Origin of the sequence: Paenarthrobacter sp. CAP02, from assembly GCF_040137855.1 — a bacterium.
Lineage (GTDB): Bacteria > Actinomycetota > Actinomycetes > Actinomycetales > Micrococcaceae > Arthrobacter.
In genome coordinates, this window is record NZ_JBEEII010000009.1 from 126,904 (window position 1) to 182,389 (window position 55,486).

General features: G+C 63.5%; 54 protein-coding genes (2 of these 54 running past the window's edge). 24 read left to right on the plus strand and 30 right to left on the minus strand.

The features are described from left to right. Positions 1-1,366, minus strand: the 5' portion of a protein-coding gene (locus ABHM97_RS16265) for an SLC13 family permease (protein WP_349471493.1). 20 nt of this gene lie to the left of the window's left edge; the window shows 1,366 of its 1,386 coding nt (coding positions 1-1,366); it begins with the start codon at positions 1,364-1,366; its stop codon lies beyond the left edge, outside the window. Positions 1,367-1,476: 110 nt separating this feature from the next. On the opposite strand from ABHM97_RS16265, the gene ABHM97_RS16270 reads away from it, so the two are divergent. From ABHM97_RS16270 to ABHM97_RS16325, 12 genes are all read left to right on the plus strand, one after another. Beyond that, on the plus strand, positions 1,477-2,241 hold the full coding sequence (locus tag ABHM97_RS16270) for an IclR family transcriptional regulator (RefSeq protein WP_349471494.1): 765 nt from the start codon (positions 1,477-1,479) through the stop codon (positions 2,239-2,241). A gap of 384 nt (positions 2,242-2,625) precedes the next feature. Beyond that, a complete protein-coding gene (locus tag ABHM97_RS16275) occupies positions 2,626-2,889 on the plus strand; it encodes a hypothetical protein (RefSeq protein ID WP_235517603.1) in 264 nt (87 codons plus the stop codon). 102 nt (positions 2,890-2,991) lie between these two features. Beyond that, entirely contained in the window at positions 2,992-3,195 is a 204-nt protein-coding gene (locus ABHM97_RS16280; protein ID WP_235517602.1) for a hypothetical protein, read from the plus strand. Next, positions 3,192-3,677 (plus strand): hypothetical protein, encoded by a 486-nt coding sequence (locus tag ABHM97_RS16285; RefSeq protein ID WP_235517600.1) that lies wholly within the window; start codon positions 3,192-3,194, stop codon positions 3,675-3,677. The genes ABHM97_RS16280 and ABHM97_RS16285 overlap by 4 nt, the downstream gene beginning before the upstream one ends. Further along, positions 3,674-4,903: an Nramp family divalent metal transporter gene (locus ABHM97_RS16290; protein WP_349471495.1), complete on the plus strand. Its 1,230-nt coding sequence runs from the start codon at positions 3,674-3,676 to the stop codon at positions 4,901-4,903. Before ABHM97_RS16285 ends, ABHM97_RS16290 begins: the two co-directional genes overlap by 4 nt. Then, positions 4,900-5,322: a hypothetical protein gene (locus tag ABHM97_RS16295; RefSeq protein WP_349471496.1), complete on the plus strand. Its 423-nt coding sequence runs from the start codon at positions 4,900-4,902 to the stop codon at positions 5,320-5,322. The genes ABHM97_RS16290 and ABHM97_RS16295 overlap by 4 nt, the downstream gene beginning before the upstream one ends. Next, positions 5,309-5,644, plus strand: coding sequence for a PRC-barrel domain-containing protein (locus ABHM97_RS16300; protein ID WP_349471497.1), 336 nt, complete (start codon positions 5,309-5,311; stop codon positions 5,642-5,644). Before ABHM97_RS16295 ends, ABHM97_RS16300 begins: the two co-directional genes overlap by 14 nt. A gap of 126 nt (positions 5,645-5,770) precedes the next feature. Continuing rightward, positions 5,771-6,148, plus strand: coding sequence for a hypothetical protein (locus ABHM97_RS16305; protein ID WP_235517592.1), 378 nt, complete (start codon positions 5,771-5,773; stop codon positions 6,146-6,148). A 117-nt stretch (positions 6,149-6,265) separates the two neighbouring features. Next, positions 6,266-6,781, plus strand: a complete 516-nt coding sequence (locus ABHM97_RS16310) for an SRPBCC family protein (protein WP_349471498.1) — start codon at positions 6,266-6,268, stop codon at positions 6,779-6,781. A gap of 129 nt (positions 6,782-6,910) precedes the next feature. Next, on the plus strand, positions 6,911-8,434 hold the full coding sequence (locus tag ABHM97_RS16315; protein WP_349471499.1) for a CYTH and CHAD domain-containing protein: 1,524 nt from the start codon (positions 6,911-6,913) through the stop codon (positions 8,432-8,434). A gap of 79 nt (positions 8,435-8,513) precedes the next feature. After that, complete coding sequence (locus tag ABHM97_RS16320; RefSeq protein ID WP_349471500.1) at positions 8,514-10,247, plus strand: ABC transporter ATP-binding protein; 1,734 nt, start codon at positions 8,514-8,516, stop codon at positions 10,245-10,247. Next, positions 10,244-12,202, plus strand: a complete 1,959-nt coding sequence (locus tag ABHM97_RS16325) for an ABC transporter ATP-binding protein (protein ID WP_349471501.1) — start codon at positions 10,244-10,246, stop codon at positions 12,200-12,202. Before ABHM97_RS16320 ends, ABHM97_RS16325 begins: the two co-directional genes overlap by 4 nt. 19 nt (positions 12,203-12,221) lie before the next feature. Here the strand turns inward: ABHM97_RS16325 and ABHM97_RS16330 are convergent, their stop codons facing one another. The 6 genes from ABHM97_RS16330 to ABHM97_RS16355 form a co-directional block, all read right to left on the minus strand. Then, entirely contained in the window at positions 12,222-12,917 is a 696-nt protein-coding gene (locus ABHM97_RS16330) for a hypothetical protein (protein WP_349471502.1), read from the minus strand. A 63-nt stretch (positions 12,918-12,980) separates the two neighbouring features. Continuing rightward, entirely contained in the window at positions 12,981-13,553 is a 573-nt protein-coding gene (locus ABHM97_RS16335; protein WP_349471503.1) for an MOSC domain-containing protein, read from the minus strand. Then, positions 13,543-14,025, minus strand: a complete 483-nt coding sequence (locus ABHM97_RS16340) for an NUDIX hydrolase (RefSeq protein WP_257369639.1) — start codon at positions 14,023-14,025, stop codon at positions 13,543-13,545. Before ABHM97_RS16340 ends, ABHM97_RS16335 begins: the two co-directional genes overlap by 11 nt. A gap of 78 nt (positions 14,026-14,103) precedes the next feature. Next, the gene (locus ABHM97_RS16345) at positions 14,104-15,438 is read right to left on the minus strand and encodes a hypothetical protein (protein WP_349471504.1); all 1,335 of its coding nucleotides are present in this window, start codon (positions 15,436-15,438) and stop codon (positions 14,104-14,106) included. Continuing rightward, positions 15,435-17,051 carry an ArnT family glycosyltransferase gene (locus ABHM97_RS16350; protein WP_349471505.1) on the minus strand — a complete coding sequence of 539 codons (1,617 nt, stop codon included), beginning with the start codon at positions 17,049-17,051 and terminating at the stop codon, positions 15,435-15,437. The genes ABHM97_RS16345 and ABHM97_RS16350 overlap by 4 nt, the downstream gene beginning before the upstream one ends. Beyond that, entirely contained in the window at positions 17,045-17,167 is a 123-nt protein-coding gene (locus ABHM97_RS16355; RefSeq protein WP_255773709.1) for a hypothetical protein, read from the minus strand. The genes ABHM97_RS16350 and ABHM97_RS16355 overlap by 7 nt, the downstream gene beginning before the upstream one ends. 312 nt (positions 17,168-17,479) lie before the next feature. Between ABHM97_RS16355 and ABHM97_RS16360 the strand changes: the two genes are divergently transcribed. After that, positions 17,480-18,850, plus strand: a complete 1,371-nt coding sequence (locus ABHM97_RS16360; protein WP_349471506.1) for a hypothetical protein — start codon at positions 17,480-17,482, stop codon at positions 18,848-18,850. 85 nt (positions 18,851-18,935) lie between these two features. Here the strand turns inward: ABHM97_RS16360 and ABHM97_RS16365 are convergent, their stop codons facing one another. From ABHM97_RS16365 to ABHM97_RS16395, 7 genes are all read right to left on the minus strand, one after another. Then, a complete protein-coding gene (locus tag ABHM97_RS16365) occupies positions 18,936-19,115 on the minus strand; it encodes a hypothetical protein (RefSeq protein ID WP_211713326.1) in 180 nt (59 codons plus the stop codon). Between the two features lie 6 nt (positions 19,116-19,121). Further along, positions 19,122-20,252 carry a glycosyltransferase family 2 protein gene (locus tag ABHM97_RS16370; RefSeq protein ID WP_235517567.1) on the minus strand — a complete coding sequence of 377 codons (1,131 nt, stop codon included), beginning with the start codon at positions 20,250-20,252 and terminating at the stop codon, positions 19,122-19,124. A gap of 186 nt (positions 20,253-20,438) precedes the next feature. Beyond that, positions 20,439-20,609: a hypothetical protein gene (locus ABHM97_RS16375; protein WP_186313584.1), complete on the minus strand. Its 171-nt coding sequence runs from the start codon at positions 20,607-20,609 to the stop codon at positions 20,439-20,441. Positions 20,610-20,789: 180 nt separating this feature from the next. Next, complete coding sequence (locus ABHM97_RS16380) at positions 20,790-21,620, minus strand: oxidoreductase (RefSeq protein WP_257369647.1); 831 nt, start codon at positions 21,618-21,620, stop codon at positions 20,790-20,792. A gap of 91 nt (positions 21,621-21,711) precedes the next feature. Further along, positions 21,712-22,251: a GNAT family N-acetyltransferase gene (locus ABHM97_RS16385; RefSeq protein ID WP_349471507.1), complete on the minus strand. Its 540-nt coding sequence runs from the start codon at positions 22,249-22,251 to the stop codon at positions 21,712-21,714. Next, positions 22,248-23,597 (minus strand): LLM class flavin-dependent oxidoreductase, encoded by a 1,350-nt coding sequence (locus tag ABHM97_RS16390; protein ID WP_349471508.1) that lies wholly within the window; start codon positions 23,595-23,597, stop codon positions 22,248-22,250. The genes ABHM97_RS16385 and ABHM97_RS16390 overlap by 4 nt, the downstream gene beginning before the upstream one ends. 56 nt (positions 23,598-23,653) lie before the next feature. Further along, positions 23,654-24,538 carry a MetQ/NlpA family ABC transporter substrate-binding protein gene (locus ABHM97_RS16395; protein ID WP_235517552.1) on the minus strand — a complete coding sequence of 295 codons (885 nt, stop codon included), beginning with the start codon at positions 24,536-24,538 and terminating at the stop codon, positions 23,654-23,656. Positions 24,539-24,726: 188 nt separating this feature from the next. Between ABHM97_RS16395 and ABHM97_RS16400 the strand changes: the two genes are divergently transcribed. From ABHM97_RS16400 to ABHM97_RS16415, 4 genes are all read left to right on the plus strand, one after another. Beyond that, positions 24,727-25,860, plus strand: coding sequence for a methionine ABC transporter ATP-binding protein (locus ABHM97_RS16400; protein ID WP_349471509.1), 1,134 nt, complete (start codon positions 24,727-24,729; stop codon positions 25,858-25,860). Further along, entirely contained in the window at positions 25,860-26,519 is a 660-nt protein-coding gene (locus ABHM97_RS16405) for a methionine ABC transporter permease (protein ID WP_235517544.1), read from the plus strand. Before ABHM97_RS16400 ends, ABHM97_RS16405 begins: the two co-directional genes overlap by 1 nt. Positions 26,520-26,538: 19 nt before the next feature. Then, complete coding sequence (locus ABHM97_RS16410) at positions 26,539-27,693, plus strand: LLM class flavin-dependent oxidoreductase (RefSeq protein WP_349471510.1); 1,155 nt, start codon at positions 26,539-26,541, stop codon at positions 27,691-27,693. A 198-nt stretch (positions 27,694-27,891) separates the two neighbouring features. Beyond that, entirely contained in the window at positions 27,892-28,092 is a 201-nt protein-coding gene (locus ABHM97_RS16415; protein WP_235517542.1) for a hypothetical protein, read from the plus strand. Here ABHM97_RS16415 and ABHM97_RS16420 read toward each other — a convergent pair. Both ABHM97_RS16420 and ABHM97_RS16425 read right to left on the minus strand, forming a co-directional pair. Then, complete coding sequence (locus ABHM97_RS16420) at positions 28,089-28,496, minus strand: rhodanese-like domain-containing protein (protein ID WP_349471511.1); 408 nt, start codon at positions 28,494-28,496, stop codon at positions 28,089-28,091. The two genes, ABHM97_RS16415 and ABHM97_RS16420, sit on opposite strands and share 4 nt — an antisense overlap. A 36-nt stretch (positions 28,497-28,532) precedes the next feature. Beyond that, on the minus strand, positions 28,533-29,675 hold the full coding sequence (locus ABHM97_RS16425) for an LLM class flavin-dependent oxidoreductase (protein ID WP_349471512.1): 1,143 nt from the start codon (positions 29,673-29,675) through the stop codon (positions 28,533-28,535). A 421-nt stretch (positions 29,676-30,096) separates the two neighbouring features. Here ABHM97_RS16425 and ABHM97_RS16430 point away from each other — a divergent pair, with 421 nt between their 5' ends. Beyond that, a complete protein-coding gene (locus ABHM97_RS16430; protein WP_502921301.1) occupies positions 30,097-32,115 on the plus strand; it encodes a rhamnogalacturonan lyase in 2,019 nt (672 codons plus the stop codon). Between the two features lie 60 nt (positions 32,116-32,175). Here the strand turns inward: ABHM97_RS16430 and ABHM97_RS16435 are convergent, their stop codons facing one another. The 4 genes from ABHM97_RS16435 to ABHM97_RS16450 all read right to left on the minus strand — a co-directional run bounded on the left by ABHM97_RS16435 (position 32,176) and on the right by ABHM97_RS16450 (position 36,111). Beyond that, positions 32,176-32,907, minus strand: coding sequence for an SRPBCC family protein (locus ABHM97_RS16435; protein ID WP_349471514.1), 732 nt, complete (start codon positions 32,905-32,907; stop codon positions 32,176-32,178). 90 nt (positions 32,908-32,997) lie between these two features. After that, entirely contained in the window at positions 32,998-34,218 is a 1,221-nt protein-coding gene (locus tag ABHM97_RS16440) for a metal-dependent hydrolase family protein (RefSeq protein WP_349471515.1), read from the minus strand. 1 nt (position 34,219) lies between these two features. Next, on the minus strand, positions 34,220-34,711 hold the full coding sequence (locus ABHM97_RS16445) for a GAF domain-containing protein (RefSeq protein ID WP_349471516.1): 492 nt from the start codon (positions 34,709-34,711) through the stop codon (positions 34,220-34,222). Next, positions 34,708-36,111: an MFS transporter gene (locus ABHM97_RS16450; protein ID WP_349471517.1), complete on the minus strand. Its 1,404-nt coding sequence runs from the start codon at positions 36,109-36,111 to the stop codon at positions 34,708-34,710. Before ABHM97_RS16450 ends, ABHM97_RS16445 begins: the two co-directional genes overlap by 4 nt. A gap of 108 nt (positions 36,112-36,219) precedes the next feature. On the opposite strand from ABHM97_RS16450, the gene ABHM97_RS16455 reads away from it, so the two are divergent. Next, positions 36,220-37,098 (plus strand): MurR/RpiR family transcriptional regulator, encoded by an 879-nt coding sequence (locus ABHM97_RS16455; protein WP_349471518.1) that lies wholly within the window; start codon positions 36,220-36,222, stop codon positions 37,096-37,098. 7 nt (positions 37,099-37,105) lie between these two features. Here the strand turns inward: ABHM97_RS16455 and ABHM97_RS16460 are convergent, their stop codons facing one another. Continuing rightward, positions 37,106-39,769 (minus strand): exo-rhamnogalacturonan lyase family protein, encoded by a 2,664-nt coding sequence (locus tag ABHM97_RS16460; RefSeq protein WP_349471519.1) that lies wholly within the window; start codon positions 39,767-39,769, stop codon positions 37,106-37,108. A gap of 193 nt (positions 39,770-39,962) precedes the next feature. Here ABHM97_RS16460 and ABHM97_RS16465 point away from each other — a divergent pair, with 193 nt between their 5' ends. Next, positions 39,963-40,556, plus strand: coding sequence for an adenylate kinase (locus tag ABHM97_RS16465; RefSeq protein WP_349471520.1), 594 nt, complete (start codon positions 39,963-39,965; stop codon positions 40,554-40,556). On the opposite strand, the gene ABHM97_RS16470 is transcribed toward ABHM97_RS16465, so the two are convergent. Genes ABHM97_RS16470 through ABHM97_RS16480 form a run of 3 tightly spaced genes read right to left on the minus strand, consistent with a single transcriptional unit; the run spans position 40,553 to position 43,745 of the window. Beyond that, complete coding sequence (locus tag ABHM97_RS16470; protein WP_349471521.1) at positions 40,553-41,302, minus strand: glycosyltransferase family 2 protein; 750 nt, start codon at positions 41,300-41,302, stop codon at positions 40,553-40,555. The genes ABHM97_RS16465 and ABHM97_RS16470 overlap by 4 nt on opposite strands. Further along, the gene (locus ABHM97_RS16475; protein ID WP_349471522.1) at positions 41,299-42,678 is read right to left on the minus strand and encodes a PIG-L family deacetylase; all 1,380 of its coding nucleotides are present in this window, start codon (positions 42,676-42,678) and stop codon (positions 41,299-41,301) included. Before ABHM97_RS16475 ends, ABHM97_RS16470 begins: the two co-directional genes overlap by 4 nt. Beyond that, on the minus strand, positions 42,672-43,745 hold the full coding sequence (locus ABHM97_RS16480; RefSeq protein WP_349471523.1) for an acyl-CoA dehydrogenase family protein: 1,074 nt from the start codon (positions 43,743-43,745) through the stop codon (positions 42,672-42,674). Before ABHM97_RS16480 ends, ABHM97_RS16475 begins: the two co-directional genes overlap by 7 nt. Positions 43,746-44,008: 263 nt before the next feature. Here ABHM97_RS16480 and ABHM97_RS16485 point away from each other — a divergent pair, with 263 nt between their 5' ends. Both ABHM97_RS16485 and ABHM97_RS16490 read left to right on the plus strand, forming a co-directional pair. Then, on the plus strand, positions 44,009-46,288 hold the full coding sequence (locus ABHM97_RS16485) for a solute carrier family 23 protein (RefSeq protein WP_349471524.1): 2,280 nt from the start codon (positions 44,009-44,011) through the stop codon (positions 46,286-46,288). A 187-nt stretch (positions 46,289-46,475) separates the two neighbouring features. After that, on the plus strand, positions 46,476-47,072 hold the full coding sequence (locus ABHM97_RS16490; RefSeq protein ID WP_349471525.1) for a DnaJ family domain-containing protein: 597 nt from the start codon (positions 46,476-46,478) through the stop codon (positions 47,070-47,072). Positions 47,073-47,149: 77 nt separating this feature from the next. Here the strand turns inward: ABHM97_RS16490 and ABHM97_RS16495 are convergent, their stop codons facing one another. Both ABHM97_RS16495 and ABHM97_RS16500 read right to left on the minus strand, forming a co-directional pair. Further along, on the minus strand, positions 47,150-48,478 hold the full coding sequence (locus ABHM97_RS16495) for an ammonium transporter (RefSeq protein ID WP_349471526.1): 1,329 nt from the start codon (positions 48,476-48,478) through the stop codon (positions 47,150-47,152). 170 nt (positions 48,479-48,648) lie between these two features. Then, positions 48,649-49,848 (minus strand): MFS transporter, encoded by a 1,200-nt coding sequence (locus ABHM97_RS16500; RefSeq protein WP_349471559.1) that lies wholly within the window; start codon positions 49,846-49,848, stop codon positions 48,649-48,651. Between the two features lie 190 nt (positions 49,849-50,038). Between ABHM97_RS16500 and ABHM97_RS16505 the strand changes: the two genes are divergently transcribed. Continuing rightward, a complete protein-coding gene (locus tag ABHM97_RS16505) occupies positions 50,039-50,770 on the plus strand; it encodes a glutamine amidotransferase (protein ID WP_349471527.1) in 732 nt (243 codons plus the stop codon). 345 nt (positions 50,771-51,115) lie between these two features. Here the strand turns inward: ABHM97_RS16505 and ABHM97_RS16510 are convergent, their stop codons facing one another. The 4 genes from ABHM97_RS16510 to ABHM97_RS16525 form a co-directional block, all read right to left on the minus strand. Next, positions 51,116-52,744, minus strand: a complete 1,629-nt coding sequence (locus ABHM97_RS16510) for an FAD-dependent oxidoreductase (RefSeq protein WP_349471528.1) — start codon at positions 52,742-52,744, stop codon at positions 51,116-51,118. Continuing rightward, positions 52,741-53,790 carry an alcohol dehydrogenase catalytic domain-containing protein gene (locus ABHM97_RS16515; RefSeq protein ID WP_349471529.1) on the minus strand — a complete coding sequence of 350 codons (1,050 nt, stop codon included), beginning with the start codon at positions 53,788-53,790 and terminating at the stop codon, positions 52,741-52,743. The genes ABHM97_RS16510 and ABHM97_RS16515 overlap by 4 nt, the downstream gene beginning before the upstream one ends. A gap of 9 nt (positions 53,791-53,799) precedes the next feature. Next, positions 53,800-54,165 (minus strand): YciI family protein, encoded by a 366-nt coding sequence (locus ABHM97_RS16520; protein WP_349471530.1) that lies wholly within the window; start codon positions 54,163-54,165, stop codon positions 53,800-53,802. Positions 54,166-54,279: 114 nt separating this feature from the next. Beyond that, positions 54,280-55,176 (minus strand): LysR family transcriptional regulator, encoded by an 897-nt coding sequence (locus ABHM97_RS16525; protein ID WP_349471531.1) that lies wholly within the window; start codon positions 55,174-55,176, stop codon positions 54,280-54,282. Between the two features lie 89 nt (positions 55,177-55,265). On the opposite strand from ABHM97_RS16525, the gene ABHM97_RS16530 reads away from it, so the two are divergent. After that, positions 55,266-55,486, plus strand: partial view of an IclR family transcriptional regulator gene (locus ABHM97_RS16530; protein WP_349471532.1) — the 5' portion only. 586 nt of this gene lie beyond the right edge of the window; the window shows 221 of its 807 coding nt (coding positions 1-221); the start codon lies at positions 55,266-55,268; the stop codon falls past the right edge of the window.

The following is a 55,486-nucleotide window of genomic DNA, read 5'->3' on the forward strand; positions in this document are numbered from 1 at the left end:
CCAGGGCACCCACCAGAAGGAGCGGGCCGACCACCACCATGGACAGGCCCCAGCGGGTGAGGAGGGTGGTGATGCGGGGACGTTCGTCGGCGTCGACTGTGGCTACGAACGTGGCGCCGACAGTGGAGAACGGTGAAACGTCCACGATGGATGAACACACGCCCAGCGCCGCGATGACCGCCCATCCGGCGATGTCACCGGAGGCCACCAGTGGCAAGGCAAGCGGCACAAGGGCCGCGAGCATGCCGGTGGTTGAAGCGAACGCGGACACGAGGCCGCCGATCGCGCAGATCACCAGCGCGGCCAGGAGCGGGGTTCCGACGGCGCCGGCTGCTTCGCCGAGCAGGGTGACCGCTCCCATGGTCTGAAGCACTCCGACGAACGTGATGATCCCGCCCACCAGCAGGACAGTGGACCAATCGATCTTGGCCACGGCCGACTTGCCGGACTGCGGATCGCACAAGGTGAGGACCGAGGCGAAAGCGAAGCACAGAACGCCGATGTCCGGGCTGGCGCCGAGCGCGGACATCAGGATGACGGTGATGACCAAACCCGCCATGCAGAGCACAGTGATGACCTGGTTGCGGTTGAGTTGAGGGACCGACGCCGGTGCCTCCGCGGGTGGGCCGTCCAGGACCTGGATGGTTTGTTGTGCCGCTTGCTTGCCCCGCGCGATGTTGCCGTCGCGCTCAAACGGGTGCGACGGCGTCGGGCGTTCTTTGCTGAAACGTGGCACAACTGTGCCAAAACCGTCTGCGGCACGGGTGCTGAGCAGTTTGAACCCGCCGAAGAGGACGTAAGCGGCAGCAACGAGGGCCAGGTTGGTGCCCAGTGCCACGGTGAAGAGAACCAACGGATCGAGGTCGATCCCCGCTGCCCGCGCCGTGCCATAGGTAACGATGCCGAACAAACTGGTGGGGGCGAATCCTCCAGCGCTGAGGCCCGAGCCGATGGCGATCCCGATGAGCATGCGGTCGATGCCGTACCGTTTGGCCAGCGGCATCCCAATGGGCGCCATGACCAGTCCGGCCAGGGGCGAACCCATGGCCGAAATGCCTATGGTCAGCCCGAAGAAGGCCAACGGCAGGAAGAATGCCCTGTCGCCCACTTTGGCGATGGCCCGCTCAATGATCACGTCGATGGTCCCGTTCGCTTGGGCGATCGCGAAGAAATAGGTGACGCCTACCAGCAGGACCAGGATTCCGATGGGGAATCCTGCCACCACCTTGTCCATGGTCATCCCTGCCATCCACACGCCCACACCCGCTGCCGCTGCAAACATGAGCACGCCGATGTGCACTTTGCGCAGGGTAGCCAGGACGAACACGCCCACAAAGATGGCGAGAGCCGCGATTTGTAATTCCATAGCCCGTCTCCAATCAAACTTCTTCGGTTCACTGGATGAACCAACGGTTCATTTTGGGAAGTCGCCTGTAATGTAGAGGACAGGGAAAAGGCCGTCAAGCGGGAGAGTGGATGAGTACGCAGAGTGTGGTCACGGCAATCCGGGTGCTTGAAGCGGTCTCCGACAACCAGCCGGCGGGTTTGTCCGAACTCAGCCGGGAAGTGGATGTTCCCAAGGCCACGGTTCTCCGGGTTCTGAGGACACTGGGGGAGCTGGGCTGGGTTTCGCAGTCCGAAGCCCAGGCCGGCAAATGGGTCCTGACCAATCACGCGTTCGCTGTTGCCAGCCGTGGAAGCAGCGGATCTGTTATCCGCGACGCCGCCATGGGCCCACTCAACGCGCTGCAGCTGGACACCACCGAAACAGTCCACCTGGCGGTGCCGGACCGCCGCTATATGCTCATCATCGAACGTCTGGACACGCCGCACGTCCTCCGGGCTTTCCTGCCGCTAGGCTCGCGTTTGCCCATGCACGCCTCTTCGACCGGCATGGCGTACCTGTCAGCCGCCGATGAAGCTTTCGTCGATGAATACCTGGCCGGTCCGCTTGAAGCACTGACACCGCAAACCGTCGTGGACCCGGCCAAGCTCCGGGCGATGATCGGAGACACGCGGGCCCGAGGGTATTCCATCAACGAGCAGGGGCTCAGCACTGGCATCACCTCGATCGGTGTTCCGCTTCTGGGGCCCGGCGGCGTGGCGGCGGGATCGATCTCCATTTCGGGGCCCTCAAGCAGGATTGTTCCCACCAAGTACCAGGAGTACGGCGAGGCTGCGGCAGGAACCGCCCGGGAGATCAGTCGTGCTCTGGGAGCTTCTTCATCAAAAGGTTACTAAGTTTCCTGACCAACTACTGCGCTGGAAGTCATTGCACGCCTATCATGATGCTGTGAACGTGCTTCTGCCGGGTAATTGTTCGTTTGAACTCTTTTCCGGGAGGGTACGTAAGCGATAAGGAGATGAATTTCTCCGATCGGTGCCCGTTGGCATGGGTGGCGCTCCTCCGGGGGTACCAGCGGACGCCTTCCTGAATAGACAAACATTTATTGAAGGGATGCGTAGCTCAATGAACACACTCCTGATAATCGCTGGCGTAATTGCGATCATCTTGCTTCTCGTCGGTGGATTTAACCAAGCCCTCAGTTTCCTGCTGTGGGTAGGAATTATCCTGCTGGTGCTGGCCCTCATTGGATGGGTGCTGGGCCGGGGCCGGTCTCGCGTATGACAACTGATCCAAGCGAAGTTGCCGGCTACGCCCAGGTTCGCGACGGAACAACTACGCCCGGGCGCCCCCTTCCCAGGGACCCGGACGTGCCCGGAACCGGTGGGCAGGTGCCGGTCAGCGACGGTCCCGAGGAAGCTCCAGAGGATGCCGTTGATGCCGGACCCAGCGAATCAGCAAATCCGCCGGGACCGGCAGAGGAAAAGGATGAGAAAACCGCGGATAATCGCGGTTTGACCACCGAAACCAATCCCACGGACTGACAGTGGGCTTTTGCGGCCGCGGGCGGAAGAAATTCCGGCTGCGGCCGCACTCGTAATCAGTGACTGCGGCGGGGTGCAGCCAACTCAGCGATTGAGGTTGATATGCGGTTCGGTTCAATCATCGGGCTTCTGGTAGTGGTGTGGCTGGTTATTGGTGCGGTAGCTGCGGGCCAGCGGGGTTACTACAGCGACCCGCCCGCGCAATGCTCGCAGTTTGCAACCATTGCGCTCAACATCGTCGCGGGTCCACTGAATTACACCGGCCTGAATCCCCAAGGCGGGTGTGAGATTCCGAAGCCGTCATGACCCGAAGCCGGAAGCTCCTGGCAGCAACCCTGGCCGCCTTGGTCTTCCTGGGCGGACTGCTTTCCGGGTGCGCCCAAAGCCCTTCAGCGGACTCCCTTAAAGGCCCCGCCAAGGAAGCCGCCTCCGCTGTCCGGACCGCTTCCCTTACGGTGGACCTCAGGCTCCAAGAACGCGCGACGGCGGCGGCGGCGACTACCACTGCGGACGACATGCTCAAGGGCATGCAATCCGCCACCGATCAGCTGGAACATTTCGGCGCGAAAACGCAGGATGAACAGTCGCTGCGGGACAGTATGCTGGCAATCTTCTCCACCATCTCCCGGTCTCTCCTGCACGCCAGGGACGCCCTCGCCGCACCCACCTCAGCACCCGGCGGCGGAACCGACCTCGCCGGAATTGCACAGCTCCCTGCGGTCCAGGGTGAGCTCCGGGCGGCCACTGAACAACTTGACGAACTCATGACCAAGGCCGGCATCCAGTGAAACGGCTCCTCGGTGTTGCACTCGGCATCCTGACAGCGATCGGGGGCTTTGTCGACATCGGGGACCTTGTGACCAACGCTGTGGTTGGCTCCCGATTCGGCCTCTCACTCGCATGGGTTGTTCTTGTGGGTGTGGTGGGTATCTGCCTGTTCGCCAATATGTCCGGACGGGTTGCCGCCGTCTCTGGACGGGCCACCTTTGAAGTGATCCGGGAACGCATGGGTGCGAGGGCGGGCCTGGCCAACCTCGCAGCGTCGTTCCTGATCAACCTGATGACTGTCACCGCGGAAATCGGCGGGATAGCCTTGGCCCTCCAGTTGGCCAGCGGAGTGTCGTACATGTTGTGGGTTCCGTTCGCCCTGATCGCCGTATGGCTGGTGATTTGGCGGGTGAAGTTCAGCATCATGGAGAACGTGGCAGGACTTGTGGGCCTGTCCCTTGTGGTCTTCGCCGTGGCGCTCTTCCTGCTCAAGCCGGACTGGGGTTCGCTGGCCTCCCAGGCGCTGCATCCTTCAGTCCCGTCAGAGGAGGGCCCGGGGACGTACTGGTACTACGCGATCGCCCTGTTTGGGGCGGCCATGACGCCTTACGAAGTGTTCTTCTTCTCCTCCGGTGCCGTGGAGGAACGCTGGAAGGTCAAAGACCTGGTGCAATCACGGATCAACGTCCTGTTGGGCTTCCCGCTGGGGGGCTTCCTGTCCCTCTCCATTGCGGCGTGCGCCGCCGTCGTCCTCCTGCCCGCAGGCATCAGCGTGACGACGCTGTCGCAGGTCGCGCTGCCAGTCATCCAGGCGGGCGGGCAACTGGCTTTGGCTGCGCTGCTCCTTGGCGTCGTGGCCGCGACTTTCGGTGCTGCACTGGAAACGACCCTTTCAAGCGGATACACGCTGGCCCAGTTCTTCGGCTGGTCGTGGGGTAAGTTCCGGCGTCCGGCGGAGGCGGCCCGTTTCCACGTGGCCATGATCGTGGTCCTGCTCGCGGGGGTTGCGGTCCTGACCACCGGCGTGGACCCCATTCTGGTTACCGAATACTCGGTGGTGTTTTCCGCGATAGCGCTGCCGCTGACCTACTTGCCCATCCTGATCGTGGCGAACGATCCCCAGTACATGGGCAAGCACGTCAACGGGAGGGCTGTGAACATCGCCGCCTTCATTTACCTGGTCATCATCCTGGTGGCCTCAGTGGCGGCCATCCCCCTCATGATTGCGACGGGAGCAGGGGCATGAGAAAAGCGAAACCGATCCCGGTTCAGGACATCAGGCCCGCCCCGCGTCCGGCCGGCCTGGTCCTGGATGCCCAGCTGCATTTGCTGGACAGGCAGGTCCTGGACGTCGACGACGTTCCGGTCACCACAGTTGACGACGTGGAGTTGAGCGGCCCCGCACATGGAGAACCCATCGCCGAAGGAACCGAGGCGCCCCACATCACCGCCTTGCTGACCGGAGCGGTCCTCGGGACGCGCATCTTTGGCGGCAGGCCGCCGTCGAGCAGGTTCATCAGGATCCCGTGGGAAGTGGTGGCTGGCGTGGACACGGTAGTGTCCTTGGGTGTCCGGGCCAATTCGCTCGATGCTTCCTGGCTTGAGCGCTGGATGCGCGACCAGATCATCGCCAAAATTCCTGGAGGCCGGCATGATCCTGAATGACCTTTTGGGTACAGATGTCGTGGACAGCACCGGCCAGCGGTTGGGTGAGGTGTCGGACGTCCGGTTTGCCCTGGATGCTGCTCCGGCGCAGCTTCTGAGCCGGGCCCGGATGGTGGGCGTCGTGGTCTGTCCCAGGACGGCCACATCGTTCCTTGGGTATGAACGGATGGACGTGAACCAGCCTTGGCCCCTAGCCCAGCTGCTGAGGTGGCGGCATCGGGGATCGTTCCTGGTGTTGTGGGAGGACATCGCGGTGATGGGTCCCGACGGCGTGGGGCTGCGCTCCGAGTTCACGGCGTACGAATCAACATTGCCAAGGTAGCCGCTGTTTGCAAATGCTAAGTTTGCTGATTAGTTTGGTAGTAGGGCATGGACATGCCATAGAACGCCCTTAGGGGTTCGAAGAGTTCCATATACACGTTCACCGCTTTTGGAAAGGACAGGTCGCATGGACAAGCAGAACGCCACACCGGAAGAGGAAGTGGGCGGCTACGGCACTCCCACCGCGGAGCAGGAAGCCGGCGGCGGCCAAGCGCAGCCCCGGGTGGAGGAAGACCTCTCCGAAGCCGGTCTCAGCCAGGACAGCCCCGACGGCGAAACGTTCGCCACCGGTGCGCCGAACCTCAGCCACTTGGACCCCGAAGACTCGGACAGTTCAGGGGAGCCGGGCGCTGGTCGCTTCGGCGGGACTGAAGACCAGTCGCACGCCGAGCAGTCCTTGCAGCCGGACGGCAACGACGATGACCTGCCGGACGGCAGCGGCAACGACCTCCCCCAAGAGGAGTCTCCGAATGACGATGACGAAGAAGATTTCGACGCCGGCTAAAAACTCCAGCTGGCGCGCTTAGGCAGGCGCGCCTCCGGTTAAGCAGCCAGCCGGCTGGCGTGCCACTGGCACCACCCGCAATAAAGCACCCGAGACACGATCGAAGGAGCAAAACCTATGGCCACCGTAAACAAGTCAATTGAAGTAGACGTCCCCGTATCCGTCGCCTACAACCAATGGACACAGTTCGAGACGTTCCCCGAGTTCATGAACGGGGTGGACGCTGTTGAGCAGATCGACGAAACGGGCCTCCACTTCTCAACCAACGTGGGCGGGGTAAAGCGCGAGTACAACGCGCAGATCGTGGAACAGGTCCCGGACGCCTTGGTCAGCTGGGCCAGCGTGGACGGCCCCCGCAACGGCGGCACGGTGAGCTTCGAGTCGCTCGAACCTGCCAGGACCCGGGTCTCGGTCGAGATCGTGTGGGAGCCGGAGAGCCTCACTGAAAAGGCTGGTTCGGCCCTTGGGGTGGACAGCCTGCGTGTTGGCGCGGACCTGGACAAGTTCAAGAAGTTCATTGAGGCCCAGGGTCACGAAACCGGTGCCTGGCGCGGGACGGTGTCTGGCGGCGACGTTGACGACACCGGCGCCGGACCCGCGGACTCATCCCCGTCGCGTCCACTCGGCATCTAGCGCGGCGCTGCGGACTCGTTCACACTGGTAACAGCACCAAATAGATAGCTCCAACGAGGGCCGGCCACTGATACGGGCCGGCCCTCGTGGCATACCCGGAACTGAAACCGCAGAGGAGAACAGACCGCCATGGCAACGTCGGGGAACATTGAGTCTGAGCGGAAATTTGATGCCGATGCCTCCACTCCGCTTCCCGACCTCCAAGGCATGGAGGGGGTTGCCCGGGTGGGTGAGCCAGCGGTCCATCAGCTCGAAGCCGTCTACTTCGACACCAGCCGCCTGGCCCTGGCCGCCCGCGGGATCACGCTGCGCCGCCGCACCGGCGGTACCGATGCTGGCTGGCACCTGAAACTTCCGCATAGCCCGGGCAACAGGACGGAAGTCCAGGCCCCACTGGGCTCCGTGGATTCCATTCCCGACGAACTCCTGGAACGCGTCCTTGCCTACACCCGGGGTCGGCCATTGGCGGCGATCGCCACATTGAAAACCGAACGCACCAGCTTCGCCCTTTACGGAGACGACGGCGGACGCCTTGCCGACTTCGTCGACGACCAGGTGCGCGCCCTCATAACCATCGATGGGCCGCGTGAGTCCCGCTGGCGCGAGTGGGAGCTCGAGTTGGCTGCAACTGACGGGCAGGACGATGCATTGCTGGATGCTCTCGCCGAACAGCTGGCGGACGCCGGAGCCGTGCCCAGCAAGCGTGCCTCCAAGTTGGCTACGGCCCTGGGTGATTCATGGCCGTCGCCCCGGAAAGCAGCTGGGCATTCTTCCAGCGGCAAGGCCCCGGCCGTAACTCCGGTGCTGGAGTACCTGGAGTCGCAAATCGCTGACCTGCTTCTCCAGGACGCGCACGTCCGGCAGGACCGGGACGACGCCGTGCATCAAATGCGCTCCCTGATCCGGCGGATCCGTTCGGTGCTGCACACCTACAGAAAGCTCTTCGATCCAGCGGCAGTGGAAGGGCTTGAATCTGAACTGAAGTCCTTGGCCGAAACGCTGGGCCGCTACCGGGATGCGGAGGTCCTGCACGAACGGCTTCGCGCGTCCCTGGACGAGTTGCCGGCGAAGCTGGTGCTGGGTCCGGTGCATGACGAACCTGACCAGCGCATGCAGGTCAGGTTGGACACGGCGTTGTCGGCCATCCGGGAGCGATTGGACAGTGCGCGTTACTACAAGCTGCTGGAACGGCTCGAGGAGTTCACCCAAGCCCCACCCACCACCCTCAAGGGGAGCCGTCCGGCCGGCAAAACGACCGCCAAGCTCGTCAACAAGGCCGCCCAACGGCTCGGCAAACGCCATGACGCCGCGGTGGGTGCCGCCGTCGGGCCCCAACGCGACAAGGCTTTCCATGAGGTCCGGAAGGCAGCCAAAAAGCTGCGTTTCGCCGCCGCGGCTGTAGGAAGCGTGCACGGCAAGCGCGCCGGCAGGATTGAGGACGCGGCCCACAAGGTGCAGTCGATCCTGGGGGAGCACCAGGACAGTGCCATGGCCCGCGAAGAGCTGCTGAAACTGGGCTCAGCGTCGGACGTCGGGAACGCGGCGTTCACCTACGGGGTGCTTCATGCGCAGGAGCGCAGTGCGGCAGATGCGACAGAGCTCCAGTACCTGCAGAGCGGCAAGAAAGCGCGAAAACTACGACTCAAGCCCTGACACAGCATTGACCCTAGTTGCCCGCGGCAACCAGACGTAAACTGGCCTTCGGTTCATACAGCGTCTGCTTGGAGATCTCATGCTTTGGAAGGTCCTTGTCCGGTTCCTGCGGCCGCATCAGCGGCTGTTGATTGCCGTCGTCGTCTTCCAGTTGGCGCAGTCCATCGCCTCCCTGTACCTGCCCACACTCAACGCGGACATCATCGATAACGGTGTGGCCACCGGCGATACCGACTACATCCTGCGCATGGGCGGCCTCATGCTGCTGATTACCCTGCTGCAGATAGCGTGTGCCGTGGTGGCCGTGTACTTCGGCGCCAAAGCGGCCATGGGGATGGGGCGCGACGTCCGCGACGCGATCTTCAGCCGGGTCGGCGAGTTTTCCGAGCAGGAGGTCACCAGGTTCGGTGCGCCATCCCTGATCACACGCTCCACCAACGACGTCCAGCAGATCCAGCAGCTGGTCCTCATGTCCTGCACGCTGATGGTCGCGGCGCCCATGCTCAGCATCGGCGGGGTGATCATGGCCGTGCGACAGGACGCGCAACTGTCCTGGCTGATTGCGGTCTGCGTCCCGGTGCTGCTGGTGGCGGTCGGCCTGATCGTGACCCGGATGGTGCCGCTGTTCCGCAAGATGCAGGTGAGGATCGACGCCGTCAACCGCGTCCTGCGCGAGCAGCTCACCGGCATCCGGGTGGTCCGGGCGTTCGTGCGCGAAGACATGGAGACAGCCCGTTTCGGTAAAGCCAACGACGACGTCACTGACGTAGCGCTGCGGGCGGGCCGTCTAATGGCGCTCATGTTCCCTGTGGTCATGCTGGTCATGAACGTCTCCAGCGTTGCGGTGATCTGGTTCGGCTCCTTCCGGATCGAGGACGGGTCCATGCAAGTGGGCACCCTGATCGCGTTCCTGAGCTACCTGATGCAGATCCTCATGTCCGTCATGATGGCCACGTTCATGGCCGTGATGATTCCCCGGGCGTCCGTTTCCGCCGACCGGATCGGTGAGGTGCTCGATACCCCCTCCAGCGTCCAGCCGCCGTCGAACCCGGCAGCCGCCGGTATCCGCCGGGGCGAACTGGCCATGCACGACGTCGGATTCGCCTACCCGGGTGCCGAGCAGCCTGTACTGAGCGGGGTCACTTTCACCGCCGCCGCAGGGCAGACCACCGCGATCATCGGCAGCACCGGCGCCGGAAAAACCACCCTGGTGAACCTTATGCCGCGCCTGTTCGACGCCACCAGCGGATCCGTGGAAATGGACGGCGTTGATGTCCGGGACCTGCACCCCGACAAACTATGGGGCCACATCGGCCTGGTGCCGCAACGGCCGTACCTGTTCTCCGGAACGGTCCGCAGCAACCTCCAATACGGCAAGCCCGACGCTACCGAGGAAGAGATGTGGCAGGCACTGTCCGTGGCCCAGGCGCGGGACTTCGTCGAAGAAATGGAAGGCGGCCTCGACGCAGCCATCTCCCAGGGCGGCACCAACGTCTCGGGTGGGCAGCGCCAGCGGCTCGCGATTGCGCGGGCCTTGGTGAAGCAGCCGGAACTGTACATTTTTGATGATTCGTTCTCCTCGCTGGACACCGCAACGGACGCCCGGCTGCGGCAGGCACTCAAACGGCACACCAACGGAGCCACCCTGGTGATCATCGCCCAACGCGTGTCCAGCATCGCCGACGCGGACCAGATCCTGGTGCTCGACGACGGCAGGATCGTGGGGCAGGGAACGCATGATGAGTTGCTGGAGTCCTCCGAAACCTACCGCGAAATCGTGTCGTCCCAGCTCGCATCGGAGGAAGCAGCATGAGCACGGCCACCCGGGGACCCCAACGGCCCGCCATGGGTCCAGGACGCGGCGGACCCTTCGCCGGGATGAACGTCCCGGCCGAGAAAGCATCCAACTTCGGCGCCTCCGCCCGGCGCCTGCTGGGAACCCTCCATCCGGAGCGGTTCTGGCTGACCCTGGTCCTGGTGTTCGCCGTCGTCAGCGTCGCGCTCTCCGTGATCGGGCCCCGGCTGCTTGGCGAAGGCACCAACCTGATCTTTGCCGGCGTCGTCTCCAAACAGCTGCCCGCAGGCGTCACCAAAGCCGAGGTGATCGACAGGCTCCGCGCCTCAGGCGAGGGCAGCAAAGCCGACATGCTCAGTGCCATGACCCTCACACCCGGCGTCGGAATCGACTTCGGCGCGCTGTCCTCCGTGCTGCTGTGGGCGCTGGCCCTATATGTCCTGGCCTCAGCGTTCGGTTGGATGCAGGCGTACGTCCTCAACGGCGTCGTCCAGCGCACCGTCTACCGGCTGCGTGAGCGGATCGAAGCGAAAATCCACCGGCTGCCGCTCCGGTACTTCGACTCCATACAGCGCGGCGAGCTGCTCAGCCGGGTGACCAACGATGTGGACAACATCTCCCAAAGCCTGCAGCAATCCATCAGCCAGGTAGTTTCGTCCCTGCTCACCGTGTTGGGCGTGCTGGTGATGATGTTCATCCTCTCGCCACTGCTGGCACTGATCGCACTTGTGACCATCCCCCTGACCCTGGGCATCACCATGCTGATCGCCAAACGGTCCCAGAAAATGTTCGTGGCCCAGTGGAAAAACACAGGCGAACTCAACGGCCAGATCGAGGAAACCTACACCGGCCACGCGTTGGTGAAGGTGTTCGGGCGGCAGAACGAGGTTCAGGAGAAATTCCGCACGAAGAACGCGGAGCTGTACCAGGCCAGCTTCGGGGCGCAGTTCGTGAGTGGGCTGATCATGTCGGCCATGACATTCATCGGTAACCTCGTCTACGTGGGTATCGCCGTGGTGGGAGGCCTGCAGGTCGCCTCAGGCGCTATGCAGCTGGGTGATGTGCAGGCGTTCATCCAGTACTCGCGGCAGTTCACCATGCCGCTGGCCCAGCTCGGATCCATGGCCAACATGCTCCAATCCGGGGTCGCATCCGCCGAACGCGTCTTCAACCTGCTCGATGAGGAGGAAGAGTCCGAAGAGCCGATGGCCAGCGCAACCGGTCCCTCCCGCGGCCGGCTCGTGTTCGAGAACGTGTCCTTCCGCTACTCGCCGGACAAGCCGCTGATCACGGACCTCAGCCTGGTCGCCGAGCCGGGGCAGAGCATTGCGATCGTTGGGCCCACAGGCGCCGGCAAGACAACGCTGGTGAACCTCATGATGCGGTTCTACGACCTCGACGGCGGCCGGATCACCTTGGACGGCGTGGACATCGCGTCCCTGTCACGGCAGGAACTGCGCTCGCGGATGGGCATGGTGCTGCAGGATACCTGGCTGTTTGGCGGGACCATCCGGGACAACATCGCCTATGGACGGCCCACCGCTTCCGAATCCGAGATTGTTGAAGCCGCACAGGCAACCTACGTGGATCGCTTCGTGCGGTCGCTCCCGGAAGGTTACGACACCCTGCTCGACGACGAGGGCGGCAATGTGTCGGCAGGCGAGAAGCAGTTGCTGACCATCGCGCGTGCCTTCCTTTCCCGTCCGTCCGTGCTGATCCTGGATGAAGCGACCAGCTCCGTTGATACGCGGACCGAGGTGCTGGTGCAAAAGGCCATGAACGCGCTGCGCTCGGACCGTACCAGCTTTGTAATCGCGCACCGGCTTTCCACTATCCGCGACGCAGACCTCATCCTGGTCATGGAGGCCGGGCAGATCGTGGAGCAGGGGACGCACTCGGAGCTGTTGGCCGCCGGGGGAGCGTACTCCAGGCTGTACGAGGCACAGTTCGCAGCACCGGCCGCCGAAGTTTAGGGCCCTTGGGGGCAGCGGCTCAGCCCCGTTGGCGGGCCAGCGCGTAGGACGGTTCGCGGAGGCGTCGTGTCCAGTCGTACGTTCCTGCACCGGGGAGGGGGTTGAGGACGGGATCGAAACGCTCGTCCGAATCCTGACCGTCGGCCACGGTGAGCGTCAACGTCCCAAAGCGGCACCAAGGACCCAACGGGCTGGCGTGATGGAGTTCCAGTGTCCACGGCCCACGTCCAAGAGCGGCACGGAACGCCCGGGGTTCAACGGGCAATTGCCCAGGTCCTTCAATGGTGCGTGCTGCTATCAGAACGGGTCCGGAGTCCGATTTGTAGGGCATCATGCTGGAGAACACGGCGGATGCGGCGTTGCGTCGGAGCCGGAGGATGAACCTGCCGATTCCTGTGGGACCGGTGGTAGCCAGTAACATGTCGGCCTGCTTGCCCTGTTCCGTGAAGCGTATGGCCAGGCCAATGATGTCCGGCAGGGCGTCGGGCAATCCGATCGAGCGCGACAGTCGCGCATTCACCGGGTTGGTCCCTGGATCGTCCAGCCACGGGATGCCCGACGGCCTGCGGTGCCTTGGATCCCGCTTCAGCGTTCCCACCAGGTGGATGCCCGTCGGATGGATGGGGCGGTGCGGGCGGGTGACCTTGATGGCCCGGAAGAGACCGGCAAAGGTGGCCCCGGCCATTCCTTGTGCCCTGCTGCTCAATGTACCCATCTGATCACCCTATGCGGGACACACCCGGAAAGACAGCAACCTGATGAATGGGTGGATTGATTCCTAGGGCAGGCGTGAGGGGCGGAGCACGTTTGCTTCGCCGGCCTTGGCTGGGTCCAGGGGGACGGGGCTTACCAGAGTGGCTGGGCCCTTATTCAGCAGTCCACCCGAAATGATCTGGCATCGCACGCCGCCGCGGCCCCGCATCGCTTTGTGGGCGCCGGGAGCAAGCATTTGGTCCATCCATGCGCACGGGTGGGCTGGGCGGCCCGCCTTCAACCGCACCGCATCGTCCCCGGACTCCAGGGTGAATTCGTGTCCGAGCAAGGGCGCCAGCTCGGCACCCCTGAGGACAACATTGCGGCGCGTCAGCAACGGGTCAAAAGGCCCGGCGTCGAGCTCGTCCGCGATTGCCTCCAACGCCTCTGCTGAGAAGAGCGTGACTGCTGCGTCCATGTGAGCGGCCTTGCCGAAGAACCTGTCCCCAACAATTCCCTTGCCGGTGACCAGTTCCGCGTGGTGGGCATCCGTGGTGGGGACATCCGCAGCCCCCTCCCGGGCACGACCAAAGTAGGCATGCGCCGGCGACACCAAAAGGTGCAGAACCTCGACGTCGTACCTGTATTCAGTGGCCATCCCTTAACGCTAGCCGACTGACCAACGCATCAACGATGGGCAGCTGCCCTTTGACCAGCTTGGTCCGGGCCGTGGCTTCATCAAACCACCGTGCGTCATCAATTTCGGGGAATTCCTTGATGGCCCCTGAGCCTTTTGGCCACTCCATGGGGAAGGTGTTGCTGACAATTGTGTCCGGCTGAAATTCCCTGGCTTCGGCGGCGAAAGCGGTGATGAGTTTGCCGGAGGGCTGCCGGAAAACCCCCAATAATTCGTAGTCCACGGATGGGGGAGGGGAGCCAATTTCCTCCAGAAATTCCCGTTTCGCTGCGTCCAGGGCGTCTTCATCGTCAGTGAATTCGCCCTTGGGAATGGACCACGCGTGCTGGTCTTTCCGTGACCAGAATGGGCCGCCCATGTGGGCTATCCATAGTTCCAACGGAGCAGATGGAGGCTGCCGGTAAAGAAGTATGCCTGCGCTGCGAATTGCCATTTTTTCCTTCGAACCATCCAGGACGTCCAAGGTCAGGAACCGAGCCTACCGGATGCGTTGCCCTAGAGGATTGCTGCATCAACGCCCATCTGCCCGGAGCTGCTGGATCGCCCTGCCGTAGTCCGCTACGCCCACACCGCTTCCGGCGCGGTTTTTCGCCTTGAAGAGGTCCTCTTCGAAACCGAACAGGAACATGCTCATCCCGCACTCCGCGGCGTACTCGGGCGCCAGCCGCAACTGATCGGCAAGGCTGTGGGAGAGCGGGGAACCCCCAGTGAAGGGCGCATCTGGAGGGCCGGGATTTTCGCCGACCAACCCGAGCCCGGAGCGCCTCGCCAATGCACTGGTGTATCTGTGGGACGACCATTCAGAGACGTCATCCTGGACCACCCTGGTTTGATCATCCGGGCGGCAACGGTCCTGCGGGGGATCGGCGGCCCCCGCCACCACATCAGAGACGTCGTCCAAACCAGTGAAGTCAATAGCCAGACCGGGCAAGGAGGCCAAAACCGCGAACTGGGCAACGTAGTCAAGGCCGCGCTCCAAGGCGCCATCCGGGTTGGCGCGGCCATCGAGGCGTCCCTCCACCGCTTCCACCACGTCGGCAGGCAAGGCTCCGCGGCCGGCCACCGGAACGTGAACCAGCCCTTTGTAGCCGAGCTTCCGCAACTCGCCCAACTGCCACACCACCGCATTCACAGCTGATCCCGTGTACCAGTCCCACCAGTTCCGGACCTGCTCAGGCGTTACCAATCGTCCGTTCCACGATCGGGAGCCCGGAACCCAACCTGGCATGGGCGACCGTGCCGCGCCTTCGGCCAGTCCGATCCCGCGTTGGGGAGCGTCACCAAAGGCCCAATACTCGCGTTCATTTCCGCCATCCTCGGGTCCCGGATATCCCAGCTCACCGCTGGCATCCGTACCAACCCTTATGGCCGTGAAGTGCTCTAGCCCGAGATCCGATGCGACGCGGGCCAGATATTTTTGGGCGGCATCCCGGGTTGCAGCGCTGAAGATCAGCTCCGCTCCGCCGTGGCGGGCTACGCCTCCGGAGCTGCCCTTCAGGACACCGCCGGTCAACCGCCGGACCCAGTTCGGCGCATAGTGAAGGCCCGGTGACAGGATCACTCCCATTCCGGCCTGGCGGCACGCGTCCAACCGTGCCTGCACCTCAGCGACGTAGCGTGAATCCACCCGGCCTTCCACTGGCTCGTAGCGATCCCAAGCCAGTGGCAGCTCCACTACGGTAACTCCAACCGTCCGAAGCGCGGCCAGACGGTCCGGGGAACAGCTGGAGCCCAGGACGCCGAAAGCCATCGGGGCAGGGCTAACGCGCCCGGTTCCGGCCGAACAGCCAACAGTTGAGCCCAGGATCATCAACGCCAGGAAGGTCAAGAGGCTAACGCGCCTCATGGGTAACCCCCGGTCACCGGTGGCAGCGTCATTCCGCCCGCCACAGCGGCGTCCAGCTTGTCGCGATCCAGTTTCCACACCACCGTGTTCCCGGACGTTGGCCCGGAGAAGGTGAAGACGGGCTGGGCATTCTTCTCTAGCCAGTCCAGGAATGCAGGTGATGCGTAGCCGTACCCTTCGCCCAGTTGCCTGCCTTGCGTCAGGACATACTCCGCGTTCCGGTCATGCAGTGACTGCAAGGACGGCAAAACCTCCCAGCCCTCGTGCGGCAAAAGTGCGAACTCACCCGTGACGGACGTCAGCCCTACTATCGCGGACGCAGGCAGCTCCGTGTTCATGAAGGCCCGCGCACGGACCAGCCCGTCGTCAACCACCGACCTTGCCTGAACACCCAAAAACAGGCCCAGGCCTGTCATGAGGATGACGACGGCGGTTACGGCACCCCGCAGGCGGGGTCGCCACGTCACCACCATGACCGTGGCTACAGGCGTTGAAACCAAGGCCGCCAGCACCACGCAATAGCCGAACTGCTCCTCAGCCGCACCGAAAAACACGGAGTAGACGCCCACCAGGCCGGTGATTAATGAGAACAAGCCAATGATGCGTCGTTCCACCAGCGGCGAGGCGGCGGCCAGCACGCCGGCCACGATGGAAAGTCCAAGAAGCACGTAGCTTGTGCCGAAGCGCCCCAACAGAACCATCAGCCGATCCAGCAGGCCGACACCAGGGACGGCATTGAAGCCGGTCATTTGCACCACGCCGGCCATTCTCAGGACACCCACGGACTTTTGTTCCAGGAACTGGGGGAGCAAACCACCCGCGGTGATCAAGCTCAGATAGATGAGGTACGGAACCACGGAACAACCCACAATCCGCAGTGCAGTCAGCGGAGGAACCGTTCGCCGCCAGAGCACACCGGCCAGCAGTGGGACCACCGTGAAAATCGCCGTCATGTCTTTCATGACGATCGCCAAACCAAAAACCAGTCCTGCTGCTATTTCGAGCCACAGCCTGGTGTGTCCGCGTTCCCGCTTGAGCAGCAGCAGGACCAGGAGCCAACCGGACAGGACCGCCAGGCCAGTGGGCGTCTCCATCATCAACCGCCCGTCCATGCGGAGCACGAAGGGGTCGCTGGCCAGGATGATGCCGGCCACGGTGGCGGGCCCCAGCCCTACCAGACGGCGGACCAGCATGAAGCAGACAACAGCGGTGGCCACGCCCAGGAAGGCGTTGAACCAGCGCAGTTGAAGTGCCAGGTCCATGGGATGCCCATCGAGGCCCACGATCCGGATAACCAAGGCATTGAGTGCGTAGGAGCCGGGCGGATGAAGGAAAAAGGGAGAGCCGGAAGTTGAAGGTACCTGTCCAGCCGCAAGTTGCCTGGCCAGATCGGCGTATGTCACCTCGTCGATGAAGACGTCGTTGGCCCGCTCGACTCCTGTCACTCGGAATACCAGGGCAAGCAGACCCACCAGCCCGGCAAACCACACAGGATGCCGGGCGAGCTTCGAGCTCCAGGACTCCTTCCGGATCCGGACCCGCAGCATGGGTGTCCCGGATTGGTCCTGTGCGTTCGTGGGATGCCCGGGAGTTATTGTGCTCGAGGTCAGCATGTAGGGGCTTGGGTGTTCCCGATGTGCGGTGTCTTGGCTTCGGCGGAGGACAGCTCACCCGGGGCTGCGTTGGGCAAAACCGGTCCGGGCTCAGCGGTGCCGCTGCGGCTTGTCATTGGATGAGTCTCCGATCGAATGTCCATGTCTTTCTGCAACAAGGCATGTGTCCTGTCACTTGGTTAGTGCAGGCAAACGAGTGATCGTGACGCGGTGGGGCATCCCTGAAATGCAGCGGCAGGAGGTGATGCGAAGTTGCGCCGTTATCCAATTGATGTTGAAACGACAAGTTTGCTGGCCCATTTCGCTTCCGACAGGACCCTTCCTATTCGATAATCGAGGAGTTGCACGTTCCTCGGGGGTGGAACGTCACGGCGGCCTCGGGCAATTGCCGGAGGCATTTCTGGGCGCATCAGCAGGAGGACACAGCTATGGCATTGTCAGTGAAGCTCCTTCCACATGGGGGAAGAAAAGCAATGGGATTGGCCGTCATTGCGGCGGTAGGTTTATCGATGTTCACGGGTATGAGCCCCTCAAGTGCCGCGGATACCACGCCGATGGCTGATGATCCCGGGCCGGTGGGCAGTTTTGCGTGGAAGGGATTCAACTGGCAAAAGCGTTTTTGGGGTGGGGCGCCCATGTACAACGCCAGCTGGGACGCCAACAATGTGAGCAATCCTGACGCCAACGGGTACGTCAAACTCTCCATCACCAATCCCACCGGGTCCGCTCCCAAGGGGGCGGAGTTCCAGTCCACCCGTGAAGGATTTGGCTATGGCACCTACAGCACCACGGTGGAAAAGGACGTCAGCGCCCTGCAGAAGGAAGTTGTATGGGGTTGCCTGTTCACGTACGACCCCGCAGCGGAGCCCGGATACACGGAAATCGATCTTTGCGAAGCATCGGCATGGGGTGGCGGGGCCGCTTACGGCGAAAACTGGCCGGTAACACAGGGGCACGGCTACTGGTTCGATGCCACCAAGCCGCCGGGGCAGGGGAACAACACTGTCACCTTCGATGTCACCAATGCCCCGATTCTCACGCACAGGATGGTGTGGGAACCGGGCAAGATCACTTTTGAGACATTCGCGGGCGAGGGCTATACCGGACCGCTTCTGAAGAGGACTGTCCTCCAGGGATCCACGGTTCCGGTTCCCGCCAAGGAACAGATCCATTTCAACCTTTGGGTGACCGGGGGTGGCGGTGGAAACGCCGCAGCTGTTGCCCCGGAATCCGTCACCATCCGCGATTTCTCCTTTGTCCCGGGCATCCCGCTGACAGCCCCGACTCCCACGGTGACCGGTACGGCAACGGTGGGTTCAACGTTGACGGCCGCGCCGGGAACGTGGACCACAGGCACCGCATTGACGTATCAGTGGTACAGGAATGGAGTGGCGATTGCAGGCGCCACCAACGCAACCCGCGTCTTGGCTGCGGCAGACCAAGGCACCAAATTGACTGTCCGCGTCACCGGAACCAAAGCCGGGTACGCAACAACAACCAAGGAGTCCGCGCCAACGGCAACAGTTGTCGCAGGCACCCTGGTGGCACCGGTTCCCACCATCACTGGCACGTTGACCGTGGGCTCCACACTGACAGCCAATACGGGCACCTGGACCTCAGGAACCACCCTGACGTACCAGTGGTATCGGTCAGGGGTGGCGATTTCGGGGGCAACGGCTAAAACCTACACGCTGGTGAGCGCTGACCAGGCCGACACGATGAGTGTGAAGGTCACAGGCACCAACCCTGGTTACACCACGGCGGCCAAAACATCCGCCAGCACAGCGGTTGTGGCCTGAGTCTTAAAACAACGGGCCCGCAGTTGTGTCGCGCTGGGGGGAAAGCGACACACCTGCGGGCCTGTTGGGCTTTGGGGAGAAGCGGCTAGGCCTTCTTCTCGGCACGGACTGGGACGATCCTCTTGATGGCGAGGCCCAGGGCGAGCATTGCGAAGGCAGCCAGGGCGAACCAGAACAGATCGCCTGCGCCTGTCATGGCGAGCGTTCCTGAGCCTGTGGCACCTACGAATGCGCCTGCTGCGGGTCCTGCTGGGTTGTTGTACATCTGTGATTACCAAACTTTCTTGCGGTTGAGGGCTGCATCCAGGTAGGCCTTGGCGTGAACGGCCTGGAGGAAGATATCGATGACGGTTTCGTACATGGTGGCGGCCAGCAGCATGTACCTCCAGCCGCGGAAACGCAGTGTGACGATGCGTTCCAGGACGAAAATGCCGGTGACTGCGATCCAGAATGGCTGGAGGTTCAGGCCCATTCCGGTGGTCAAAGCAAAAATGATGGAGCCGAAGTAGGCGATGGTTACTACGACGCCGATCATGGACAGGAACTGCCGGCCCCAGTAAGCGCGCGTTACCTTGGTCCAGCCGTACTGCACGCAGTTCTCCACAGCGCCCCGCTTCCAGCGGAGCCGTTGCGCCCAGAGTTCACGCCAGGTGGGCATGACCTCGGTGACCAGGGTGCAATTGGAGGGCGAAGCGATGCGGTACCCGAGGGTCAGCAGGGCGAAGGAAAGCTCGTTGTCTTCGGTGAGGACGGAGGTGTCGTAGACGCCGCCCTTGCCGTTTCCGGGAGGCAAGGTGCCCGCCAAACGGGCTGCGACCACATCGCGCAACGTCTTGACCCTGAACAGTGCGGCCGTTCCGGTCACCACCAGGCATTTGCCGTGGAGGCGCTTGACGTCCCTTGCGTAGCGGGCGTACTCGTTGCGCTGCAGGTGGCCCACAAAACCGCCGCCGGGACCACCGCTGAACACGCCACCAACAGCGCCGAGCAGATCGTCCTTGAGCAGGTTGGCGGTGGCGTTCTCGATGAAGTCCAGGGCCAGCTGGGAGTCGGCGTCCTGGACCAGCACCAAGTCTTCGGGATCGGCGTCCGGAAGCAATTGGCTGAGTGCGAAGTTCAGGGCACCGGCCTTCTTGTCCTTGTTACCGACGGTTGGCAGGACCTCAACGCCCTGGGCAAGCGCCAAAGTCTCGGTGTCATCGGTGCAGTTATCGGCGACCACGATGATGCGGTCCGGGCGGCGGGTTTGGTTCTTCAGAGATACCAGCGTCTCGGTGATTCCGGCCGATTCGTTGTGGGCCGGGACCAGGACTGTTACTACTCCGCCGGCGGCACGGTGGGATCCGCGCGGTGAGGCATCCGTGTCCGGTGCGTCTGCACGAACCGTGATTTCCGTGAGCATTGTGATCCCTCCGTTCGTTTGTTGAAGCGTTGACTCACTTAGAGTTCCAACGCCAACGCAAGAAATACGCAGGCAAAGCGTCAAGGAAAACTCAAGGTTTGCTCAGGACTTCCAGACGGACTTAAACGCAAGAGGACGACGCCGGCAAGTACCGGCGTCGTCCTCTTGTGTTTTGGTTTGGGCTGCTTAGCGGCTCAAGGCGACCGTAAAGGTTTTCGGTCCGCTAAGGGTTACTGCGATGCCGCAGTTTTCGGCGGCGGCGCGGTGTGAGAGGGACTGGATGGCGGCATCGATGGTGTGGTCGATGGCCGACTTGTCCCAGATTTTCAGCGTGATGGAGTCAGTATGTGTCGTCATTGTCAGTACTTTCACTCAGGCCGTTATCAGCCCCAAGCCTCTTCGCCCGGGGCCGCATCCTCGTCGGTGAGGATTGCTGATTCAGCTTGTAAGGGAACGAATTCCCTCATTCATGGTTCATGTTGCGCACCGCGATTGACAAGCGAATCCGGCCAAGTGTGACCGATTACACGTTGTTCATTACTCCGTGTAACCGGTGCTGGCACTGTGCTCGCGCCAACGGTCAACCTCAGCGCGCATCGCTTCCTCCACGGCGTCGTAGGCATAAACGGCATCCGCTCCAAGCAACAGGAAAGCCGGGGTCTGCTCGGCTTCGACTGCGCTGATGATCACTTGCGCAGCCTTGTCCGGATCGCCCGGCTGGGTGCCGTGGACAGTGTCGTTTTCCTTGCGGCGTTTCCCGGCGGTGTCAGCGTAGTCCGCGATTGCCTCGGCCGACTGGGTGAGCGAACGCCCGGCGAAGTCGGTTCGGAATCCACCCGGTTCCACGGCCGTGACGGAGATCCCCAACGGCTGGAGTTCCTTGTGCAGCGAACCCGAGATTCCCTCCAGGGCGGCCTTGGACGCAGAGTAGTACCCCGATCCGGGCGGGCAGATCCGGGCACCAATGGAGGAGATATTCACGATCGCGCCCGAGCGCGTGGAGCGCATGCCCGGGAGGACAGCCTTGATCATGGCGACGGGGCCGAACACGTTGGTGTCGAACAGTGTGCGGACGTCGGCGTCGTCGCCCTCTTCAATGGCTGCACGGTAACCGTAGCCGGCGTTGTTGACCAGGACGTCCACGCCGCCGAAACGCTCCGTTGCCTGCTGAACCGCCGCGTCCACCTGGGACTGATCGGTGACGTCGAGCGACACGGCGAGGGCCGTCGTCGGGAATTCCGCGGCCAGGTCCTGCAGCGAATCCGTGTTGCGGGCAGTGACGACGGCGTTATCGCCTTTTGCGAGGACCGCTTGGGCGAGGGCCCTGCCGAGTCCGGTGGAGCAGCCTGTGATGAGCCAGGTAGTCATGATGTTCCTTTTCCTAGGGGACCATTCCATTGGAACGCTACTCCTGGGATTGCGGGAGTGCCCGGCCTTCCGGGTATTGCCGGGGCCTCCCTTATGCCGGCGGGAGTTCCAGCGTGTAGACCACCAGCTGCACCTTTGGCGCGGGGCGCTCCTTCTCACGCTCGGGACGTCGAATATAGCCAAGGCGTCGGTAAAGGCGTTGGGACGCTACATTGTCGACGGCGGTGTCCAGCACCACGCGCACGGCACCCTGTGCGGCGGCCAATCGGGCGGATTCGTCCAGGATTTTCTGGCCAAGGCCTGTCCTGCGCGCGTCCGGGTGCACAGCCAGCAACCGCAGTTCCACTTCGCCTTCCTCCGCCTGACGGCTGAGGCGTGAACCAAAGGGGAGGAGGCTGGCGGTGCCCACCAGTCGCTTGGTTTCCAGGTCCTCGGCGACCAGCAGGAGTCCTTCGCGGGCCCGTGCAGAGGCGTCGAGCAAAAGCTCCAGCCGTTGTTCGTCCGGTTGGCGGGCGCCAGGGAGGTGATGGCCGAAGCCTTCGTACGTCAGCCGCCCCACGGCGTCGTACTCTTCGGGGCGGGCTTGGCGGATCGCGTGGGTGCCGGTTGTGACGGTCGGTGTGGTGGTCATGGTTGTCCTTTCGGCTGCGGATCGAGTCCCAAATGCGATTTCAAGGTTGTGCCGGCATACTCAGTGCGCGCGAGGCCGCGTTCCTGAAGCAGCGGAATGACGCCCGTGGCGAAGCGCTTTAGGTCCTGGGGGAGGAGCGAGAACATGAGGTTGAAGCCGTCGGCTGCGCCTTCTGCGTGCCAGCGTTCCAAGGAGTCGGCCACGTGCTGCGGGGTGCCGATGAAGTCGTGGTTCCGTTTGTCGCCCGTGAGGATTGAGTAGAGGTCCTTGAGCGTGACCTCGTCTTCACGTCCACTGATCTGTTCACTGGCGGAACGGAAATCGGTCCGGGGCTGTGCGATGGTGGGAATGCCGGACTGGGCCACGGTGGCGTCAGCGGCGAGGCCGGTGAAGTCCAACTGGCCCGCGAAATACTCCTGCAGGAAGTCCAGGACCTGCTGGTCGGTGATCAGGTTGTCCAACTCCCGGATTCGTTCCAAGACCTCGTCCCGGGTGTCTGCGACTACCGGCGAGATGGCTTGGTAGACGTAGATTTCGTCGGGATTCCGGCCGAAGGCCTTTGCTTGGGCCCTCACGGAATCGCGGTATTTCCTCGCCTGCGGAATGTCGGAATGGCTGGCGAAGAGGGCGTTGGCGAACCGGGCACCCAACTGCTGGCCGGGCACCGAAGTGCCCGCCTGGGCCAGCAACGGAGAGTGCTGCGGGGAGGGGCCGATGTTGAGCGGACCTGCGACCTTGAAGAACTCGCCTTTGTAGTCCAGGCGGCGTAGTTTGTGGCGGTCGAAGAATCGGCCATTGTCCTTGTCATAGAGGAAGGCGTCGGCGTCCCAGGAGTTCCAGAGGCCTTGGGTCACCTCAACGAACTCCTCAGCACGGCGGTACCGGAGACTGTGGTCGAAGTGCTCATCGGCGCTGAAATTGCCCGCAGTGCTGTTGGTGAGGTCCCGGGTTGTGACAATGTTCCAACCGACGCGTCCGCCGCTGATGTGGTCCGCGGTGAGGGCAGCCCGGGCGAAATTGAAGGGCTCGTCATACGACGTTGACGATGTCGCGATGAGGCCAATGTTTGTGGTGACCGCGCCAAGGGCCGTGACCAGGCCGATGGGGTCAAAGCGGTTGAGGATGCCCGGGTTGGACGTCTCATCGATCGCCAGGGAATCGCCCAGGAAGATCGCGTCGAATTTCGCATCTTCAGCGACCTTGGCGAGCTTTACCTGGTGCTCAAAGTCGATGCTGGCCTGCGGAAAGGCCGTTTCGTGCCGCCATGAAGCCAAATGGATGCCGGTGCCCACGAGGTAGGCGAAGAAATGGATCTGCTGGCGTTCACGGGTAAGTATCTGGTTCATGGCCTGTTCCTGGGTGTCGAAGGGGTGCCCGCAATGTGGCGGGCACCCTCGCGCGACTACTTGGTTTTCTTGATGGCGTCTTCTTCGGCGGTCAGGACTTCCTGCAGCTTGGCAGCGGTCCAGTCAGCCTTGAACTGAAGGTTGCCGTCGTTGAGCTTGGTGACCGCAGCTTCGACCTCGGGCGTGTGATAGGCGTCCACGATCTTCTTCCAGGTGGGATCATCCTTGCGATCAGCCTTCACCACGAAGCCGTTGATGTACGGCGCCAGGGACTCAGAGTTAAGGTCCTCCTTGAAGATGATCTTGTCATCGCCAAGTCCGCCCTTCTGTGCCTGGGTGTTGTTAACAACCGCGGCTTCAGTGGTGCCCTTGAGCGCATTGACCGTCTGGTTGCTGTCCACCGGGACAACCTTGATCTTGCTCGACGTGATTTCGGCGGGTGTGGAGAGTGAGTTGCCGCCATCCTTGAGCTGCAGCAAGCCTGCTGTCTGAAGGTTGAGCAGGGCACGCGCCTGGTTGGTGGGGTTGTTGGGGATGGCAACCTCGGCATCGGCCGGAAGCTCCTGCACTGACTTGAACTTCTCCGAGTACAAAGCCAGCGGGTAGACGGCAGTAGCTCCGACTGGGACCAGTGTGCCGTTGCTGTTCACGTTGAACTGCGACAAGTACTTCAGGTGCTGGAACAGGTTGATGTCCACCTGTCCCTGCTGGGTTGCCGTGTTGATCTGGGCGCCGTCGGTGAAGTTCTTAACTTCGAGGTCGATGCCTTGGTCCTTGAGCTTGTTCTTCAGGATGGTCCAGTGTTGTTCGGCGCCGTCGTCGACGCCGATAACCACCTTGGTGTTCGCAGAGGTCGTGGAACCGCTTGACGCACCTCCGCAGGCCGAGAGCGATAGGGCGGCGATGAGGCCGACGGCGGCGACTAACAAGCGGTTCTTCATGATGCTTCTCCGTACAAAGGGTCTGATGCGAATGGAAAGGTACGGGGTGTTCCCCCTGCCTCACGCTAGGCAGGGTGACCGGTGGGAATCGAACGCTTTCGCAACACTCCGACGCGCGCCGTCAAGGAAAGAAACCGCAGGTCACAGGGGGTCACTGGGTTCGATGAGCGCACCACGACGCTGCTGAAATGGGCATTCAAACAACCCAGAAGGAGGCTCCGGTGAGCGCGATCGTTTCCCTGCGCGGAGTCAGCAAGCTGTTCCCTGTCCAAGGAAGCAAACGCAGCCACCGCGCCGAACCAGTGCGTGCCGTTGATAGCGTCACCTTGGACATCGAAGAGGGCACGGTGGTAGGCATCGTCGGGTACTCCGGAGCCGGAAAATCCACTTTGGTGCGCCTGCTCAATGGCCTGGAACGTCCCACCGAAGGCCAGGTCTTCGTCAAGGGACAGGAAATCTCGTCCCTCCCCGAAAGCCGGCTGCGCACCGTCCGCAGCGGCATCGGCATGATCTTCCAGCAGTTCAACCTGCTCAAGTCCCGCACCGTCTACGGGAACGTCGCATATCCGTTGAAAGTGGCCGGCTGGCCCAAGGACAAGATCAAGCCCCGCGTGGATGAGCTCCTCGAATTCGTGGGCATCGCCGACAAAGCAGGCTCCTATCCCCGGCGACTGTCCGGCGGACAGCAGCAACGCGTGGGCATCGCCCGGGCACTCGCCAACGCCCCGGATATCCTGCTCGCCGACGAGGCCACCAGCGCACTGGATCCCGAAACCACCCGCGACGTACTCCGGCTGCTCCGCCGCATCAACAAAGAACTCGGAACCACCGTGGTTGTGATCACCCACGAAATGCACGTGGTCCGGGAAATCTGCGACACCGTGGTGATGATGGAATCGGGCCGTGTGGTGGAGTCCGGGCCCACCTATTCCGTTTTCGCCGATCCCCAGAGCAGCTCTACCCAGCGCTTCGTGGCCACGGCCGTGCACGGAACGCCGGAACCCGACACCGTCAGCCGCCTCTCCGCTGCGCACCCCGGGCTGCTGGTGTCCGTCGGCATCTCCGAAGCCGCCCCCACACCTCTGGTTGCGGCCACCTTCGAGCGCCACGGTGTCGGCTCCAGCGTGGTGTTCGGCGGCGTCACCGAAATCCAAAACAAGATCCTCGGCACACTCACGTACGAGCTCACCGGAAGTGGCGCATCCATTGACGCCGCCCTCGCCGAACTGGGCGAGGTCACCGCCGTCGAACGCCAACTTCCGACGGCGGCACCAGCCGAAAGTCTCGCGCCGCACCTTGCCGGCGTCGGAAAGGAAGCATGATGACCGACTGGACAACCCTCCTGCCCGTCCTGGGCGAATCCTTCCAACAGACCATCTACATGGTGGTCATCACAGTCCTGCTCAGCGGGCTGGCCGGACTGGTCCTCGGCGTGACTCTGTATGCGACGCGTCCCGGCAACCTGTTCGCAAACAAGGCCGTTTTCTCGGCTCTGAACTTCCTGGTCAACATCATCCGGCCCATTCCGTTCATCATCTTCATCACGGCAATCGCACCCCTGACGCTGATCATCATGGGTACCACCATTGGAACGACCGCGGCCATCCTGCCCATGGCGTTGATGGCCGGCGTCGTCATAGGTCGCGTGGTGGAGCAGAACCTTGTGGCCTCCGATCCCGGCGTGGTGGAAGCTGCCCGGGCCATAGGCGACAGCAGGCTGCACATCCTGTGGGCCGTGGTGATTCCCGAGTCGTTGGCGCCGCTGATCCTGGGCTACACGTTCATGATCATCGCGATCGTAGACATGTCGGCCATGGCCGGGTACATCGGTGGTGGCGGGCTCGGCAACTTCGCCATCATGTACGGCTATCAGCAGTTCAACTGGGAAGTCACGCTGGTGACCGTCCTGATCATCATCGTCATGGTCCAGGCCGCGCAGTTGCTGGGCAACTTCCTGGCCCAACGCATCCTTCGCCGCTAACGTCTTTGGAGACTTTCTAATGCCTATCGAATTCCTCGGCATGGGCGCCGGCAACGATTCCACAGAGACTTCGCCTGCCACCACGCCCTTCTTCGATCCCTCTTATGCTGCGAAGATTGCGCGGATCCACGAAGAGAACAACTGGGGCCACGTCCTGTTCGCCTACAACTCCGCCACACAGGATCCATCCGTCCATGCCACGTGGGTTGCCGCCAATACCGAGCGGATCCAACTGCGGTTGGCGCACCGGCCCAATGTTTCGCACCCGACGTTCGCCGCGCGGTCCTTCCTGTCCTTGGACCACATTGCCCAGGGCCGGCTCACAGTCCACTTCATCACCGGCGGCAGCCAAGCGGATCAGGCACGGGAGGGAGACTTCGTTGCCAAGGATGCCCGGTACGGCCGCACGCAGGAGTACATGCAGATTGTGCGCCGGGCGTGGTCAGGGGGCTCATTCGACTGGAACGGAGAGCATTACCGGTTCACGGACTTCGCTTCGGGGTTGGCACCCTTCAACGGGAAACGACCGGGAATCTCCTTTGGTGGATCCTCCGAGGCAGCTTGGTCCGTGGGTGCAGCTGAGGCCGACATCTACGCCCTGTTTGGGGAACCCCTTGCCGATGCCGCGGGGCAGCAGGAGCAGATCCTTTCACGGGCCGCTGCCCTGGGGCGGACTGATCCGTTGCGCTGGCAGATTGCCTTCAGGCCGATTGTCGCCGCAACCGATGAACTCGCATGGGAGAAGGCACACGCCATCATGGGAAGGTTGCAGGCCCGGCGTTCCGCGGGCGAGGTCATCGACCCCGTCCGGCACTACACAGCGAAGGCTGAAGCCGCCGGAACCCAACGGCTGCTGGCCGCCGCAGAACGCGCCGACCTCCACGACCGTGCCCTCTGGACCGCGCTCGCCAAGGCGGCCGGTGGCGGTGGAGGAAGCGCGACGGCGTTGGTCGGCTCCTACGACACCGTCACCCAGGCGATCCTTGACTATCACGAGCTGGGATTCGAGATCTTCGGACTCCGCGGGTACGACTTTGTCCCGGACGCCATCGAGTTCGGACAACACGTGATCCCGCAGTTGAAGCAGGAAGTGGCGCACCGGGAGCGTTCGGTTGCTCCCGAAGCCCTCCGCGCGGCCCACGCCGACGCCCGCGCCCGCCTCCTCCGCCACTGACCCTCGATCACGTTCCGCCTGTTTGGGGCCGTCGCTCTCTCACGTTCCGACCGTTTGGGGCGGTCGCTCTCTCACGTTCCGCCTGTTTGGGGCCGTCCCTCTCGCGCGTCCCACCGGTTTGGGGCCAACGCTCCCTCACGTTCCGTTGTCACAGGTCCCAGGAGTTCGGTTACCCGGGGGACGGGATGCTGCATCCTGTTGGGCGTCGCGCTTCTGGCCGGCGGACTGGACTGGCTCCGCGAGGTGCGGCGGCCCGCAAACGAAAGTGCCGTCGTCGTGATTCCCAGCAAGGAGAGCACGACGACGGCAACGGAACCGGCCGTAGCCGGTCCGGTAACGCCAGGCACGACGGCGGGTGGCAGCCAGCGCCCGGAAGTCACCGAATCGGTGGACGCCTAGGCGGTTTCAGCCGGCGGTGCGGTGGGGCCGATGCTGGGTACGCCGGCGTCGCGCAGGGCAGGGAAGCCGCCGTCGACGTGCACGGCATGGTCGTAGCCCAGCACCTTGAGCTTCTCCGCGACCGGACGTGAGCCGTTCACGGAACCGCAGAAAACCACAATCTTCTGCTCGGTCCCGGTCACCTGGGGAAGGCGATGGGTGGACTCCGGGTTGAAGTCCTCCTCCACGTGCTCGCGGTTGACAACTACGGCTCCGGGGACGGCGCCGGTGCTGGCACGACCGCCCTCACTGCGGACATCGATCAGCAGGGCACCCTGCTCAATGAGCTTGGCCGCTTCGGCAGCCGTGACCAGCTGCGCGTCTTCCTGGACTGTGGTTTCCGTGGCTGTGGTTTCGATGGACATATGTGCTCCTTTGTTGGTGAGTGGAAATCGAAAAAGCTAAAGGCCCCAGGCCTCGGCGAGCAACTGGTAGGAGTTCACCCGGTCTGCGGGGTCGTGGGCGATGGTGGTGATCAGCAGTTCCTGCGCGCCCGTGACGCGCTGCAGCGTCAGGAGATGCTCCCTGACCTGATGCGGATCCCCGACGAACCTGGTGTCCAACCGGTCTTTGACCAAGGCCAGGGCTTCGGCGTCCAAACTCCGTTCCAAGGCGTCTTCCGGCGAAGGGTAGGGGATAGCACCCTGGCCGCTCCGGATTCCATGAACCCATTGCCCAAAACCGCGGGCGAGCCGCTGTGCCTGACGTTCGTCGGCGGCCACCAGCACGTCTGCTGAGACGATCACATGGGGTGCCTGCAAAGTGACGGATGGCTCAAAATGGGTGCGGTACTCGGCGATGGAGTCCAGCACGCCGGCAGGTGCCACGTGGTAGTTGGCGCCGAAGGGAAGCCCGAGCTTTCCGGCCAGCCGGGCACTGGGGCCGGCAGTGGAACCGTGAATCCAGAACTGGGGTGACTCACCCAGAGCCGGCGTCGCGGTGACCTCCTCCCCGTGCTGCGTCCGGTATTCCCCGCTGAAGAATCCGATGATGTCCTGGATGTCGTTTTCGAAGTTGTCCGTGTCGCCAGGGAATCGGCCCAGCAGTTCACTCTGAAGCCGGAATTTCCGCGGCAAAACGGCGCCGAAGATCGGGCGGGCCGCAGGGATCAACAGCCCGTCCACTACTCGGTCTGTCGCCTCGGCCGAGGCGACAGGCGGCACCACGCCCGGAGCGGGGTCGCTTGAGGACTTTGGCGGGCCGGAGCGTCCGAAACCCAGATCCAGGCGGTCGGGGAACACTGCGGCGAGCGTCCCGATGCTCTCGGCAATCTGGAGTGGCCGGCAATTCCCCAGCAGGGTGGCTGCAGTCCCCACCCGGATGGTCTTAGTGGCTGACGCTACCAATCCGGCCAAGACGTGTGGGGCCGAGCCTGCAACCCCAGTGTTGAGATGATGCTCGGCCAGCCAGTACCGCGAATAACCGGAAGCCTCGGCAGCAGCGGCAAGGCCCAGCGTGCTGCGCAACGCCTCGCCGGGTGTCTGCCCGGCGGACACCGGGCTGAGGTCTAGGACGGACAGGGGAGTGACTGAGGGCTTCGGCATGGCACGACACTACGGAGGCCCGTGTCTGCGCCCAAGCTGCGCCGTCACCGCGCTCAACTGGAGTCAATGTTGCTCAACGGGGCGCAATCCACCGTCACATGGGAGGCCGGGTGGGATGTGAGTAGGCGTCGGGTTGAAGGGGGTGGGATGTGAGTGAGGGTTGGGGTGAAGGGGGTGGGATGTGAGTGAGGGTTGGGTTGGCCACAAAAGTGAACATCAAGAAACGAAAACTCACAGTTATTTCCTGTCACACCCTTGACCGCTTAGTTGAAACGCTGATAAACCTTGATGTCGGAAAGCGTTTTCACTCACGGCAAGCCCCCGCCACTCGCATAGGAGGGGCCGGTCGATCCAATTAGTGAAACGTTCCAAACTGCGAGGGTGCAGACCAACTGCATCCCGGCATCAAAGGAGATGTTCTTTGGTTTACCCTTCGAAATGTTCCCCGAACTCCCGACGCACACCACTTCTCCCTCTGGCGGTCACAGCGACCCTGGCGGCGGCTGCCTTGGCCTTCACCGGAATTCCGCTCGCCCAAGCAGCGCCGCCCGCGGCGTCCCGAAGTGTACTAGGCAAGCAATCCGCCGTCGTCAACGCCGCGAAGGACCAGTTGCTCAACCGCCAGGTGGAAAACCTGGACCGAGCGCCCGTGGCCGTCCTGACTGACCGGGGCGTGACCGTGAGTTGGCGCATGCTGGGCCTGGACAAGGACAGCATCGGCTTCCAGGTGCTGCGCGATGGTGTCAACATCACTCCCGAGCCCATCCGCAACGCCACCATGTTCGTGGACCCCGCAGGCACGGCACAGTCCAGCTATGTCATCAAGACCGTCGGAAACGGGCAGGGCCAGGACAAGCTGACCGACGCAGTGAAGCCGCTCGCGCAAAACTACCTGGCCATCAAGCTGGACAAGCCTGCCGACGGCGTTACCCCGGATGGCAAGCCGTACACCTACTCCGCCAATGACGCGACCGTCGCTGACCTCGACGGTGACGGCAAGTACGAAGTGATCCAAACCTGGTCGCCGTCCAACGCCAAGGACAACTCCCAATCCGGCTACACGGGCAACGTCTACGTGGACGCCTACAAACTCGACGGCACCAAGCTCTGGCGCATCGACCTCGGCCGCAACATCCGCGCCGGTGCACACTACACGCAGGTTCTGGCCTACGACTTCGACGGCGACGGTAAGGCGGAGGTTTCGTTCAAGACGGCCGACGGCACCCGCGATGCGGCCGGCACCGTGATTGGAAACGCCGACGCCGACTTCCGCAACAGTGCGGGTTATGTCCTGTCCGGTCCGGAATTCCTCACTGTCTTCAAGGGTGAAACGGGCACCATCATGGACACAGTGGCTTACGAGCCTGAGCGCGGATCGGTGGCCAGCTGGGGCGACAACTACGGCAACCGCGTGGACCGCTTCCTCGCTGCAGTGGCCTACCTCGATGGCCAGCACCCATCCATGATGTTCAGCCGTGGTTACTACACGCGCACGGTGCTGGTGACCTACGACTTGGTCAACGGCAAGCTTCAAAAGCGTTGGACGTTCGACTCCAACCAGGCGGGTGACGAATATAAGGGTCAAGGCAACCACAACTTGTCCGTGGCTGACGTTGACCAGGATGGTAAGGATGAGTTCGTGTTCGGCTCCATGACCATCGATGACGATGGGAAGCCGCTGTACAACACCAAGCTCGGCCATGGCGATGCGATCCACACCGGCGACCTTGACCCCTCAAGGCCTGGACTGGAAACCTTCGCTGTGCACGAGAGCATGAGCCAGAGCGGTAACCGCGGAGCAACTTTCCGTGACGCTGCGACGGGTGAGGTGCTGTGGAGCATTCCTGCCATCAAGGACACGGGCCGCGGCGCTGCGGGTGACATCGATCCACGGTATGAAGGCGCGGAGGGCTGGGCTGTGGGCGGTTCCGCTGCCTGGAATTCGCCGGTGGGTCAGCTGATGTCCGCAAAGGGTGAGCTGATCGCGGAGAACATCCCGGCCGCGAACTTCCTGGCCTGGTGGGATGGCGACCTGCTCCGCGAAATCGTGGACCACGACTATGACGCGACTGTATCCCGTGGTGTGCCGACCATCTCCAAGTGGAACTGGGAGGCTGAAACCAGCGACCGCATCCTGACCGCGGACGGCGCCCGGAGCAACAACACCACCAAGGGGAACCCGTCCATCCAGGCTGACATCCTGGGCGACTGGCGCGAAGAGATCGCGTGGCCCTCCACGGACAGCTCCGAGCTGCGGATCTACACCACCACGGCTCCCACCGAGGTCCGTCTCCGGACCCTGATGCACGACACCGTGTACCGCACGGCGGTGGCCCGGGAAAACGTGGCGTACAACCAGCCGCCACACCCGAGTTTCTTCATTGGTGAGGGCATGCAGGCACCGGCGATGCCCGCCGTCGTCTACACCGGCAAGAAGTAGCCCACACAAACAAAGCCGCCCGGGTCGTGTTGACCCGGGCGGCTTTTGGCGTCGGCGGACCTAGTGCTGTCCCGGCAGCCATCCGCTCTGCGGCGGTATGAATCCGGGACCGCGGTCTGCGTCGTCGGCCCCGCGTTCGGCGGCACTGCGGGTATCGCTTTCCGCGGTCCCGTCCGAGTCGCCGTCGTCATCGGCCAGTCCGTTCGTCTGGTCGAAGGGATGGGTGACGGGATCGACGATCGGCGTCGTGTCCGTTGCGCTGGTGTCATGCCCGACGGCGGTGGCCGCGGTTCCGGTGGCGGTCGCCGTAGAGGCGGCATCGGTTGCTGGAGGCGGGGTGCCGGTCGCCTGAGTCGTGGTCCCGGGTGTCTCCAGTGCCTGCTTTTCGATGTGCTCCTTGAACTTCTTCAAGTCCGACTCCGCCTGCCTTTCAATAACGTGCAGCTTGTCACCCAGGAACTCCAGGACGCCATGGGGCTCGTATTCCAGCGACAAGTGCAGGGATGTCTGGCTGGGTCCGGCTTCTTTGAACTCCACCCAGCCCGCATTTTTGACGCCATCGACGGCAGCCCATGCCACGGCGCGGTCTACGTCCTGCTGAACGATCTTTGCTTCCCACGTACGGTGGACGCCGGCGATTTCGGCGACCCATTCCAAACGGTCTTCGCCAAGCCGTGTCACCCGTTCGACTCCGCCCATGAACTGCGGGAACTCTTCAAACCGGGTCCACTGTCTGTAGGCCGTACTGATCGGAACGTTGACCATGATGGTCTTGTCCACTTTTGTGCTCACAATGTCCTCCTCCTGCTCGATTCGGTATTGATCAGCATGCTTACATTATCGGGCTTTTCGGAGGGGAATAACAGGCCCCGGCGGCAGGACCTAAGAGATCACGCGGCCGTTCTGGATCAGGTGTTCCAAATGCTCGGAGATGTCGGCAAGTACGGAGATGTCGGCCACCGGATCCGCGCCCAGGACCAGCATGTCCGCGTCCGCGCCAGGTGCGATCACGCCAAGTTCACCTTCGCGCTCAAGCAGCTGGGCCGCCGTCGTGGTTGCTGCGCGGATGGCGGCGATAGCCGGCTGGACCTTGCCCAGCAGCCTGAACTGTTCGTTCTGGTGGCGGTGCATCCCTCCCAGGAGGTCCGAACCGAAGGCCATTTTCACGCCGGCCTCGTGGGCGCGGGCTATTGCCTCGAGGCCGCTGGTGAGCACCGAGTCCACCTTGGCCCACATTTCTTCCGTGAGCCCAAACTCCTTGCCCTCTTCCTTGAGCGCCCAGTAGGTGACCAGGGTGGGAACCAGGAAGGCGTCCTTTTCGAGGAACAATTTCAGGCTTTCGTCGTCCAGCAGGTTGCCGTGTTCGATCGAGCGGACACCAGCTTCCAGTGCGCGGTTGATGGCGCGGGCGGTGTACGCGTGCGCCGCCACATAGCGGTTTGCGGCCTGCGCTTCTTCCACGGCCGCGCGCATTTCCTCCATGGAGTACTGGGTGGAGTCGATGCGATCGGTGGGGGAGGAGACCCCGCCGGATGCCATGATCTTGATATGGTGGGCGCCCTTTCGGATCTCATCCCGGGCTGCGGCGCGGACGGCATCCACGCCGTCAGCCACGCGGCCTATGCCGCAGCACCCGCGACCATTGGGGTCATGGTCTTCGCCGGGGAGGCGCATGTCGCCGTGACCACCGGTCTGGCTCAACGCGTGGCCGCAGAAGTGGATCTTCGGACCCTCAAGAAGCCCTTCCTCCTGCGCCATCGCCAGGCCAAAATCGGCGCCGGAGAGGTCGCGGACGGTGGTAAAGCCGCGCCGCAGCATCTCTCCCATGATGCGGGCGGTCTGCGCATAGACATACGACGCCGGTGTATAGGTCAGGGAGCGGAAGTCGGCGCTGGAAGCCACCACGTGAACGTGGGCATCAATCAGGCCCGGGATGACGAACTTGCCGGTCCCATCGATGACCCGCGCACCTTCAGGAACCTCGGCATCAGGGCCGACGCTGCTGATCTTTCCGTCGACGCTGACGACGTCGGCCGTGGAGTAGGTGCCTGCGTCAACGTCCAGGACGCTGGCGTTGCGAATAACGAGGGGTGTGGTGTTCATATTAAACGGTGTCCTTCCCGGGGACTTCGACTTCGGTGGGATGGGCTTCAAAGGCCTGCACAAGTTCTGCTTGGTTCGTGGTGACGACGCCGACGGCGGTGTCCACACTTTGCTGCGTGTACTTGCCTTCAGCGTCGAGGAGGGCAAGGACGCCCACCACGTTGCTTTCCGGATCGAGGACCGGGATGTTGATCACGGCACCGCAGCCGAGTTGTTGGATGAGCGCGGAGTCGGCAAAGACTTCCTTCAGCGCGTCCAGGTCTGCCGCGAGGAACGGCTTCTTGTCCTCGATGACGGTTCCGAGCCACCCGGGGGAGATCTCAACTGTCTTTTCGCCGCCCACCGGATACTCTGCGGGGTGGCTTGTGAAGAGGCGCTTCAGGCTGGAGCGCTGGGGGATCCATTGGAGCGCGGTAAAAAGGACGACGCCCGGGTCCTGCTGCAGCGCATCGAAGGCCCGCTGGAAAGTAGTGTCCGATTCCATGAAGCTCATTTGGTGACCGTTCCTGCGTGATTGTCTGGCGCTGCGTCATGCTCGGCGCGGGCGTTGATGTCCTCGAGGGATTTCCCGGCAGTGGAAGCTCCGAAGATCACGACACCCAGGACGCCGATGGTCAGCACCACCGTGGTCATGGTGAACACGCCGCCGAAGCCGAGCGAGGCTGCGAAGATGCCGATGATGGAAGGTGCCAGGATGCTGCCGATGCGGCCGACCGCACTGGCCAAGCCAACGCCCGTAGCGCGCATCCAGGTGGGGAAGAGCTCCGGGGTGTAGGCGTAGACGCCGGCGTAGGTGCCGTTGAGGAAGAAGGACAACGTTGCGGCGGCCAGCAGGATCATGCCGGAATCGTTGGACTGGCTCAGCCAGAAGGCACTGATGGCCGATCCTGCCAGATAAAGGGCGATGGTGTTTTTGCGGTCAATCCGATCGCACAACCAGGCTGCGGAGAAGTAGCCGGGGATCTGCGCAAGGTAGATCAGGATGGAGAACTCGAAGCTCTTGGTGACCGTGATGCCGCGGCCGACCAGCAGCGTGGGAATCCAGGAGAAGAAGCCATAGTAGGAGAACGTGATCACGAACCAAATCAGCCAGATCACCGCTGTCCGGCGGCGCATCGCCTTGGACCACATGAACGTCAGGGCATTCCAGACGCTGATCTTCTGCTCGTGCTTAGTGATCTCTTCAGTACCGGGTCCAAGGGGTGCGAGTTCCTTGCCAGTGGCTTTCACAACGCTCTGCTCAAAGCGTTCCACTACCGCTGTCGCCTCCGCGACGCGCCCTTGGCTGATCAGGAAGCGCGGAGATTCAGGCAGGCTGCGGCGCCACCAGAGCAGGAGCAGGATGGGCACGGCTGTAATGACCTGTGCCCAGCGCCAACCATCCTCACCCATGGGGACGACGAAGCGGCCGATCAGTGCTGCGGCCACGAAGCCGAAGGAGAAGAATCCGGCAAGGGTTCCAATGAACCAGCCGCGGCGCTTGGGGGGAATGAACTCTGACAGGAACGGCGCGATGATCACGCTTTCCGCGCCTGCGCCCAGTCCTGCAAAGATCCGTGCAATCAGGAAGATCTCGAAGTTCGGGGCCATCGCCGCGATGATCGACATGAGGCAGTAGAACGCGAGAGCCCACAGCATGACCTTCTTGCGGCCAAAGCGGTCGCCCATCCAGCCCGACAGGATTGCCCCGAAGAAGAAGCCGAACGGAGCTGCCGAGCCGACCAATCCCAGGCTGGCCGTGCTGAGGCCCCAGAGTTCCTGGATGCGCGGGAGCAGGAAAGCGACCACTGCCCCGTCCATGCCGTCGAACGAATAGCCGAGGCCCCCGATAAGGAGAAGCTTGTAGTGTGGTCGACTGAGAGCCAGACGATCCAGGCGTGCTGTGAGAGACATGGTGATTCCTGCCAAAGTGGGCCAAGTTGTACATTTTGAGGAATATGCACAGGTCTGTGCAGAAGCGATGTATCGAAGTTACGGCCAAAGTGTGAGGTAGGTCAATAGGTGGAAGAAGATTTCGACTCGTCAACATTGACCGAGTGGCTGGACGATCGTGTCCAGGGGCGGAAGCTCGCGGCCCGGCAGATGCAGGTCATCGGCATCCTCCGGTCCCAGCCGCGGCTCGCCTCTTATGGCTCCGTCAGCGACATCGCCGCGGTCGCTGCTTCCAACGCCTCCACGGTCACCAGAACCGCCCAATCATTGGGATTCAAGGGTTGGGTGGATTTCCAATTCGAGCTCAGGTCACGGTTCCTGGCATCACTTAGTGCCGTGGAAGTCGCCGCCGAACACAACGGCCACATCAGTAGTCCTGCACAGGCTGCGGTCTCCACGGACCGGGCCAATTTGGCGCACTTCGAGCGCACGCTGGATGCCAATACTATTCATGAAATTGCGAAGTTGATCGCGGGGGCGCGGCAGACCTTCATCGTCGCGGCAGGCAGCTACGCCATTCCCGGCAAGGCCCTGGAGCACAACGCCATCATTGCCGGCTACAACGTTCGGCTCCTGGATGCCGACGTCGCCGCCCTCACCAACGCCATAGCCCGGCTTGGCGCCGAAGATCTGGTCATTGCGATCAGCCTTTGGCGGGTCTACGACAGCACCATGAGGGCCGTCGACATCGCCCACAACCTGGGCACGCCCATAGTTTCCATTACTGATAGCGCGGGATCACCGGTGGCGGTGCACGCGGACCACAGGATCGTGGTGCCCACCGAGGGTGCCGGGTTCTTTCCCTCCTTGACAGGTGCGGTGACCGCGGTCCAGGCGATCGCCGTCGAGCTGGCATCCCTGGACCGCGAACGGTCAAACCTCAACATCGCCGCGTCGGAGCGGACCTGGGACCAGATGCGGATCATGCATCCCAGGTCCAGCTCCTAGCAAGAAATTACGACGCCGGGACCTCCTCCGGCGCCTCTGTGGACGGCGGCAGCTGGTCGCCGATGAGGGCCAGGTTCTGGATGACCGCGAGCCCGAATTGGGCGGTGTCATTGGTGGATACCGTCGGTGCTTCGTCAACAGGCTGAAGCACGTACGGGGGAAGGATTTTCCTGAGCGTAAAGGCCTCGGCATGGTTCAGGTTTTCTCCGCCCTCGGCAAAGCTGTCCCACGCCAGGGACGCCAGTTCCGGAGACCCCAGCTTCGCAGCCGCGTATGCAGTCAGGCGGCTGTGTGCTTGGGTGAGGTAGATGCCGGCCAGAGGTTGGCCGACTTCAGCGGCCTGTTCCTCCGGGGTGGCCAGGAACAGGCGGCAATACTGCATCCAGGCCCTTTCGAAGGCGGCATCAGGCACCAGGCTGACCAGTTCGCTGCAGATTTCCACCAAACCGAACACGGCACTCAGGTGGGAGACGCTGATGACTTCCCTACCGGCGTCGAACCTTCCCGCATCAAGATCATAGAGCGCCTCGCCCGTCAGGAAGCCGTACTTCAGTGCGCCGATATCGGCCATGGTTCCCAGCAGGCGATCACGGGAGCGCGGGTTCCCCGTGCGTTCCCAATCCGTGAGCCACGTTGCAGCCAGTGAACCCCAGTCCGTACCCAGCCCGACGCCCAAAGCGCCGCGGTCCGGGCGGTAAGTATCGGCGTCGGGCCTTACTTTGCGGACGGGGTCCAAACCCAGAAAGTTCCGATCGCTGTCCACGAGCTCGGTGAGGAGGTCGCCGGTGCGTTCGTCGGCGGTCAGGTAGTAGTAGAAGCGCCGGTAGGCCGGGGTGCTGATGCGCAGCTGCTTGGCGCTGCAACCCCAGTGCTGGACGTTGTGCCGCGATCCCAGGCCACGCCAGGGGCCAAGGTGGTAGACGTCCACCTCGCCGGTATGGCGGGTCATCGCCTCGGCGTAGCGGAAGACGTCCGCGCGGCCTGTGCGCAGGTACATGTACCAAAGCCAGAGGTCCGGGGAGAGCTCGGAGTTGTCCCACGCGTAACCGCCCACGTCATAGCGCCACACGTGCCGGTCCGTGTCGTAGGTGTGCATGACGTCGCCGTAATTCCAGAATCCGTACCAGCGCCGCTGCTCAGTTTGGCCCTGGTAGAAATCGAACAGGAAGTCCAGCTTGTCTTCCAGCTCTGCCCGGACGGGGGTGCTGCGGTCCACGGGAGCCCAGTCACCGAAGACGCCGGCTTGGTGAAGGTACTCCGGGGAGGGCTGCAGCAGCGGGGGAGTGGAGGCTGCCCGGGCGTCGGCGGCGAGGCTCTCCGTGCTGGGCGTTGAGTCGTAGGCGTACAGCGTGAGTTCGTGCGTCCGGGCGATCCCGGTGGGGTTTCCGAAGCCCGGCTCGTAGTCCTCGTAGGTGATTTCAAGGCCTTCAAGCTGGTCCTCGAACGTGTCCTGGCCCAGGCCGTCGTGGTAGAAGCGGAGATCCATCGGCTGGGCTTCGGGGGAGTAGAGCCAAGCGGTCACTGTCGCGTTGCTTGTTGCGGCGCCGCGGATGTCCAGCTGGCCGGGATGGGACTGCCAAAAGTCCCTCACCCCGATGCCGAAACCGCCGCGGAGATCGCTCAGTGAACAAAAGCCACCTGACCGGGTTCCGCCTGAAATGCCCACCCAGCCGTGGCCTGGCGCGGTCCGTTTCCGCAGCTCGAAGCCGTCCGCGGTCAGCTGGGTGAGGGTGTAGTCGTTCCAGCTGGGTATGAGGCGGAGGCGCTCCGAAACCAGCGGGCTCCACTCCCTGAGCGGCGGGGTGGCCTCACCGGCAATCTGCCCGGCGCGGACAGCTTCTCCCGGATCCCGGCGCAAGCCAGTCAGGCCCCGGACCGCTTCGACCAGGAATCCGCCGTCAGCACCGGCGATGCGTACGTGGCGGTCATGCAATTCACTGGCAAGCGGTACCGTGAATTCAACACCGAGACCCGCAAGGAAGTCCTCCTCGGCATTGCCGTCCCAAATGAACGAGTGCATCATCCGTATGCTGCTGGCGCCCTCGTAGAAGTACAAGCGGACAGTGAAGGGGAGCCATTCCCTGCTGCCATCCTTGGCACTGTGCCGCCCCTCGATCCGAACTACCGCCCGGACCGGGCCACGCTGTTCCACTGTGACGCCTGAAACCTGGCTGGTGTAGGCCTCGCGTGGAGCGCTGCCTGCTCCCTCGGCCAGGTTGTTCTGCAGGAGGCTCACCAGCCGGGCATCCTTGGCTACGGCCTCGCCGGCGCGACGGAGTTCGCTGAACAGGGTTTCCCCGCGCCTGGGGATGACCATGTCGAGCATGCCTGTGGAGACGGTGACGGCGTCGTCCGTTTCGGCGACCGTCACCCCGGGTGAGTGTTCGACGGCGGCTGCCGGGCCGCCGTCGTGCCTATCGGTTGAGTGGGTGACATGGTAGGCGTCGGAGGGCTGATCCGTTGCTCCGATGGCGATGCCGGCCCATTTGAGGGAACCGTCGGGCCACGTGGCGAGCGGCCAGGCCTGGGCATTGACGGCAACTCCATTCATGTCGCGCACCTGGAGGTGGTCCGCGCCCGCTGCGGTGCCGCGCTGGAACGGCATGCCCCAGGTCGTGCCGCTGCTGAGCCTGACGGGCGGTTCGGCGTCGATCCACCTGAGCTGAGTCATGTTCATTCCACCTAAAATCTGGGAAACGTTTTCTTTGAGACGTTTCAATAACTTACCCGCGCGTGCGAATGGCTGCAAGGGGGTGGTTGGATACTGGGATCGATGCACCAACAAATTCGTGTGACCCGGGCGCTCCGACCTGCCGCGGGCGTATGGTTTAAGTCCCGGCCGCCTCTCGAAACGGACCAGACTCATGGCGCGACTGATCATCCTGGGCCCTCCCGGTTCCGGCAAAGGCACACAGGCGGAGCACATCGCCAGGCACTTCCGGATCCCTGCCATTTCCACTGGAGACTTGTTCCGCACCCACGTTCGCCAAAAGACGGAGTTGGGGGCCGAGGCCAGTGCGTACATGGATCACGGCGAGTTCGTGCCGGACCATGTCACCACTGCCATGCTGAGGCAACGATTGGACGAAGATGATGCCGGAGAGGGGTTCCTCCTGGACGGCTATCCGCGAACGGTCATCCAGGTTGCTGCCCTGGACGAGATGCTCACCGATCGGGGGCAGGCGCTTGACGCAGCCCTGGCGTTGACGGTGGACGATCATGAGTTGCTGGACCGGATGCTCCGCCGCGCTCAGGAGCAGGGACGCAGCGATGACACTGCGCCGGTTATTCGTCGCCGTTTGGAACTCTACCGGGAGCACACAAGGCCGGTTCTGGAGGCCTACTCAAACCGTGGGATATTGCTGACGGTGAATGGATCCGGCGAGAGAGAAGCGATCACCGAGGCCGCGATTGCCGCCATCGAAGGGGCCTTGGCGAAAAAGGCCGTAGGAGCCTAGCTCCCTGTCGCGGCTGGAACTTCCGCGCCGAGCGCCAGCAGATACGCTGCGAATCCCTCGGGTGCCCGGGCCTCAGTCCGGCCGGAGGTGAGAACCCTGATGGAATCCGTGGCAGCCACCCTGAACCCTTGGTGACGGGTGCGCTCCACCAGGCGCCTGTCCTCATGGGCTCGAAGGTGCGGGAAACCCCCTGCGGCGAGGTACGCCGAGGCCCTGATACCCAGGTTGGCGCCGTAGATGTGCTGATGGTTTTCGCGAAAGGGATGTAGTTCCAGCCATCGACGGAGCACGGCTGGGTCCACATCGTAGGCATCCGGTTCCACCGACCCCAGAACGACGTCAGCGCCGGCGTTGGCCAACCCGACTTGGCGTACCAGCCAGTTCGGCGGGACCACCGAGTCGGCATCGGTGTTGGCGAGCCACAAGCTCCCTGTTGCTTCCGCCGGATGGGGGAGCAGGGCCGTCCGGATGCCGTAGTCCCGGCAAGCTCCCGCGCTCCGCAGTTGCACGCTGACGGCGGTGAAACGCGGGTCCGCCGCGACGTGGGCGGCGGTGATCCCGGCCGAACTGTCGGCGCAGCTGTCCAGGACCACAGTGACCGTGGCAGGCATACCCGGATGCTCCCGCTCCAGGGTGTCCAACGCTGTACCCAGTGCTGCCAGCGCCCTGCCGATGTGCTGTTCCTCGTCGTGGGCGGGCATGGTGACCGCGATGCGTTGGATCGGCTGCCTGGTGCCCCCGGTCATGTCGGGCCGTCACTGACGGCCGGGGCCGGTGCAACCAGGGTTTCCAGCACGAAATCCTTCTCGCGGTAGAGCCCCAACGTTGGCCAGGCAAGTTGTTGCCGGGCCATCGAGTGAACGGCTTCCGCGTCCAACTGCCAGCCTGAGATGGGGTGGCGCCAGTGGCACAGGAGCAGCGTACCGCCCGGTTTCATGGCGGCCTTGATGTGCCGGAAAACTTCAGCCAGCTCTTCCGGTGCCAGGTAATAGCCCATCTCGGAGAGCACTACCAGGTCAAAGGAACCCTCGGGCCACTCATGGGGGATGGTGAGGTGCCGCGCTTCGGCGGTGGGGAACGCGGAAAGCCGCTCGGCCGCCTTTTTGGCCGCAATACCGCTGGCTTCAACACCGAGGAACGCCTGGCAACGTTGAGCGAGTTCCTCGCTGAGGGTGCCGATGGAGCAACCGAGTTCCAGCCCGGATTCGTACGATTCCTCCGGGAGCGCAGCCAAGGTCAGTGCGCGTTTTCGGCGCTCGTACCAGCTGGTTGTATAGGCCCAGGGGTCGTCTCCCTTGGCGTGGACTTCGTCAAAGATCCGTTCAGCGTCGGCGGCGGTGTTGTTTCCTGCCTTCGACGGTTGCCAAGCGAAGGTTTCCCATGGCCTTTCGAAGTGCTCCAGAAACGTCCCCGACAAGAGTGTTCCGTCGCCGGGTTCCTCCGACAACGGTTCGATCTGGGACGTGTGGGCGCCCATGGCCTTTCCCTTCTTTTCCAGCTCACGCCCGGACAAAGGCACCCGCACCCAGGATTGCCATGTTGGGTCGTCCAGGCCCGCCCACAACCAGTACCAGATGGGGTATTCCAAGAGCCCGTGGCCGTCCTCTTCAGCAACCTTGGCCGCTGTTGCGCCAACAGCATCGTGGTCGGTGTGGCCGTCCTGGCGGTACGGGGCAACGATGACGATGTTCTCGGGTGAGCGGTTGTGCGCGGACATGGCGTCCCGTATGGCCTCGGCTATGCGGCCCGCGTTGGCGGCCAACTTGCCGTCGGGCAGTCCCAGGAACTTCCAGGTCGCGCTGGGAGCCAGCCCGGACACAGCCGCGTCGAACTCAGCGAGCCGGACGGCGGCAAGCTGTTCCGGCGTCGTGGTTGGTGATTCCGGGTGGGATGCTTCGCCGGCCGTGCACAGCAGGAGTTCCACCGCAGCTCCGGATGAATGCAGTTTGGCCACTAACCCGCCCGCGCCCAAAGTTTCATCGTCCGGGTGCGCAGCCAGGACGACGAAAGCCATGTCCGCGAGTTCGTCCTGGCCCAAGGGGAGCTCGGGAAGCGCAGCCACGCCGCTGGACAGCCATTCCGCCTCGGTGGTGCCCGTGTCTGTGTGCGAAAAAGCTACCACCGGCGGTCCCCCTTCAACACCAGCGCACCCAACTGGGCGTCGTCCCGCATGGCGTGATGCTGGCGGACATAAAGGGACAGATCCGCCATCCTCTTTCCGTACTGTTCGTTGAACGCCAACGGCCCGGGGCCCAGGTTTTGCGCCACCAGGGTCTGGACGCGTTCGACGGCGGAGGCAACAGTTCCGCGGACGCGCAAGGCTTCGGGCCAAGGGCTTTCGCCCGGTTCGCCTGGTTCTGCGAGGTCGCCGGCGTCGATGCGCTCAGCCGTTTGAGCCAGGTATCCGGTGACGGACGCGATGATCCGGTCCACCTCGCCCAATGAAGCAAGGGCGATCTGGTCCGGTTCCCGGCCATTGTCCGATGCCCTGGCCAGGGAGTCGCGGAAGTCGCGGGCCACGGCTACTGCGCCTCCAAGCCAACATGCGGCCACTCCCATGCCACCCCACGCGAAGCCGGGGCGCTCGAAATACCAGCCCGCGCCGCCAACGGGCGTAGCGGGGACGTGGTCGAAGTGCACCGTTCCGCTCGGGATTTCCTTGAGCCCGCGGCTGGTCCATTCGGGGGTTTCGGCTGTCACGCCGGAGTGCTTCAGGTTCACTGCGAAGGCGGCCCGGGTGTTGTCGGCAGCAACATGCGCGGTGACGATTGCCCCGTCCAGCTGCGCGGCGAGGGAGCACCATGGCTTCGAGCCACTGAGCACGTAGCTGCCGTCAGCTTCCTGCTTGGCCTCGAGCTTCAGACCTGGACCTTCGGCGGCGAAAACTCCCCATGCTCCCTCGGGATGGGGCTGTTGGGCCTGGGCCAGGATTCCGACGGCGTCCAGGTGCGGTTCGAGAACCCGCCCCGCCGCGACATCCACGGACGTGACCGAAGCGAGGAGTTCCCAGAGCTTGGCCGTGTTCCCATTTCCGGGCGTAGGAGCTGTCTGTCCGATGTCCTGGGCGATAGCCAACAGGGCTGGAACGTCGCCGACGGCTGCGCTCACCTTTCCCAGTATGGGATCCAGTGCTTGCAGCTGTACGGGCGCGGAGCTGATGCGTACGGGCTGCACTTCTGTATTGCTCATGGACCCAGCCTATTCTAAGGAACCTTAGTTTTGGTGCGCCTGGCAAGACGACGACGGCGTGAGTTGCCCGCCGTCGCGTTCTCGCCTTTCGGACGTCGAACCACGGATCCCTCCAACGCGCTGAACCCCCGCAAAAGTTCCCCTAGGTCCCAAGATGAAGCGCATCTTCACAGCTTTTGTCATGCTTGTCACATGTTGTCGTCATTAACCGTGACAGGTTCCGTAGCTTGGAGGAGTCAGTACTCCCGAGCCAAAGGAACACCATGCCGCAGTCCAACGAATCCGCCACCATCCCCACCGATTCCCACAGCCCGCCGGGACGAACCAAGCCAAGCTTCCTCAGTAACCTGGGGGCGGATCTCCCCGCGTCACTGGTGGTGTTCCTGGTCGCCCTTCCCCTGTCCCTCGGCATCGCCGCAGCCTCAGGGGCTCCCATCATGGCCGGGCTCATCGCAGCCGCGGTCGGAGGAATCGTCGCCGGCAGTTTGGGTGGTTCGCCTCTGCAGGTGAGTGGCCCAGCCGCCGGGCTCACCGTCGTCGTCGCCGGCCTGGTAGCCGAGTTCGGCTGGCAGGTGACCTGTGCGATCACCGCTGCGGCCGGCGTCGTGCAGTTGCTGATGGGTGTGAGCCGTATCGGCCGGGCAGCGCTGGCAGTGTCGCCGGTAGTGGTCAAGGCCATGCTCGCGGGCATCGGCATCACGATCATCCTGCAGCAACTCCATGTGCTGCTGGGTGGCCAAGCCGCGGGCTCCGCCGTCGAAAACCTGGCGGGCCTCCCCGCGGCCATCACCAACGTCGAGCTGCATTCGGCGCTGCTGGGCCTGGCCGTCGTCGTGATTCTCCTGGCTTGGAGGTTCCTTCCCGCGATGGTGCGGAAAGTTCCCGGGCCGCTGGCCGCCGTCGTCGCCGTGACAGCACTGTCAGTAGCAGTGGCCCCGAGCGTTGAGCGCATCAGCTTCAGCGGTTCAGTCCTGGACGCCGTCGCGCTGCCCAGCCTGCCCGACGGCAACTGGCGCGCCGCAGCGATGGCCGTCATCACCGTGGCACTGATCGCGAGCATCGAATCGCTGCTGTCCGCCGTGGCCGTAGACAAGATGCACGGCAGTTCGCGGACCAACCTGAACCGAGAGCTCGTCGGCCAAGGCTCCGCCAACATGGTCTCCGGCATGCTCGGCGGACTCCCGGTAACCGGCGTGATCGTCCGCAGCGCCACCAACGTCGAAGCCGGAGCGAAAAGCCGTACGTCGGCCATCCTGCACGGCGTGTGGGTCCTGGTGTTCTCCTTGCTCTTCGCCGGCCTCATCCAGTTGATCCCCCTGTCCGTGCTGGCGGGCCTGCTGCTGGTGATCGGTGCCAAGCTCATCAAGGTCGCCGACATCCGCACCAGCCTCCGCACCGGCGACCTGCTGGTCTACGCAGTGACGTTGGTGTGCGTGGTGGCCCTGAACTTGCTCGAAGGCGTACTCATTGGCCTGGCACTCGCTGCTGTTTGTGTGCTGTGGCGGGTGCTCCGCGCTCAAATCCACGCTCATGCCCCCGCTGGTTCCGGACTGCCGTGGCGGGTCACCATTGCCGGCTCTTGCAGCTTCTTCGCCTTGCCGCGGCTCAACCGCGTCCTGCATTCGGTGCCCGAAGGCCAGGACGCCGTAGTGGAACTCAACGCCGACTACCTCGACCACGCCTTCCGCGAAGCCCTGGTTGCCTGGCAGAAGCAGCACCGCAACACGGGCGCCTCCGTGGCCCTCGAAGAGCACGGCACCACCGCTTTCACCGATGCCGAAGACAACACTCCCCAGCGCCAGGACCCCCGCGAGTTCCCGCTGCCGCCGAAGACATCCTGGTTGCCGTCCGGTGACGACACAACAGCAGACGACGACGGCGGGCGGCTGCCGCTGCGCTCCATCCTCCTGGGCATCGACAAATACCACCGCCGCCACGCGGACAAGGTCCGGCCGTTGGTGCAGGATCTGACGGAAGGCCAGAATCCGGACACGTTGTTCGTGGCCTGCGTGGATTCCCGGGTCAATCCCAACCTCATCACCAGCAGTGGGCCAGGCGACCTCCTGACCCTGCGGAATATCGGCAACGTGGTGTGCAGCGACGGCCGCGATGCTTCGATCGACTCGGCGCTTTCCTTCGCGGTGAAGGGTTTGTCAGTGGACTCGATCGTGATCTGCGGCCACTCCAACTGCGGTGCGATGAACGCCGTCATCGCCGACTTTGAGGGAGCTGCGCCTGCCTTGGGCGGCGGATTCGATGCCTGGCTGGAACATGCGCGGCCAAGCTACTCGGCCCTGCTTTCCGGACATCCCGTGGCATTGGCTGCGGCTGCCGAGGGCTACAGCCGCGTGGACCAACTCAGCATGGTCAACGTGGCTTTGCAGCTCGGGAAGCTCGAGGACCACCCTGTGACCGGGCCGGCGCTTCTGTCCGGCCGGGTGCAGCCCATTGGCTTGTTTTACGACATCTGCACGGCCCGCGTTGTGCTGGTCACCCCCGAGGGCATCGAGCAACTCGATCCGAGCATGGCGGTTCGGTCCTAGATCCGGAGCCACCCACTCTGGACCTACAACCACCCCGACACGCCGCTTTCACGGCGTGTCGGGGCTGGCTTGTTTCCATAGTCGGTGGCGGGGGTACAGGCCCAAGCAGGCGCAGTATGCGGAATACTGGGAATCAGAACCACGATGTCCGGCAGGGGAGGACTGCCGTGCGAGGAGGTGTCCACAAGTGAACTCCGGGAACAATGCCTTCAGGCGGAAACTCGAGCGCGGTGCTGAGCTGCGCGCTGTCCGCGGCTGGGGTGGGAACGCGGAAGAAGACGCGGAGATCGAAGCCGCGGACGCCGCGGAACGGGAGAAACGCCGCAAGGTGGACGACGCCGCCCGGGTCGAGTACCTGATCCGGGACGCCATGGACCAGGGCAAGTTCGACAACCTCAAGTACGCGGGTAAACCCATTCCGGGCCTGGGTGAACACTACGATCCCGATTGGTGGGTCAAAGGCCTCATACAACGGGAGAAGCTCAGTGGAATCGGACCCCCCGCGATCCTGCTGCGGATCGAGGATTCCGAACTCGATGCCAAACTGGACCAGCAGTATACGGAGAAACAAGTCCGGGACATCCTCGAGGACTTCAACAAGAGGGTGATCGAGGCCCGGCGGCAACTCCAGGGCGGCCCACCCGTGATCACCAAGCTCAGGGATGTGGACGTTGAGCTTGAAAAGTGGTGCGGGCGAAGAGCCGCCGCAGCTCCTCCCGAGCCCGAGGCTGGACCAGTGGCCAAGCGCACATGGTGGCAGCGCATCTGGAACGGTTCAGGGTGAAACCCTAACGACGCAAACAGCAGCCGACGGCGGAACCCGGGTTCCGCCGTCGGCTGCTGCTTTTGAATGTGGTGCCGTCAGGCGAAGCTGTCTTCCTTGGCCTGTTCGGACCTCGGGGCTGCGGGCTTCCGGCCGATCAGCGCGGAAAGGTGTGCCTGCTGCTGGCGGAAGTGGCCGTGGGCGGTGAGCCCGAATTCGTAGGCCGATTCGGCGTGCTGGGTGAGGTCCACTCCGGTGACTTCGTGCTCCAGGGGAACCCGGAAGCCGATGGTCTTGTGGATGGCCCGGCCGATGACCAGGGTGCCCACGCCGGAGAGTGCGATGGTGATCAGCACGGCCATGGTCTGGGCAATGAGTTGTTGGGGACCGCCGCCGTAGAGTAGGCCGCCCGCGACGCCGTCCTGCGGGAAGGCGATGAAGCCCAGGGAGAGCGTGCCGATCACGCCGGCGCCGAAGTGGACGCCCACGACGTCGAGGGAATCGTCGAAACCGAACTTGTACTTCAGGTCCACGAACACAGCGCAGGCGGCGCCGGCCACCAGGCCCAGGCCCAATGCGGCGAGCGGGGTGATGTTGGCGCAGGACGGGGTGATGGCCACCAAGCCCGCCACCACGCCTGATGCCGCACCCAGCGAAGTGGGGTGTCTGTGGCGGACCTTCTCGACGACGAGCCAGCTGAGCATGGCCGCCGCCGGTGCCACCAGGGTATTGACCCAGATGAGCCCGGCCTGCGCGGCGGTAGTGGCAGCGCCGCCGTTGAAACCGAACCAGCCGAACCACAGGATGGCTGCGCCGATCATGATGAACGGCACGTTGTGTGGGCGGTGGTTGGGGTCTTTGGCGAAGCCGTGACGCTTTCCCACGATCAATGCGAGGACGAAAGCGGCTGTTCCGGAACTGACCTCAACCACGGCACCACCGGCGAAGTCGATGACCTGGCCGAAGATCTGAGTGAGGGCACCGCCGGCGCTCATCAGGCCACCGCCCCACACCATGTACGCCAGTGGGCAATAGACCACGGTGACCCAGATGGGTACGAACAAGGCCCAGGCGCCGAACTTGGTCCGGTCAGCGATTGCACCGCTGATGAGGGCCACAGTGATGATGGCGAAGGTTGCTGCAAAGGTGGCCTTGATGAGGTCGGGGGATCCCATCAGGTCCTGCAGGCCGAAGTGTGCGAAGGGATTGCCGAACAAGCCAAGGATGCCGTCGCCGGTGGTCATCGAGTAGCCCCAGAGGACCCACACCACGCCCACGATACCGGCGGAGATGAAGCTCATCATGATCATGTTCAGGGCGGCCTTGGCGCGGGTCATGCCGCCGTAGAAAAGGCCGAGGCCGGGGGTCATGAAAAGCACCATTGCCGATGACAACATCAGCCAGACGTGTTGCGCAGAGATCTCCACCTGCGTTCCCTTCAAGCTTGTCCGAAACGGGGCCGTTGTTGCACGGCCCACACCTACCCCCCGATCAATATTCGGTGAGCTATGTTTCCGACTCAGAAGAGCTAAGTTGCGGGAAAGTTACAGAAATCCTTCATTCGTGAAGATCACGTCACTGGCATGTTTCGGCAATGTTAACGGCGCTTCTCCCGGGGCCCGGCCGGGTAGCCGCCGCGACGGCTGGCAATAATGATCACCAGCGCAATGGCAGTGGGAATCGCCGCGGCAAGTGGGACCAGTTGCGCGCCCACAGTGGTGAGGGCGAAGGCCCCGTAGACCGCTCCGACGGCGATACCCAGTTGGATGGTCACTACGGTGAGGCCGTTGGCAGCATCCTTGTGCTCTCCACCCGCACGCAGGATCGCCGCCTGGTTGTAGATACCCACTGCGCCGAACGCGATGCCCCAAAGCGTCATCAGCGCGAATGCACCCACCCAGGTGCCGCCCAGCGCGGGGAGCAGGGCGAACGCCAGCGTCAGGAGTCCGACGGCGGCAATCACCGAGCGCCGCGGGTGGTTGTCCGCGGTCATGCCGGCAATCCAGATACCCACCAGGCTGGCAACTCCCACCACGGAAAGGGAGAGGCTGGTGGCGGATTCCGGGAGCCCGGAGGCGAGGAGGAACGGGGCAACATATGTGAAAAGTGTGAAGTGGGCCAGCAGCAGGAGGGGCCAGGCGATGGCGATGGCCACGACGCCGGGCAGTTTCATGGCTGCCCGGAGGGACGGGGTTTTCTGGCTGGCGTGGTCATGGGCGCCCGGGAGAAGCCAGAAAGCCAGCACTGCCAGAAGCACGCCCACTCCGGCCAGGACCAGGAAGGAAGTACGCCACGTCATGAGCGAGCCCATGAGCGTGCCAATGGGAGCGCCGACTGCCAGTGCGATGCTGTTGCCGCTGAAGACCACAGCCATGGATTTACCTACGGAGTGCGCCGGGACGATGCGCGCCACGTAGGGAGCCATGCTGGACCACAGCATGCCGTGCGCGATGCCGCCAAGGAGCCTGGCCCCGATCGCCCACCCCAGGGCGGGGCTCAACGCCAAGAGCACATTGCTCAGGGCGAAGGCCAGCACAGTGGCGATCAGCAGGGTCTTCCGGGGAACCCTTCCGGCAAGGAACCGTGAAAGAGGCAAGGCCGTGAAGACGATGATGGCCGCATACACCGCTGTCAGGGAGCCCACGGCGGATTCGTCAACGCCGAGGTCCCGGCTGATTTGGGGGAGCAAGCCCGACGGCAGGAGTTCGGTGGTCACCGCCGTGAAGCCCGCTGCCGCCAGAACAAGGAGTCCGCCCCACGGGATCTTCTTGGGCTGCTGCCGTTCTGCTGCCGGCATCTTGGGCGATTGCGGTTGGACGGCCACAGGGTCCTGCTTCAAAAATTGCTCCTCGGGGATGGGGCGTGCTGTTCAAAGGGGGGTCAAGCCAACGATATGCGGCGACACCGGCGCGAGGGAGTCACTGTTAGTCACCCCCTTACCCGCAACACACTTTGTCCGCCAGCCATTCCGCGCGCAGACTATCCTTGTGAAGCCCTTCCTCCTGCTGGCCACCCGCGCCGAAGATGCCGCAGCCGATGACGAGTATCAGGCCTACCTCCGGTACTGCGGCCTGGAACCTGAAGAACTGGTCCGTTTGCGGTTGGAATCCGAGCCGTTGCCGCCCCTTGAACTTTCCGATTTCTCCGGAGTGATCGTCGGTGGCAGCCCCTATACGTCCAGCGATCCTGTCGAGGAGAAGAGCTCAATCCAGATCCGGGTAGAGGCGGAACTCGCGGCGCTCCTGGACCGGATCGTGGCCGAGGACTTCCCGTTCCTGGGAGCCTGCTACGGCGTTGGCACCTTGGGAGTGCACCAGGGCGCCGTCATCGACCGCCGATTCGGCGAACCCGTGGGGCCAACGGAGATCAAGCTGACAGCTGAGGGCGAGCACGACCCCATGCTTAACGGCGTCCCCCATACGTTCGACGCGTTTGTCGGGCATAAGGAAGCGTGCAGCAAACTGCCTGCCCACGCGGTTTTGTTGGCGAGCTCGGCCGCGTGCCCTGTGCACATGTTCCGGATCAAGAACAACCTTTACGCCACCCAATTCCACCCCGAGCTCGACGCCGACGGCCTCATCACCCGCATCAACATCTACAAGAACTCCGGTTACTTCCCGCCCCACACCGCGGACGAACTCATCGAAACGGCCCGGAGCTCATCGGTGACGGAGCCCATGCGTGTCCTGAGAAACTTCACGGAGCTCTACGCCCGCTAGCACCCCCCGTTGTGAGGCCCGCTCTGCGTGCTTGGGCCATGGGTTGCCGCGCAGAGTGGGCCTCGCAATGTGGGTGGGTGCGTTGTGGGGCCTGCTTTGCGGGCTTGGGCCATGGGTTGCCGCGCAGAGCGGGCCTCGCATGGTGGGGTGGTGTGTTGTGGGGCCCGCTCTGCGTGCTTGGGCCATGGGTTGCCGCGCAGAGCGGGCCTCGCATCGTGGGGTGGGTGTGTTGTGAGGCCCATTGTGCAGGGTTTGGCGTGCGTGTTGGGTGTAGAGCGGGCCTGGCAGCGCAAACGCCCGACGGCGGTAGTCGCCGTCGAGCGTTTGTGTCCCCCCAAGGTGCGGCTACGCGAGCCGGGCCGCGAGATCTTCCCCAACCGCGAAGGCCCGCGTGATCGCGGAGCCCAGGGTTGCCCCACCGCCCGGATAGTTGTTCCGGAAGACACCGGCCGAGACGTTGCCCGCAGCGTAGAACCCCGGAATGGCTTGCTGCCGATGGTCCAGCACACGCCCGTTGAAGTCTGTGGCCAGCCCGCCCGAGGTACCCAGCACACCGGCGTGGATGGGCACGGCGTAGAACGGGGCAGTGACCAGGGGCGCCAAGCAAGGGTTGGGCGTGTTGCCGGCGTCGCCCAGGAAACGGTCCTGCGGTGTCGCTCCCCGCCCAAATTCCGTGTCCACGCCCACGGCCGCGTCAGCGTTGAACCGCGAAACCGTCGACTCCAGACCGGCCGAATTGATGCCCACCTCCTTGGCCAGCAGCTCCAGGCTCGGCGCGGACACCATCCACTCGGCAGGTTCGCCAGGCACAGACCCCGCCACCGGGTACTTGGCGAGATAGTCCGCATCGAACACCAACCACGCGGGATTGTTTTGCTGCCTGCCCGTGTGCGGATTGATGGACGCGAACACCCGGCTGGCATCGTGATAATTCAACGCCTCGTTCACGAAGCGCTTCCCGTCGCTGTTCACAGTGATGGAACCCGGAAGCGTCATTTCCACGTTCCCCATGCGGCCCGAACGCCGGCCGTCGTACTGATGGGCCGCCGTCGAAATAACCGGGACGCCCCAGACAGCCGACATGTCCTCCACAGCCGCCCCCGCCTTCAGTCCCAGCTGCAGGCCGTCGCCCTCATTGGATGGGGCACTGATCGGCGTCACGGGATACGGAAGGAAAGCGGAACGGAGCCGCGGGTTCCATTCGAAGCCGCCGGAAGCAAGCACGACGGCGGTCGCGGCCACCGACACCCCGGCGGCGGTACCGCCAAGGGTCACCAGCCACCCGGACTCGTCACGCGACAACTCCTCCACAGGGCTCGACACCACGAAGTGCACACCACTGTCCAAGGCGCTCGCAACCAGACTTCCCACCAGCGCCCCGCCCATGGTCCGGATGCCCGCGGCGGCACGGTGCGCGAGCAGCGAAGGGTCGGCTGCGCGTCCGTTGAGTTCGTCCCGCTCGGTCATGGTGAGCAACGGAAAGTACGACGACGGCCGGATCAGCTCCGCCAAGCCCGGGTACTCCTGGGGGTCGAACGCGTTATTGTCCAACCCCCTGCCGCCGTTCGCGGCACCTTTCCACTCCATGTGGTAATCGGGGCGGGCTATGGGAACCATGGACACCCTGGTGTTCCTGTTCAGGAATTCCACGGCCCGCGGGGCAGTGGACACGTACCAGTCGACTTCCCCAGCCGTCATCACGTGGCCGGCAGCCTCTGAGAGGTAAGCAACGCCGTCGGCATGGCTGTCCTGGTACCCGGCCGCCTTCGCGAGGTGATTGTTCGGCGCCCACATCACGCCGCCGCCTGCCGCCGTCGTGCCGCCCAAGAGCGAAGCCTTTTCAACAACCAGGACGCTTAGTCCGGCGTCGGCCGCGCGGACGGCGGCGACCAGCCCTGCCGCGCCACTGCCCATAATCACGACGTCGTAACTTGGGTTGAGCTGGCTGGTTTCGGTGAGGACAGGGGTACTCATGCGACACCAGCCGCAGGCATCCCGATGAGGATCTTGCCGATCTTTTCCGTGCGTCCCTGCATGAGCTGGAATGCCTGCTGGAGATCAGAGAAGGCGAAGCGGTGCGTCATGAGCGCCCGGGCTTGTTCAGGATGGCGTGACAACAATGCCAGACCGTCGGGAATGAGGTTCAGGCTCATGCGGCTGCCCATGATGTCCAGTTCCTTGTAGGGGATGTCCTTCATGGAAACGTTGGCCTGCCGGGGCGAAATACCCACTTGGACGATCCTCCCGGCGCTGGCAACAAGCCTGATCGCGTTTTCCAGTGATGAGGGCACGCCCGTTGCCTCCATGACCAGTTGTGGCCCGTAACCGTCGGTTAGTGCGTTCAGGCGCTGAGTCTGATGTGCGTCCGGGAACTCGATTCCTGGAGTCACCAGGAGGGTGTCTGCAGCCCCGAAGTCGATAGCGAGGTCCAAGCGGTGCTGCTCGGTATCGGCACAGATCACCTTGACGCCCAATTCCGTCAGGTAGAGCGTGGCCAGCAAACCGATAGGCCCGCTTCCGAGCACCAGCGCCGTCTCCCCGGTCTCGGGCCTGCCCCGGTTCACCGCTTGCATGGCGATGGAAGCAGGTTCGCCCATGGCTGCGATGTCCAAAGGCAGTTCGTCGGGAACAGGGTGGAGTTTGCCCAGCGGGACGCTGATCAGTTCAGTGAGCGCTCCATCTGAGTAACAGCCCAGGCAACCGACGTTCCGGCAGACGTTGTACCGGCCGCTCAGGCACGGGCGGCACTGGCCGCAGGAAATGATGGGGTTCACGGCAACGCGATCCCCCACAGCGATGCCTTCGCTGTTCCCAGGGGCAACCGCCTCCACAACCCCGGAGAACTCGTGGCCCTGGATCAGCGGCAACTCCGTGGGGTAGTCGTCCTCCCAGATGTGGAGATCGGTGCCGCAGAGGGTGACGTTGTGGACTCGCACCAGTGCATGGCCGGGTTTCAGTGAAGGCTCGGCGGATTCCCGGAATTCGATGGTTTCCCGGGTGACGGTGATGGCTGACAGCATGGGGAAACCTCAGTTCCGGCCGGCGGGCTGCGCGGCGGGTTGCGCTGGCTGCACCGGCTGCGCGGGCTGCGCGGGCTGCGCCGGCTGTACGGCGTCGGCGCCGAAGAAGATGTTCCACTGCCTCACGGTGCGCTCTTCAATGAGGCCGGCTTCGTGGAATGGATCCCGGTTCATGAGGGATTCGACGTCGTCCTTGGATTCACCGGCAATGATCAGGAGGGCGCCCGGAGCTTCGTCCGGTCCGAAGGGCCCGCTCTTGAGGAGCCGACCGTTTTCGAACTGGGCTTTGAGGAACTCCACGTGGGCAGGCCGGACAGTGTCCCGGCCAGCGGACGTGGCGTCTGAGTAGGTGTAGGTGACAGCAAAGGTGGCCATGAGGGTGTCCTCTTCATTGAGTTGATGGGGCTCCCTCAATGCTGGGCAACGTATTAGGCCTTGTCCAATACTTAGTTGGTCAAGAACTATGTGAAAATTCTACATAGTGGGGCCTTAGCCCGCCGGAGTGGGAAGTACTTCCTCGGCTACTTGAAGGGCGGCGCGGAGAGCCGGAGACAGACCGCCCGGGTTCCATGCCAGACCGGAGAACAGCAGCACATCGTCGCCGTCGAGGGGCAGGAACACGGTGCCGGTTGGCATGATCCCCTCGATCGATTCCGGCATGAGGCTGATCCCCACCCCACTGGCCACCAGGGAAAGCGCCGTGTAGGGATCGGCAACCTCCTGGCTGATCCTTGGCCGGAAGCCCGCGGCTGCGCAGGCAGCGAAGGTCACCTCCCGCAAGGTGGACCCCTGTGCAGCGGGCATGGTGATGAAGGGGTCCCCGGCGAGGTCCGTCAGGCCCACTGAGGAGCGGGCTGCCAGCGGGTGATCCGTGGGCAAGGTGGCGCCCAAACGCTCAGTGGCAATGCGGCGGGTGGCCAAGGACGGGGCGTCCACGGGAAGGCCGATGAATGCAAGGTCCAACGCCCCGTTACCCAGTTGCTGGAGAGCTTCCTGGGTCAGCAATCCACCGTGCAGCGTCACATCGAGTTGGGGATACTCCTGGCGCAAGGCGCGGGTCAGCGGGGGCAGCGTGGTGTGGTTCAGGGCACCGGAGAAGCCGATGTCCAGCTTGCCGTAAACGGTTCCGTTGCCCGCATTTACGGCCCTCTGCGCCAGATCTACTTCTTCAAGGATCCTGCGGGCATGCGGGAGCAGTGAGTGACCCGCAGTGGTCAGCGTAACGGACCTGGTGTTCCGCTCAAAAAGTGGTGCGCCCAGGCCTTTTTCGAGTTTCTTGATGGTCTGGCTCAGCGGTGATTGTGCCATGCGGAGCCTCTCAGCAGCCCGGCCGAAATGCAGCTCCTCGGCCACAGCCAGGAAGGCCTCAATTTGCCGCAGTTCCACAGTGCCTCCCACGTTTTACGGATCCAGTGCAAGGCTATATTGGGTTCTGGTTCCGGGTGAAAGCAGCCGGACGGTTCAACGGAGGCACCATGGCTAACTCGGCGTCGGGGGAGTCCGTCATTGAGCGCGTTGTGAAGATCATGGATGCGTTCTCCAAGGGCCAGCCGTGGCTTCCCCTGAAGGAACTCGTCCGGATTACCGGGATGTCCAGCAGTACGGTTCATCGCTTGGCCATGGACTTGGCATCCAACGGCCTCCTTGAACGCAATGAAGCCGGCGAATTCGGCGTCGGCATGAAGATGTGGGAGCT

What these genes read in the sequence shown, in the direction of transcription:
- ABHM97_RS16270 (WP_349471494.1), top strand. Translation starts at nt 1,477, where the DNA reads ATGAGTACGCAGAGTGTGGTCACGGCAATCCGGGTGCTTGAAGCGGTC.
- ABHM97_RS16275 (WP_235517603.1), top strand. Translation starts at nt 2,626, where the DNA reads ATGACAACTGATCCAAGCGAAGTTGCCGGCTACGCCCAGGTTCGCGAC.
- ABHM97_RS16280 (WP_235517602.1), top strand. Translation starts at nt 2,992, where the DNA reads ATGCGGTTCGGTTCAATCATCGGGCTTCTGGTAGTGGTGTGGCTGGTT.
- ABHM97_RS16285 (WP_235517600.1), top strand. Translation starts at nt 3,192, where the DNA reads ATGACCCGAAGCCGGAAGCTCCTGGCAGCAACCCTGGCCGCCTTGGTC.
- ABHM97_RS16295 (WP_349471496.1), top strand. Translation starts at nt 4,900, where the DNA reads ATGAGAAAAGCGAAACCGATCCCGGTTCAGGACATCAGGCCCGCCCCG.
- ABHM97_RS16300 (WP_349471497.1), top strand. Translation starts at nt 5,309, where the DNA reads ATGATCCTGAATGACCTTTTGGGTACAGATGTCGTGGACAGCACCGGC.
- ABHM97_RS16305 (WP_235517592.1), top strand. Translation starts at nt 5,771, where the DNA reads ATGGACAAGCAGAACGCCACACCGGAAGAGGAAGTGGGCGGCTACGGC.
- ABHM97_RS16310 (WP_349471498.1), top strand. Translation starts at nt 6,266, where the DNA reads ATGGCCACCGTAAACAAGTCAATTGAAGTAGACGTCCCCGTATCCGTC.
- ABHM97_RS16315 (WP_349471499.1), top strand. Translation starts at nt 6,911, where the DNA reads ATGGCAACGTCGGGGAACATTGAGTCTGAGCGGAAATTTGATGCCGAT.
- ABHM97_RS16320 (WP_349471500.1), top strand. Translation starts at nt 8,514, where the DNA reads ATGCTTTGGAAGGTCCTTGTCCGGTTCCTGCGGCCGCATCAGCGGCTG.
- ABHM97_RS16325 (WP_349471501.1), top strand. Translation starts at nt 10,244, where the DNA reads ATGAGCACGGCCACCCGGGGACCCCAACGGCCCGCCATGGGTCCAGGA.
- ABHM97_RS16330 (WP_349471502.1), bottom strand. Translation starts at nt 12,917, where the DNA reads ATGGGTACATTGAGCAGCAGGGCACAAGGAATGGCCGGGGCCACCTTT.
- ABHM97_RS16335 (WP_349471503.1), bottom strand. Translation starts at nt 13,553, where the DNA reads ATGGCCACTGAATACAGGTACGACGTCGAGGTTCTGCACCTTTTGGTG.
- ABHM97_RS16340 (WP_257369639.1), bottom strand. Translation starts at nt 14,025, where the DNA reads ATGGCAATTCGCAGCGCAGGCATACTTCTTTACCGGCAGCCTCCATCT.
- ABHM97_RS16345 (WP_349471504.1), bottom strand. Translation starts at nt 15,438, where the DNA reads ATGAGGCGCGTTAGCCTCTTGACCTTCCTGGCGTTGATGATCCTGGGC.
- ABHM97_RS16350 (WP_349471505.1), bottom strand. Translation starts at nt 17,051, where the DNA reads ATGCTGACCTCGAGCACAATAACTCCCGGGCATCCCACGAACGCACAG.
- ABHM97_RS16355 (WP_255773709.1), bottom strand. Translation starts at nt 17,167, where the DNA reads ATGACAAGCCGCAGCGGCACCGCTGAGCCCGGACCGGTTTTGCCCAAC.
- ABHM97_RS16360 (WP_349471506.1), top strand. Translation starts at nt 17,480, where the DNA reads ATGGCATTGTCAGTGAAGCTCCTTCCACATGGGGGAAGAAAAGCAATG.
- ABHM97_RS16365 (WP_211713326.1), bottom strand. Translation starts at nt 19,115, where the DNA reads ATGTACAACAACCCAGCAGGACCCGCAGCAGGCGCATTCGTAGGTGCC.
- ABHM97_RS16370 (WP_235517567.1), bottom strand. Translation starts at nt 20,252, where the DNA reads ATGCTCACGGAAATCACGGTTCGTGCAGACGCACCGGACACGGATGCC.
- ABHM97_RS16375 (WP_186313584.1), bottom strand. Translation starts at nt 20,609, where the DNA reads ATGACGACACATACTGACTCCATCACGCTGAAAATCTGGGACAAGTCG.
- ABHM97_RS16380 (WP_257369647.1), bottom strand. Translation starts at nt 21,620, where the DNA reads ATGACTACCTGGCTCATCACAGGCTGCTCCACCGGACTCGGCAGGGCC.
- ABHM97_RS16385 (WP_349471507.1), bottom strand. Translation starts at nt 22,251, where the DNA reads ATGACCACCACACCGACCGTCACAACCGGCACCCACGCGATCCGCCAA.
- ABHM97_RS16390 (WP_349471508.1), bottom strand. Translation starts at nt 23,597, where the DNA reads ATGAACCAGATACTTACCCGTGAACGCCAGCAGATCCATTTCTTCGCC.
- ABHM97_RS16395 (WP_235517552.1), bottom strand. Translation starts at nt 24,538, where the DNA reads ATGAAGAACCGCTTGTTAGTCGCCGCCGTCGGCCTCATCGCCGCCCTA.
- ABHM97_RS16400 (WP_349471509.1), top strand. Translation starts at nt 24,727, where the DNA reads ATGGGCATTCAAACAACCCAGAAGGAGGCTCCGGTGAGCGCGATCGTT.
- ABHM97_RS16405 (WP_235517544.1), top strand. Translation starts at nt 25,860, where the DNA reads ATGACCGACTGGACAACCCTCCTGCCCGTCCTGGGCGAATCCTTCCAA.
- ABHM97_RS16410 (WP_349471510.1), top strand. Translation starts at nt 26,539, where the DNA reads ATGCCTATCGAATTCCTCGGCATGGGCGCCGGCAACGATTCCACAGAG.
- ABHM97_RS16420 (WP_349471511.1), bottom strand. Translation starts at nt 28,496, where the DNA reads ATGTCCATCGAAACCACAGCCACGGAAACCACAGTCCAGGAAGACGCG.
- ABHM97_RS16425 (WP_349471512.1), bottom strand. Translation starts at nt 29,675, where the DNA reads ATGCCGAAGCCCTCAGTCACTCCCCTGTCCGTCCTAGACCTCAGCCCG.
- ABHM97_RS16440 (WP_349471515.1), bottom strand. Translation starts at nt 34,218, where the DNA reads ATGAACACCACACCCCTCGTTATTCGCAACGCCAGCGTCCTGGACGTT.
- ABHM97_RS16445 (WP_349471516.1), bottom strand. Translation starts at nt 34,711, where the DNA reads ATGAGCTTCATGGAATCGGACACTACTTTCCAGCGGGCCTTCGATGCG.
- ABHM97_RS16450 (WP_349471517.1), bottom strand. Translation starts at nt 36,111, where the DNA reads ATGTCTCTCACAGCACGCCTGGATCGTCTGGCTCTCAGTCGACCACAC.
- ABHM97_RS16460 (WP_349471519.1), bottom strand. Translation starts at nt 39,769, where the DNA reads ATGACTCAGCTCAGGTGGATCGACGCCGAACCGCCCGTCAGGCTCAGC.
- ABHM97_RS16465 (WP_349471520.1), top strand. Translation starts at nt 39,963, where the DNA reads ATGGCGCGACTGATCATCCTGGGCCCTCCCGGTTCCGGCAAAGGCACA.
- ABHM97_RS16470 (WP_349471521.1), bottom strand. Translation starts at nt 41,302, where the DNA reads ATGACCGGGGGCACCAGGCAGCCGATCCAACGCATCGCGGTCACCATG.
- ABHM97_RS16480 (WP_349471523.1), bottom strand. Translation starts at nt 43,745, where the DNA reads ATGAGCAATACAGAAGTGCAGCCCGTACGCATCAGCTCCGCGCCCGTA.
- ABHM97_RS16485 (WP_349471524.1), top strand. Translation starts at nt 44,009, where the DNA reads ATGCCGCAGTCCAACGAATCCGCCACCATCCCCACCGATTCCCACAGC.
- ABHM97_RS16500 (WP_349471559.1), bottom strand. Translation starts at nt 49,848, where the DNA reads ATGCCGGCAGCAGAACGGCAGCAGCCCAAGAAGATCCCGTGGGGCGGA.
- ABHM97_RS16510 (WP_349471528.1), bottom strand. Translation starts at nt 52,744, where the DNA reads ATGAGTACCCCTGTCCTCACCGAAACCAGCCAGCTCAACCCAAGTTAC.
- ABHM97_RS16515 (WP_349471529.1), bottom strand. Translation starts at nt 53,790, where the DNA reads ATGCTGTCAGCCATCACCGTCACCCGGGAAACCATCGAATTCCGGGAA.
- ABHM97_RS16520 (WP_349471530.1), bottom strand. Translation starts at nt 54,165, where the DNA reads ATGGCCACCTTTGCTGTCACCTACACCTACTCAGACGCCACGTCCGCT.